We start from the raw sequence: 57,671 nt of genomic DNA on the forward strand, positions 1-57,671 counted from the left end.
ATATAATTTGCGAAATTTTTTGCTGTCGATTGGCCCCAGAGGCGGCTAAGGGCATTGTGGACGCGGTTAAGGCCGCCGATGCCAACGTGGGTACCCTAGCGACGTGCAAAAACGGGAGTTTTCAGCATCGACGAGGGGTTATTTATTGCATGATACGGCGTCGTTTGCCGCCACAGGGCTTTACTGGAGTGCAAATGGCAATAGATATTCCCCAGCTGTTGCCTAACTTACATCGAAAACAGCGGCTTCGGTGCAAAATGGGGCAATTCGGCCGCCCTCGGATACTCGGCTCTGCTGAAAACTCCCGTTTTCGCACGTCGCCGGGGTACCCACCCTGTCAGTCCGCCTCTGTTCTGGCCCCGTACACCCTGCCTTCGGGTGTGGAGGTGCTTGTTTGGGCGAACTCCGGGCAATCCAGCTCGATGACTTGCATGTCGTCGATGGCCGGGACATTGTTGATCGTCGGGTCGTCCAGCGAGATGCCCTCGAGCACTGCGCGCTCGAGCTCAAGTGCATTACCCTGCGCTGCGTCTTGACGGAGGAGCTCCTCAATACGCTTCTTTTCCTCGATAAATCTCCTGAGCACAAATTGTCGCAGCTCTTCTTGCTTGATTGCGAAATCTTTGGGCAGGCGCGATGGGCGAATGCCCTCCTTTCGCTGGATTGCCTCCATAACCCTGGCGAAGGCGCTGGCGTGCATAAAGGAATAGCGACTGACGGTAATGATTCCGTAGCCCATGGACGCCAGCGCGTTCTTGCGCTCTTCGTCAATGGCGCGGTCTTCTTCGGCATCGTGCTGAAATCCGTTGTACTCGATGTCGGTTCGGGACCGCTTGAGATATGCATCCATATAGAACTTTTCGCGCCGCGTGAGATTCTTTGCAGCAGCTGTGACCTTTACTTCGTAGTCGGTCTCGATCTCGCTAATGCCAAGACCGCCCTCGCGCCTGGGTAGCGTGAGCATCATGACAAACGCCGTTTCCATCGGCGATCGGCATCCGTCCCGCACGCATTGGATGGCTTTTCGGGCAAGTTCGAGGCCCTTGCAGTCGATGAGGGAGTTAAAGAAATGTTTAAGGCTCGAAGTCGAGGTGAGCGCGAAGCGCTCGGTATAGGATGTCGAGGCATCGTGCCCAAGGGAATAGGCTCCACACAGTTCGAAGTAGTACTCCACAAGTTCTCGAAAGGGAAGATAGGTTGCGGCCTGAAGCGCACAGAGTTCGACGCCGACAATATAGATGTCGTCGGCAAGCTTGATAAAGCGCGAGCCCGCGAATCGCTTGGATGATACGTGGCACTTGCAGCCCGTCATGCTGCGCACGTTTGCGCGCTCGAACACCGTTGTATCGAGCGGGGCATCGTTATCCAGAGCGACGTTGTGCCTGGCGAGCCAGTCGGCGGCAGAGTCGAGCAGCTCCTTGCTGGGGCGCGCCCCGTAGATCTTGGCAGGGCTGCAGGGCTCGGTGCCAATTACGGATACCGAGTATGCGGCTTGGTAGACCGCTTTTGCCGTGTTATGTGAAAGCACGATACTCATACAGATAGCATGGCAGACCAGGCGGCGGGGCTCGCAATGAACGCCAAGGCAAAATGGCGCGGCATAACAAAAGCTGTCCAAGCGCTTGACGCCAATGATGGAGAAAGATGCTATTTGGAGCATTGTCGCAGCTCGCTGGCTACGCAGACCTCCACAACTGATGCTGATCAGCATCGTTTTGATGCAAAGGCGGCGTCAACAAAAATGTGCAATTTGGCTTGAACATGCGCAGATGAAGTTCTTGGTTATGCGGCGGCTAGACATCGGGGGCTGGAGGGCCGCGTTGCACGGCGCGAAAAACGGGCCGATATCCGCTTGGACATCGGCCCGTTTTTGCGTCGCTTGAGGGGGGCGCCTCGGCGTGTCGCTTTTGCGCGGGGCGCTATGGTCCGGCAAGTATTGCTCGCGAATGGCGTCTCTGCTTGGCAATCTACTTGGCAAACAGGTTCTTGAGGTTGAACTCGGCCTGCACCGTGCGGAGCATGAGGTCGGTGTCGTCGAGGCCCAGGTGCTGCTCGTTGGCGTCGGGCGCGAGGGTGCCGCGACGGCGTGCCCAGTTCTCGAGCGCGGCGGGTGCGGACTCGCGGGGGAGCGAGCGCACGTCGGCGTCCAGGCTGCGGCAGATCTGGCGCGAGTCGATGACGATAATCTTGCCGGCTCGGCGCGCCTCGGCATAGCCGTCCAGATGGATCTTGAACCAGCTGTCCTCAAAGGCGGCGTTGTGCGCCATGTACGGGTATTTCTTCATGAGCTTGAGCAGCTGCTTTTGCAGCTCCTTGTTCTCGCGGAAGGGCGTTTTGCCGTCGATGTCGTCCCAGGTGATGTGATGGATATTCGACAGCGGCACATCTTCGCCGCGGTAGATATCGGGCAGGCCGCAGTAGTGTGCCTCGGCGTCGTGCGGGACGGCGTCGCTGGTGAGCTCCATGATCTCCCAGCCCACGTTGATGATGTAGCCGCGCTCGGGTGCACGGCCGGTGGTCTCGATGTCGATGCCGAGCACCGTGCCCTGGATGGGCTTGCGGGCGTACGCCACGCCGAGCGCATCGCGGTCGCCGCGGATCTCGCGCATGACGGACGCGGCGGTGCGCTTTTGCATCTTGCCGATGGCGGCGCAGGTATCGGCGTCGGACAGGCCGCGCGAAAGCGTCACGGGCGTCACGTTGCGCAGGCGTGCCTCGCCAATCTGGTCGCATAGGTCGCGGTTGCGGTCGGCCAGGTCGCGCACGGTGGCAAAGTCGAAGCCAGGGTCGCCCTCGGCGGTAAAGTACTCGGTCTCGAGCACCTTGAGGGCCTCTTCGCCTTTTTGACGCTCGGATTCCATGGCGGCGTGATCGCCATAGATGAACATGGGGATAAACGGCTGGCGCTCGTATTCGAGTGCTTGCGAAACGTTCATATACTGCTCCTTGGACGGGCCGCGTCGTGCGGCTCGGGGTCATTGAGATGTGGCGAGATGATAGTTTACCACAGGCAACTATTGGCATCACGCCTAGGACAACTACAATACCCTAGTTGACCGCTAGGACTTTTACAATGCTGCCGAAAGACACGAAAGGTTCCATCCGTCATGGATTTGCTGATTGATATTTTGCTCGACGCCGGCAAGGACACGCTCTCGCTGGTGCCGTTCTTGTTGGTGACATATCTGGCCCTCGAGACGCTGGAGCATGTGGCGGGCGATCGCGTCAACGGCGCCATCAAGCGTGCCGGCGCCGCTGGCCCCGTGGTTGGCTCGTTGCTGGGCATGGTGCCGCAGTGTGGCTTTTCGGCGATGGCGGCAACGCTGTACGCCGGTCGCGTCGTGACGTTGGGCACCCTGGTGGCGGTGTTTCTCTCGACCTCCGACGAGATGCTGCCACTGCTGCTTGCCGAGCAGGTTCCCGTGCAGACTATGGCGATGCTTTTGGCTTCGAAGGCGCTGATCGCGCTGGTCACGGGCTTTATCGTAGATGCCGCCATTCGCGGCCTGCGTCGCAACGCCCGTGCTCATGCGGCGATCCGCCGTACCGTGTTGGGAACCGCTGCCAATCCGGCGCACGTTAACTGCGCGCATGACGATCACAGCGGCGGTGACATCATCGACGAGGTGGCCGAGGCGGGCGTGAGCGCCGACCACATCCATGAGCTGTGCGAGCGCGATCATTGCGGTTGTGATGAAGACGAGGACGAGCGTGACCACGGACATGGCCACGACCACGGACACGAGGGCGAGCACGAACACCACCACGGTCACTCCCACTCACACATAGGCGCGCCTGTCCTGTCGATTATCCGCAGCGCGATTTCGCACACCGTGCAGGTTTCGGTATTCATTTTCCTGGTGACGCTGATTCTGGTCGCCGTGCTCGAGACCTTTGGCGAGTCCGCGATCGAGCAGTTCCTGCGCGGCAACGAGACGCTCGCCGTCCTGGGTTCGGCGCTTGTCGGCCTCATTCCCAACTGCTCGGCGAGCGTGGTCATTACGCAGCTGTATCTGGAAGGCGCGCTGCAGCTGGCACCGATGCTCGCCGGCACGCTCATTTCTGCCGGCGTGGGTTACCTGGTACTGTTCCGCACCAACCGCAGCGCCCGCGAAAACGCCGTGTTCCTGGTCATGATGTACGTCATCGGCGCCGGCTGGGGTCTTATCCTTTCCGCCTTTGGCCTCTAAGTAGATGTTTGAGGTATCCCCTAAAAACAGGGGCATGCCTCAAGCATCTACCGCCATGACCGGCGTTGGATGCGCGCCAATCGCCAAAACAAAAAGGTAGATTTTTAGGCATGTCCCAAAAATCTACCTTGGTTAGCGCAGCAGGTCGGTGAGGTTGCGCTTAAAGCGGGCGCGGTCTTCGCTGGTGAAGGCTGCCGGTCCACGGGTGCGACCGCCGGCGCGGCGCACCTTCTTTTCTTCGTGACGAATAAACAGCTGCATATCGATGGTGGCTTTGTCGTACACGCGCCCGCGCACGCCGATGGCGGCGGCATCGCGACCGAGCACCATGCTGGCCAGGCCAATGTCCTGTGTCACGACCACATCGCCTGCCTGCAGACGCTCGATAATGGCAAAGTCGGCGCTATCGGCGCCTACGCTCACGTCGAGCGTTGTGACCCAAAAGCCACGTCGCGCGTGCTCGGCATCGCGTGGGTCGTCACGGCGAATGTGCCGCTCCAGGTTTTGTGTGCTGTTGCCGGCGACAACCACGGCAACACCCGCCCGTCGCGCGCAGTCGATCGACTCACGCGTGACCGGGCAGGCGTCGGCATCAATAAACAGCGTTCGCGGCATCTAGTGCACCAGCTTGCCAAAGCGGATAGCGCGAATAACCAGCGTCACGCCAAACACCAGGAGTGCAGCGCCGGTAAAGATGACGAGCATCTTTGCCGACCACAGCGGATAGATGAACACGAACACGCCGGCGATGATGGAGAGCGCGCCGCTCAGGATGGCGAGGGCGCGGTTGGAAGAAAGCTCGGACTCCAGAATCGACATGATGCCCTCGACAATCCAGCCAAAGCCGGCCACGACCACCACAAGCGTGCTGAGCGTCGCGGTCGAAAGCGCCTGGTTGCGCAGGATCACCACGCCGCCCAAGATGATGAGCAGGTTGGCGAGGATGCTCGTGACGCGCCAGCCGGCGGGCAGCAGCGGCTCAAAAATGGCGGTGAACAGCCTGACGCCAGCCGTGATCACAAAGTAGAAGCCCAGTACGGTCGTCAAAAAGACGAGGGTCTTAGCGGGTGCAAACAGCAGCGCGATGCCGGCGATGAGTGCGATGACACCCGTGGCGGCGTAGATCCAGCGCACGGCTTTAATCGCCTTGCCTGCCATGCTTTTCTCGTCAAATCCAAACAGACTCGATTGCTGGTCGTCATTCTTAAAGATGCCCATGAGGCCTCCTTTCTGTGCGGCGTAAGCCGCGATCGTTACAACCAGTATCGCCTAAAGGTACTGGTATATGGGTTGGGAAGGGCGAAACGTAACCCAAAGGCCCCGATTTGTTTCCGTTGTTCCCCACGTCGCGATTTTCTATTCAACAGGTGTAGAACATTGCAGCTCTGTTCGTTATTGCCTGCGTTTTAGGTTAGATTTTCCTAAGAACAATTGGCTTTTTGGGGGTCCCTATGAACGAAGCAGTTCCCGTGGTGCCGTCGAGCGCCGAGTCGATGGCAAAGCAAGGTTGCGAAAAGCTTGGCCTGGATGCGTTTGATGCGCTGGTCCGTCGCGCCCGCACATGCCGCCGTTTTGACGAGTCCATGCGCGTGCCGCGCGAGTTTTTGCTCGAGCTGGCAGAGCTGGCGCACCTGGTCCCCTGTGGCGCCAATGCTCAGCGCTTGCGTTTTCATGTGGTGAGCGGTGCCGAGGACTGCGCTCGCGTGTTTGACGAGCTTGCATGGGCCGGGGCGCTCAAGGACTGGCCGGGTCCTGTCGAGGGCGAGCGTCCGACCGGCTACATTGCAATTCTTGCCGAGCGCACCGTTCCCGGCAAGTCCGCCGCGCCTATCACCGAGGTCGACACGGGCATCGCGGCTCAGACGATGATGCTCGCCGCGCGCAGCGCAACGCCCGAGGTGGCGGCTTGCATGTTCAAGGCCTTTACGCCCCGCGCGATCGATGCGATGGGGCTCGACGGCGACAAGTACGAGCTCAAGCTGATCATGGCCTTTGGCGTGCCGGCCGAGACCCAGGTTATCGACGCGATCGATTCCAACCCCGACGGTTCTATTAATTACTGGCGCGACGAGGCGCAGGTGCATCACGTGCCCAAGCGTCCGCTTGCCGACGTGCTGGTGTAGTTGCGTCGTTGCGGCGCGATCCGGCGGCAAACCACCACAAAGGTGCCTGTCCCCTTTGTGGTGGTGCGAGGGGAGGGCGTGTGTCCGATCTGTATTTGGTTCGGCATGGGCAGACCGAGCTTAACGTGCAGAACATTTTGCAGGGCTGGCAAGACTCGCCGCTCACGGAGCGCGGGCGCGAGCAGGCACTGGCGACGCGCGCGGCGTTTGAGGCGCGCGGCATCTCCTTTGACCACGCGTATTCGTCTCCGTTGGGTCGGGCGCGCCACACGGCCGAGCTGATCGTTGGCGAGGATTTTCCCATAGAGCCGGTCGATGATTTGCGCGAGTGGCGCCTGGGCACGCTGGAGGGCACATCAAATCGCGATATGCCGCCGCAGCCCTGGGGCGATTATCCGGTGGCCTTTGATGGCGAGTCGGAAGGCGAGCTTCGGGCGCGCATGGTCGCGGCGCTGTCCCGTATTATGGCCCGACCGCAGCACGATCGTGTGCTTGCGGTCTCTCATGGCTCTGCCTGCCAGGAGTTTCTTAGATGCGTGACCGGCGGGGGAGAGCAGCCCGACAACGGTGCCGTGCTTCATTTTGGCTATTGCGACGGGGCGTTTTCGCTCCTTGATTGGTAACGAACGAAAGGACCCCTATGAACAAAGATCTGTATCTGGTCCGTCATGGACAGACGATATTCAACCTTAAACGCATTATTCAGGGATGGAGCGATTCGCCGCTCACGCAGTTGGGCTGCGAGCAGGCGGCGCGTGCCGGTATGTTCTTGCGTGCGCGTGGCGTTGAGCCCGATCACGCCTACACCTCGACGCTGCACCGCACCGAGCAGACTATCGCCAGCCTGTGGCCGGGCCTTGCCTACGAGCGTCTGGATGGTCTGCGCGAGTGGTTCTTTGGCGACTTTGAGGCCGAGCGCGTGATGCTGATGCCCGAGCGTCCGTGGCGTGACTTTTATCGTCAGTTTGGCGGTGAGGGCCAGATGCAGGTACGTGAGCGCATGGTGACGACGTTGACCGATCTTATGCGACGCCCGGACCATTCGTGCGTGCTCGCGGTGAGCCATGCCTCGGCCATCAAGGAGTTTTTGGACCACTCTAGGGGAGCGGCGGCCGACGAGCGCGAGCGCGTGCCGGGCAACTGCTCGGTTCTGCATTTTGCGTTTGACGATGCAACCGATACGTTTGAACTGGTCGAAGTCTTTACGCAGGAGGATTACGCGCGTGAGCTGGGGCTAGAGCCGCTCGTGGCGGCAGCGGGCCCGCGGCGTGGGTAGCGCGGGCGCGGCGATGCGGGTCGCCGGCGTAATTGTTTGATGCGAAAGGGGCGGGGATGCATGCACGGGCATTGCATCTCCGTCCCTTGTTTGTTTGTTTGTTTGGATGCTGGGTTTTCCAGCTTCGCGTTTGAGTTCGCTAGAACCGTGCGATCTGGTGAGTGAGCAGACCCGTCGGAACCTGCGGCGCGACGCCGCTGACCTGTGCGGCGGGGAACAGCACGGCCACGGTAAAGTTGAACGGCTCTTTGCCCGTGTAGGTGCCGGCTGCGCGGGCCTCGTCTGCCAGGAGCTGCGACGCCCCGGTCAGAGCGACGGCGTAGGCGGGGTCGTCGGCCAGTGCCGGCTCCGGTGCCTGATCGAGCATGGCTCGGATGGCGGCAACAGCGTCCTCGCGCTTGACTTCCCATATGCGATGCGTAATGCCTGCGGGATCGGTGACGGCGTAGAGCGATGCGCCCTCTTTGGCGGCGCCCAGGATGATATCCATGACGGGCGACGCCTCGTAGGCGAGCGACACGGGGCGCGGCTGCACCTTGAGCTCGGTGATTGTACGGGCGGCTGCGGCCGCATCTGCGGAAGCTGCGTCGTCGCCCGTCAGTACGCCGACCGGGCAGATCGCCACAACGCCCGTCACGCGTCCCGGCTCTCCGGAGCATTCGTACACGTAGTATGCCGCACCCGGATCCTTGAGCAGGAGCCCATCGGCAATCGCACCGCGCAGGGCGTCGTTGCCGCTCAGGATGTCGCCCATCTGCGGCAGCGCTTCGAGCACGCGATCCTGAGCCGGGCGGATGCAGGGAAACGGAAGAGCTTTCATGGACAGTCCTAACGCGCGAGTCGGTTTGTTCGCGGCTTATTATGCCCCAACTTGGCTATTCGCGCCCCAGAGCGTGTTGTCGGCGAGCGCGATCAGCACCCGCTGGCAGCGAACGATATCGGCATGGGGCACATGCTCGTTTGGCTTATGCGCGAGCGCCAACGAGCCTGGGCCATAGCTCATGCAGTTGCGGTTACCCGTCTTGCCGGCAATGACGGCAGTGTCGGTGTAGCCGGTAAAGAAGCCGACGGTCGCGTCCGCGCCTGTCACGTCATCGGCGGCACGCTTGAGCGCGGCTAGAAGGGGAGAGACCGGATCGCGCTCGATGGCGGGGCGGTCGCCTGTCACGGTATAGCTTCCATGGCAACCGGGGACTGTGGCTTCGGCGCCGGCGATGGCCTGCTCTACCATGCGCGTCGCGGCGGCCGTATCGGTCGGCGGCGTCAGGCGCATATCGACCCAGACCTTGGCGCGGTCGGGCACGACATAGGGGCGATAGCCGCCCTCGATCTGTCCAAACGTGATGGTCGAAGCCCCCAGCTCCTCATGTGCGGGCAACGCCGCAAACGCACGACGAAGCGAGCATACGACTTCGGCCATGGCGGCGACGGCATCCGCTCCCTTCCAGGGCTGGCTCGCATGCGCCGTGACGCCGGTCATCTCGATCTCGAACCACGTGCGACCCTTGTGCGCCACCTGAATCTGTCCGTCGGTGGGCTCGGTGTCCAGCACCCATTCGCGCGAGCCGACCCAGCCGGCATCGATGGCCGCCTCGGAGCCGCGCATAAAGTCCTCTTCGTCAACCGAGCAAATAAGCGAGAAGCCGCGGTGGGGCAGCTCGCCCTCTGCCGCCACGCGCTCGAGTGCGTGGACAAGTGCGGTAATGGCGCAAGCCAGGCCGCCCTTCATGTCGCAGGCGCCGCGGCCATAGAGTTTGTCGTTGCGCACGGTCGCCCCGAGTGGCGGCGTGTCCGCGTTCCAGCCATCTCCTAGGGTGACGGTATCCATATGGCAGATGTAGACGAGTCGCGCCTCGTCGCTCACACCCGGCACGGTGACCATAAGGTTGCGGCGCCCGGGGAGTACTTCGAGCTCTGCAACCTGCACGGCATCGAGCGCAGGACTATCAAGCTGCGCCAGCTGCTGTTCAATGAGCCTCTTAATGAAGTGTTCGATCTCGCCCTCATAGGCGCCCGGGTCCGAGCTATCAATCTTCACGAGCTCCTGCGTAAGCCCCCAGGCAAAGTTCTCATCAACCATATGTAACCTCACAATCAGTTTGCTTCCAAAACCGATTGTAAGCCACCTGGAAGATTCGCGACGTGTGCGTAGCAGTATTAACCGTTCGCAGGCCGAGCCATCGCGTTTGGCGTCCGGGCAGGCTCACAAACGACGCAATGGGTACGTATCCTTCATGGATGACATGCTGTGCGACATATCTGCCTTTCGGTATCACCGGATACCTCCACAGGTCTTGGCAATAATGCCGGACCTGCCCGATTCTGCGGACGATCCGCGCAGGGAGCATCTTTGTGAGCACCCGCTTGTCAAGTATTTCCTGGGCACCCCGTTACACGTGTTGGCGCGGGGCGGCTGCGGGCGTAAGGGCGGTCGCATTGTCAGGCACGTTTGGAACGGGGAGAGGCCGTTTGGCTCCGTGCGGCAGACAGAGTTTGGCCTTGATGTTGCGTCCCCGCTCTTTACCCTGCTGACCCTGGCTTCCTCGGTCTCAAATGAGCGCCTGATCATGTGCATGTATGAGATGTGCGGCACCTTTGCCGTGTGCAAGATTGCGCCTCAGGTAAAGTCGGCACTTGAGCAGGCATATGGGAGCCGGTGGGGTGACGCACGGTTGGGCTGGGAAAACGTAAAGGATACCTCGGGGAATCCAACGGACCTGTGGAAACGACCTCCCTTGATTGAGCTCTCTGAACTTACAGAGTTCGCCAATAAGATCCAGGGGATCCGCGGTGCTAAATCGTTCACGCGTGCCGCGAAATGCATTACGGGGGTTGTGGCATCGCCGCTCGAGGTCCAGGCTTCGATGCTGTTTGGCCTTACGAGGTTGCGCGGTGGCGAAGGGCTGCGCCTTACCAATAACGTTGAGATTCGCATGACGCGCAGCGCCCGCCTGATTTCGGGGCTTGATAGGCGCTACGCCGATATCTTGCTGTCAAATAAGGACGGCAGCCGAGAGTGCCTGGTTGAATGTCAAGGTAAAGCCATTCACGGATCCATAGAATCCAAGATTTCGGACTCCGATCGAACGACGGCGCTGCAAGCGATGGGATATCCTGTCGTTCTGATGACCTATGGTCAGCTGGTCGACTCCGATGCCTTCCGCGTGGTGATGGAACTCATCATGTCCTATCTCGATGTGCCGTTGAAAGACAAGACGCAGCGGCAGCAGGAGCTCGAACGGCGGCTACGTGAGGAGATTTTTATCGATTGGGCGGGAATGTAGCCGTGCGGGTGGAAAACGGTCGCGTGAGCTAGGGTTTGGTTACGAAAAGGCTTCAGTTGCTCTTTGAAATAGGCTTTAAAAACGCTACCCAGAACAAGTTATTTCGGAAAATGGACAGTCAACTTAAATTTGGCATATAGAGATCGATTTTTACCTACTAAAACCACTGATAAAGCTGTTTATCAGAGTAGGTGCGCTCAGTGATTTGGGCATGACTGTCGATTATCCGAAAAAACTTATTCTGGGTAGCGTTTTCAAAACCAGCCGGAGCAACGAAATCGGCCCCCGTTTCGCGAAAACGGGGGCCGAATGAGCTTCATTGCCTGTCTGGCAGGCTTGGCGCCGACGCTACTTGATCACGCGTACGCGATACATCGACGGAATCTGCTTGAGCGCCTCGATGGTGCTGCTGTCCAGGTGCTCGTCGGTGTCGAACATGGTGTAGGCGTTCTCGCCGGCGGACTCGTTGGTCATACGCTGCACGTTGGCGTTGTCCTTGGCCAGGATCGCCGTGATCTGGCCGATCATGTTGGGCACGTTGGCATGCAGGCAGGCAATGCGGCTTGCGGCGCGCGCCTTGCCCATGCTGCAGGCGGGGTAGTTGACGCTGTGCGCGATGTTGCCGTTCTCCAGGTAATCCTTGAGCTCGCTGATGGCCATATCGGCGCAGTTGGCCTCGGCCTCGCCGGTGCCGGCGCCCGAGTGCGTGGTGATAAACGTGTTGGGCATCTTGACCGTCTTGGGCGTGGCAAAGTCGCAGCTAAACCAGCTCAGCTTGCCCGCGCGCAGGGCTGCGTCGACGGCGTCCTCGTCAATGATGGTCTCGCGCGCGTAGTTGATGAGCACGGCGCCCGGGGCCAGCAGGTCGATCTGCTCGGTGCTGATCATGCCGATGGTGTCGGCCTTGCTGGGCACGTGCACGGTGAGGTAGTCGCAGCCGCGGCAGAGGTCCTCGAGCGTGCCCACGCGCTGCACCTCGCGGCTCAGCACCCACGCGTGCTCGACGGAAATGAACGGATCGTAGCCGTAGACGTCCATGCCCAGGTCGACGCAGGCGTTGGCGACCTTGGAACCCACGTTGCCCAGACCGATGACGCCGATGCGCTTGCCCTTGAGCTCACGGCCCACAAAGGCCTTCTTGGCCTTCTCGGCATCGACCTGAATCTCGGGGTCGTCGGCGTTGTCGCGCACCCAGTTCATCGACTGCACCACGCCGCGGCTCGAGAGCACCAGCATGCCCAGAACGAGCTCCTTGACGGCGTTGCTGTTGGCACCGGGGGAGTTAAAGACGACGACGCCCTTCTTGGCGTACTCCTCGATGGGGATGTTGTTGACACCGGCGCCGCAGCGGGCGATGGCGCGGATGCCCTCGGGCAGTTCGTAGCCGTGCAGGTCGGTGGAGCGCATCAGGATGGCGTCGGCCTCCTCGGCGGTGCCCACAAACTCGTAGCCCTCGCCAAACTCGACCTTGCCGTCTTTGGTAATATCGTCGATGGTTTTGATCTTGCGCATGAAAAACTCCTTAGCGGGTTTGTTTATAACAAGTGGTTTGAAGTGGCTGGTCGGCCCGCGGGTTGCGGGCTAGTTAGATCGCGGACTCAAACTATGCTGCGCTTCGAAGTCCTTCATGTACGAGGCCAGTGCCTGCACGTCTTCCATGGTTACAGCGTTGTAGACGCTGGCGCGCATGCCGCCCACCAGGCGATGGCCCTTGACGTTTTGAATCTGGTGCTCGGCCGCACCTGCGACAAAGGCCGCGTCGAGTTCGGCGTCGCCGGTGCGGAAGGTGACGTTGGCGATGGAGCGGCTGCCGGCCTGCGTGGTGCCATGGAACAGCTCGCTGTGCTCGAGCAGGTCATAGAGCAGGTTGGCCTTGGCCCAGTTGCGCTCGGCCATGGCGGCTAGTCCGCCGGTCTGTTCCACCCAGCGGAATACCTTGCCGCATACGTAGATGCCAAAGGTGTTGGGCGTGTTGAGCATCGAGCCCTTGGCGGCCTGGGTCTTAAGGTCCAGGTACTGCGGCGTCTGCGCAAAGGCTGGGCCATCGGCGATGAGGTCGTCGCGCACGATGACCACGGTCACGCCCGCGGCGCCGGCGTTTTTCTGTGCGCCGGCGTAAATGAGCCCGTAGTGCTCAACGTCGAGCGGCTGCGACAGAAAGCAGCTCGAGACATCGGCGACCAGCGGCACATCGCCGCAAGCGGGCAGCTCGTGGTACATGGTGCCAAAGATGGTGTTGTTCTGGCAGATGTAGACGTAGTCGAGCCCGTCGCCCGCGGCCTCGGCGGCAATGCGCGCGTTGATATTGGCCATGGTGGGAATGCTGTCGAAATTGGTGTCCTCGGAGCTCGCGAGCAGCACGGCCTCGCCGTACTTGGCGGCCTCCTTGTACGCCTTGTTGGCGAAGTTGCCGGTCACGACGTAGCCGGCGCGGCCGCGGCGCATGAGGTTCATGGGGATGCCCGCAAACTGCAGCGTGGCGCCGCCCTGCAAAAACAGGACACGGTAGTTGTCGGGGATGCTCAGCAGGCGGCGCAGGGTTGCCTCGGCGTCGTCGATGATCTGCTGGTACATGCTAGATCGATGGCTCATCTCGAGCACGGACATGCCGCAACCGCGGTAGTCCATCATCTCGTCGGCGATCTCGGCGAGCACGCTTGTAGGCAGCGCGGCCGGGCCAGCTGAGAAGTTGTGCACACGTGCCATCTTCTAGTTCCCCTCGTAGTCGTTTGAACGTTCGGGATACTTTAGCACAGTGGAGCGCCCGGCGCGACCGCATCACGGTAAAACTCGACTGCGCCGCTATGATTTACAGGATGGTTACATGGGGGGCTACTTGAGTAGTTTGAATCTACTCAAAGGGTTCTTTCGATGGTCCTCGATTGCCAGGATGCTGATGTTTCGTTGCTCAACATCCACGTGGTAGTACACGCCGTAGTGCGCGCAAAAGAAGACCCTGCAGTCAATGGGCGGAAAGGCTGCCTGATAGTAGGGGTCGTATTCTTCGCCAAAATAAGGATGCTCGGCTAGAAAGTCGATGAGGTTGCCGATTCTGGCGTAGACTCGCTCCGAAGGAATCTCGGCATAGGCATAGAGTGCCTCGTCAGTCATGACAACATCAAAAGGCTCATCAAGTTCGTCGAGCTCCGAGTAGAACTCGACGTCTGCGTTATCCAATTTCATGGCGAGCCGCCCTGATGCGATCTGCATCTGCCTTGGCCTGTTTCCACGGTCGCACACGACCGTTTACTAAGTCGTCGTAGCCACGCGTGATGGCTCGCTGGATGCGTTCTTCGCGCTCCTGAATGGCGGTTAGTGCGCGCGTCTGCTCGTCATAGGCCTCGGCATCCATGACGACAAGCGATGCCGATCCGTTTTTGGTCAGGTAGACGGGCTCTTTGGTTTGGTGGCAGCTATCCGCTATGGAACCAAAGTTGCGTTGCAGATCGGAAATAGGCTTTACGACAGGCATATGAAACTCCTTACATAGAATCATATGTATAACTCTATGTTAATTATAGTAGATGATGGGGGTTCCAACGCGAACGAGGCGCTATGCCGATGCATGCCTCTATTCACAATCGCGTCTATGCTCGAAGGATTAAGCATGACTGTCCGGTGAGACATATCGCTTTGCGGTATCCACCCCATCCATCAAGTCTGTCGTCTCGACAGCTCCAGCAACCGCAATAAACCAGATCCTCTTTTTGCCGTTCACAGAATATTTTTACCGCTCAGGGAGTTTTCGCAGCTAAAATGTTGTGCAACAAAATGTTGCTCAATGGATATGAAGCGTTTTGGCGTATGAATCAAATGTACCTATTTGATTCGTCGAGAGGCTGAACGACATGAGCATGCCCACCACCTATCGTGGTTCTATGACACGCGAGCAGTGGCTTGTTAATGAGACGCGTGTCGTTGCGCGCCTCATGGTGGACGAGAACCTTTCTGATACGAAAGAGATAATTGAAAAGGTCACCGCCCAAAATCTCTTTCAATATCCTACTGAGCGCGAGCAAAAATCTATCACCCGTGCTTGCTGCCGCCGGTTGTTGGCTCTTAGCGAAGACGAAGACGTGCGCGCGAGCCTGATTAATCTTGCTGCGCATGGCTCGCTCGAACAGCTCGCGCAGGTCAACCTGTATGCAATGATGCGCGACAACCGAGTTGTCTGGGACTTTATGACGTGCGTGATTGCCCCTAAGTTCAGCCTTTTTGATCTCTCGCTTCGAAAATCGGAAATCGTTACGTTTATCGAAGGACTTCGCGCGCAGGACGATCGCGTTGCAACGTGGTCGGATGCTACGTGCAATAAAGTGCGCCAAGTCCTCGTCAACTGTATAGAGGGCGCCGGATTGTATAGCCGCAAAACCGAGGCCCTTCGTCCGCCATTGCTCGATTTTGAGCTCGAGCGTTGCGTTCGGGCCAATGACGATGCTGCGGTTCTGCCCGCCTTTGGCATAACGGAATAGGGGTGCGAGATGACAGCAACCGAGTTGCCTTCAATCGACATGAGCTTTGAGCTCATTCGTTCCAAATTCCACGACCCTGAGTTTTTGAATTGTCGTGGCTTGGGTGGCGAGGTTCCACTCTATATCTATCCATATGCAGCTAGGCAAGAGGACCAGGTACGCGCTCTGACTCAGCAGCTAGTGGATGATAGCGCACACGAGCGCCGGATAAAAAACGACGCCCCAAACATTGTCTCGTTTGACCTGTGGAGCGTGTTTATCGGCATTTGCGAAAAACGCGGCATCTTAGAAAAGATGAGCGCCCTCGAGGAAAAACGAGGCAGCGATCACTTCTTGCAACGCATGCAGAGCCGAGTGGGGCCCGAGAAGTACCTCGAGTTCATTCACGACAACTTTATCGAGAGATACGGCGAGCCAAAACGCGGGCGCGACGTCTTGATTATCACAGGCGTTGGCAAGATTTACCCGTTCATGCGTGCCCACATCATTCTTGAGTCTATTCAGCCGGTATTTTCCGATATCCCCGTCGTTTTGTTTTATCCCGGCACCTATGACGGGCAGCAGTTAAAGCTGTTTGGCACGATTGCCGACGGCAACTACTATCGCGCGTTTAACCAACTCTAAAAACGTTTCCGGTCATCGAAAGGCATTCCCATGAAGATCAAAGATATGTTTGAGCACGATATCGACCGAAACATTAACGGTGTTATTAAGGTCGATCAGGAGGATGACGGCAGTGTCAGGCAAGAGCTGAACGAATATGTTGTGACCGACGAGCTTCGCCGCCATTTCAAGACGCTTTTCGATGTGTATGTTCGGGCCCTCGATGCTCCGACGGACAAAGTTGGCGTGTGGATTAGCGGTTCGTTTGGCTCGGGTAAATCTCACTTTCTCAAGATGCTTAGCTACCTGTTCACGAACCGTGAGGCGGCAGGTAAAACTGCGATTGAGTATATTGCTCCGCGTTTTGAAGATGACGAACTTGCCGACAAAGCAAAGCGCGCGGCGGGCGTGACGACCGACGCTATCCTCTTTAATATGGGCATCAAAAGCCCGCTCAATAAGGATGGCAGCGCGGTTGCGCGCATTTTTGCCAAGATGTATTACGAGAGCCGTGGGTTCTACGGTGCAGATTTTAAGCTCGCTCGCCTGGAGCGTCGTATTGACGACGCCGGTAAAACTCAGGAATTCCGTGCCGCATTCGAAGAGATTAATCATAGCCCCTGGGTCGATGGCCGCGAGGACTACGACTTTAACTCCGACGACGTTATCGAGGCACTCAGTCGCACGGGCGTCATGAGCAAGGACGAGGCGGAGCGCTGGTACGAAATACCGGAAAGCAATGATTTTTCAATCGACCAGCTTACCGACGATATTGCTAAATACACCAAGCGTCGAGAGCAAGAATGCGGCGGCTCATATCGCATGATCTTTATGGCCGACGAGATGAGCCAGTTTATCGCGAGCGATACCGAGCTTATGCTGAACCTGCAGAGCATCGTCGAGGCGCTGGGCACCAAGTGTGGCGGACGCGTATGGGTTATGGTTACCGGACAGCAGGCGATTGATCAAATTACCAAGGTTAAGGGCAGCGACTTCTCCAAGATTCAGGACCGCTTTAATACGCGTTTATCTTTGAGCAGCTCGTGCGCCGATGAAGTCATTCGTCGCCGCATTTTGGCGAAAAATCAGGATGCGAACGACTTGCTGAAGGCTGAGTATCAGGAGCGCTCGGCGGTCCTCAACAACTTGTATAGCTTTAAGGATGCGGCGGCCGATCTAATTGGCTACGAGGGCGCCGAAGACTTCGCCAGCACGTATCCGTTTGCTGATTACCAGTTTAAGCTCATTCAAAAAATCATGGATGAGCTGCGCAATCACGGCGCGTCCGGAAAAAACAGCTCAAGCGCCGAGCGTTCCATGCTGAGTGGCTTTCAAGACTCCGCTCGATGCATAGAGGATAAGGACCAGAATGCCCTGGTTCCGCTTTGGCGTTTCTACAATACGATCTCGACGTCGCTCGAGGACTATCATCGTCGTGTAGTTCTTCGAGCGGCGGATGCCGCCCAAAAGGGGCAGGGTCTTGAGGAATGCGACATTCCGGTACTCAAACTGCTTTTCTTGATCCTGTATGTCGATAAGGACATGCCGGCAAACGTTGAAAACTTGATCACCCTAATGACCGACGACGTCCGCACCGACCGCATTGTCGTTCGCGAACAGATTTCGCAGTCCTTGGAGCGTTTAGTGCGCCAAAACTATGTGGCTCGTAATGGCGAAACGTATAAGTACCTGACCGACGAAGAGCAGGAGATAGCCCAGCAGATTTCGCGCGTGCAGCCGGACGCTACGAAGATTACGTCCAAGGCCGCGCAGATTATGTTTAGGCAGGTCTTCGAAAACGCTAAGGTGTCGGTCGGTAAAAACGTTTTTGATGTCGAGGAATATCTGGACGACACCCGTTATAACAGCGCATCGGGGCTGGCGCTGCGCGTGATTTCTGGCGTGGATGGCACCCCGATCCCTTCGCGCGAGGACCTGCTCCTTAGCTCTAGCAGGGGAGAAGCCATTGTAGTGCTCGATTCCCAGCAAGACTACTACGACTGCCTGTATCAGTCGGCATGTATTGAGCAATACCTCAATAGCCGTCAGGCAGACAATCGCAGCGAAGTGGTGGCTTCGATTTTGCGTGGCAAGCAGGAAGAGCGCGTCGCTCTGGATAAGCGTGCAGAGGAGCTTATGCGCCAGGCGGTGCTGCATGGAACGTTTTATGTCTATGGCGGTGAGTATTCTCCGGTCAAATCGGCGTCTGCCAAGAATATGATCGAGGACTGCGTGCGCCAGCTTGTCTCTGTTACGTACAGCAAACTGCCACTTATCGATAAAAACTACGACAGCGATATGCAGATCAAGCAGATTTTAACTGCGTACACTCCGGCAATGAATGGGCAAGAGCCCAATGCCGGGGCCATCGAAGCGGTTATGCGTTTGCTGGAAGCTCGCGCCGCCCAACATATGCAGGTAACAATGAGCGAGCTGCTCGAGACGTACCATGCGAAGCCTTATGGTTGGGCGGAGATTGACATTGCCGCCGTGGTCGCAACGCTGCTAGCGCAAAAGCGCGCTCGCCTGCTCTGCGCGGGGCAAGCGATTGATCTTAGGGATTCCAAGATTCTTGATTATCTGCGTAAGGCTGCTAAGGCACGACAGGCTGTTGTTGAGGCACGCCAACAGCTTTCTCGGGCAGCCATATCCAAGGCGCGACAGGCTGTAGAAGAGTTGAGCGGCAATCATACTCTGCCGCTCGAAGAGGACAGCCTTGCCGAGGCATGTCGCGGGGAGCTTGAAAAGCGCCGCGATAGCTTGGCGAGTCTCCTTTCGGTCAAGTACCAGCGTAACCCCGATTACCCGGGCTATGAGGAGGTCGTGAATGCAAAGAACCTTATCGAGGGCCTATTGCAGAGCGGCTGCGATGCCGTCGACCTAATTATGGCGATCGCCGCAAAAGAGAACGAGCTGCGAGATGCGGCTGAAGATCTCGAGGATATTGACGAGTTTTTCGACAGCAAGGTGACTGTATTCGACGGTGCCTGCGAGATATTCAAGCAAATGGAGAGTGAGCGCGATTATTTTGAGGGCGCTTCGGAAACGCTGGATGCGCTTTCTGTCATTAGGGAAGCAGTTAAGCAGCCGAGTCTGAGTCTGCAGTTCCAAAAGCTATCCGAGGCAAACCTAAGGGTGAGGGCTGCCTACAAGGAGCTTTTGGACCAAAAGCGCATCTCCATGCTCAATTCTGTTGAAGAGCGCTATGGGGATATCGAAGTGTATGCCCAAAACAAGGGCGTCGCCCTGGCGCGCATCGGGGAGACCCACAGCGCTCGAAAAGATGAGGTGCATAATGCGACAACGCTGACCGCCCTGGATGCGGTGCCGGCCAAGCTCGATCGCGCTCAGACGGCACTGTACAGAATGATCGATGAAGCCTATGAAGAGGCGAATCGTCCCAAACCGGCAAATACGAGCGTGACGGTAACGATCGATCATTCGGGGATCGCTGCGCCTGGCCTGCCGAATGAGCCCCAATCTGTGCCGGCACCTCGGCGACGTGTTAAATCGGTGAGCCGCAGCATGGTCTTTAGGCCGCTGGAGCTGAGCTCGCAACAGCAGATCGATGACTATTTGGATGCCGCGCGCAAAGAGCTACTGCGAAGCCTTGAGGGTAATGACGCCATCCGTTTGGGCTAAGGGAGAAACATGGATACGAAAGATCTCGAAAAGTTCTGCCCTTGGGCACGCATCCGCTTAATTGACGAGGTGCGCCAGCGTTGCTATGCCTACGGACTCGACGACGCAGGGCGTGAAGAATTCAATCGCGATGCAACCATCGTTAAAGGCACGGTGCTCTCTGCGCTCGAGCGTTCGCAACGTTCGGAGCTATATCGCCGCATAGAGCATGACGGCTATGCGCGCTTTTGCGAGGAAATGGCCTATACCTGGTTTAATCGCTTTGCTGCAATACGCTATATGGAAGTGCGAGGCTATCTACCCTGTGGCGTGCGCATGCTAAGTTCATATTGCGAAACCTCGGAGTACGATAGTTTTTCGCCAGACTGCTTGCGTATGCCGACGGAGCTTGATCTGCCGGGCTTAGAGCGCGATCGCGTGTTTGACCTTGTCGCGGCGGCAGATGATGAGGCGCTGTTCCGTCTCATTTTGGTGGCGCAGATGAACGAGCTCGCCGAGTGCTTGCCCGCCATCTTTGGCCGCGTGGGCACAGCGGATGCGTTACTGCTTCCGACAAGGCTTTTGGACCGCGGTGAAGAAGGCGTACTGTGCGCTCTAGTCGAACGGATTGAACGCAGCACGTGGGAAAACGTCGAGTCCTTGGGTTGGATGTATCAGTTCTACAATTCCGAGGTCAAAGACGCATTCTTTAAATCTAAGGCCAAGGAGACGCCGGACACCATCGGTCCTGCCACACAACTGTTTACGCCCAACTGGATCGTACGCTACATGGTGCAGAACTCGCTGGGGCGTTTGTGGATGCTGAACAACCCGGGAAGTCCCCTGCGTGATGAAATGGAGTACTACATCGAGCCCGATGCGGAGCACGAGGACTTCATTAAAATCGAGAGTCCCGAGGATATTTCGCTGTGCGACCCGGCTTGTGGATCGGGCCATATTCTCGTTTACGCCTTTGAACTTTTGGCAAAGATGTATTTAGAGCGCGAATACCGTATGCGCGACATTCCCGGACTCATTCTATCCAAGAACCTCCATGGTATGGAAATTGACCCTCGCGCTGCCCAGATTGCAGGGCTTGCGTTGGCCATGTGTGCCCGAGAGATGGATAGGCGTTTCTTTGGCCGTGGGGTTCAGGCGGATGTTGCCGTGCTCGAGCCGGTTATGCTTGAGGAGGATGATATTCCGCACGGCGTCGCGCTTGCCAAGAAGAAGGATCTCATCGATGCCCTATCGCATCTGGACGAGGTCGGCTCGCTGCTCGCTCCAAGTGAGGGCGACCTTGCCGCACTGCGTGAGGCGATCGAACTCATCGGCACCGATGGTCTGTTTGACGGTAGTTCTAAAAATAAACTGGAATGTGCTCTTAAGACCTGCGAGATCCTCGCTCGCCGCCACGACTGTGTGGTGGCCAACCCGCCCTACATGGGCAGCTCCAGCTTCGGCCCCTTCATGTCCAAGTGGGTCAAGAAGAACTATCCCGACGTCAAGAGCGACCTGTTCTCCAGTTTTGTCGTTCGCATGTTCAATCTCGCCAAGGACCACGGCGAGTGCGGCGTCATGTCGCCTTTCGTTTGGATGTTTATCGGAAGCTACGAGAAGCTTCGCAACGAGATTATCGACAACAGAACGCTAACTTCTCTCATCCAACTTGAGTACTCGGGCTTCGCTGGCGCGACTGTGCCCATTTGCACCTACACGTTCCATAACTCATTCATCAAGGGCTACAAGGGCGGCTATGTGCGCCTTTCTGACTTTGTTGGCGCGGCCGTCCAGGCCCCCAAGGCCCTCGAGGCGATCGGCAACCCTGACTGCGGCTGGTTCTACCGCCGCGACGCCGAGACCTTCAAGCAGATCCCCGGCATCCCCATAGCCTACTGGGCTAGCGACGCGCTTCTGGATGCGTTTGAAAACGCAAAGCAACTCAGTGAGTACGGAAAACCGCGTCAAGGGCTTGCTACTGGTGAAAACGCTCGTTTCGTTCGCGAGTGGTGGGAAGTCGATGGTTGTAAGAGCGCCTACTCCTGTGGGTCTATTCAAGAGTCGATTGAAAGCGCTTGTAAATGGTTCCCCTACAACAAGGGTGGCGATTTTCGTAAATGGTACGGAAATAATAGCGCAGTTGTTAACTGGGAGAATGACGGATGGGAGATTCGTAATTACAAAGACCAGAATGGTAAATTGCTTTCCAGGCCACAGAATACAAACTGCTTCTTTAGTCCATCGATTACCTGGTCGAAGATTTCGAGTGGGTCTATTGCATTTCGCTTTAAGCCTGCTGGCCATGTGTTTGATGTGGCGGGTACAAGCGTTTTTAGCGATCAGAAATCACTCAAGTATCTTCAGGGAGCTTGTAACAGTTCTGTGATTATGCGCGTCGCGAGCATGCTTTCGGCGACGCTCAATTTCGAGGTAGGCCAAATCGCAACCTACCCGATTATTCAGAACGAAGAGCAGAAGCCGTTGGTCAACAATATGGTTGACTCGTGCCGCGAATTATCAAAAGCCGACTGGGACTCGTTTGAAACCTCTTGGGATTTCAAGCGCCATCCGCTGGTGTAGGTGTTTGCTGTGTCTACTGCCCTTATTTCTAAATATAAAAAATCAATTAGGGATTCAGCAATCTGGTCGTCTGAAGAAGTATCTATTATTTGGGATTTTTACGTTACCAAATCGGTCGCTACTTCTGCATCCCAGCAAAGAGCTGCTAAGGATTTCGGATTAAAAGAAATGCCGTTTGATACTCTTCTCGACTATTCCGGCGTTTTGGCGGAGAAGCGGGAAATGTTGATGGCTGACAGAATTGATGGCGTCCTAAAAGAATATGGATTTGTTTATATGGGCAAGGATCCCAATACTAAAGAGGTCGTCGAAATTCCTATTGAAATCGATAGCCCACGCCTGGTGTGCATGCAGCCGTATTCAATAACCGATAGAAATAAACCCGTTGCAAAGGGCGGAGGCAAGGGTGTGACCTTGCTGACCCATATGAGGAATTCGCTTGCCCATGGGTGTACCTATTTTTTTGACAATGGAAATATGCTGCTAGAAGACAGGGCTGCCGGTTCGAGCGGAAAAACGACAGCAATGATATTGCTACCGCAATCCTCTTTTCTCGATTGGATAAAAATCATCGATATCGATGGCAAGTATTATTTCCCAAATATCGCTAGAGGTGACTACCGAACCTTGGTAGTGCGATCAAAGCCCAAAAAACATGAGTAGATTGCATCCGAGATTCATTGAGCCGTTTTTGCATCGCTTTTGGATTTCCACAAGTTTCAAATCGGATTTCTTCATCCGATATTAATTTCTGCGGCGAATAGCATCTTGTGAAATGGCTTATCAACGATTTTGATGGTTTGGGGAAATTCATGTCAATCTTACTTTCCGATAAATACGAGGCTCGCAAGGCCGAGGTCAATGCTCGCTTTGAGCAGCTTCGCGCCAACGAGGAGGAACTCAACCGGATCTTTGCCAAGATCTACAACATGGAGGGAGAGGTGCCTATCGAGGTCGAGGACAAGTACGTCTCGGTGGCGCGCATCTTCGATACGGCAGAAGAGATTCCGGAGAGCTACAAGGGCAACAAGTACGTGCGCACCAAGCGCGACGAGATCACCTCGCTCATAAGCTATGCCGTGGGCTGCATGTTTGGCCGCTATTCGCTCGATGTCGATGGTCTGGTGCTGGCGGATCAAGGCGCCACCGTGGCCGATTATCTGGCCAAGATGCCCGATCCCGCGCACGTGACGTTTATGCCCGATGGCGACAACGTGCTGCCCATTACCGACGACGAGTACTTTGACGACGACATCGTGCGTTACTTTATCGACTTTGTGCGCACCGTGTATGGCGAGGAGACGCTCGAGCAGAACCTGTCCTTTATTGCCGAGGCACTCGGCGGCAAGGGCACCTCGTGCGAGGTCATCCGTACCTACTTTTTGAAGGACTTCTTTAAGGACCACTGCCAGACCTACAAGAAACGTCCTATCTACTGGCTGTTCGATTCGGGCAAGAAGGGCGGCTTTAGGGCGTTGGTCTACATGCATCGCTATCGCCCTGATTTGTTGGCGCTGATTCGTACGAGTTATATCCATCCTCAGCAAGAACGTTATCGCAATCGGCTGATGTGGATTGCCGACCAGATGGAGGTGAGCGACAGCCGTGATCGTGCTCGTCTCGCTAAGGAGCAAAAGCGCATAAGCGACCAGGCTGCCGAGCTCGTGAGCTACGAGGAGAAGGTCCACCACCTTGCAGACCAAATGATTGAGATTGATTTGGATGACGGCGTTAAGGTTAATTACGCCAAGTTCCAGGACGTTCTCGCCAAAATCAAATAGCCGTCTGTGTGTCAGAAGTTGAAAGAGCCGCTATGGGATCATTGGTAAACAACAATCAGATCATTCGAATCGATAGTAATCTTCTGCTCGATCCAACCATGTGCGATGCGTACATGGACGGCGCCTACCTATGTTTGACCCCCAATGAGTTCAACATCTTGTTTTGTATGGCTCAAAAACCGGGTCATGCATTTTCTCGCCAAGAGCTGTTTGTTGCGGCATTTGGCCACGATGACCCTAAGTCGCATCGAGTGCTCGATAGCCATATCAAGAACATTCGCAAGAAACTGAAAGAAGATGCCCGCAACGCTCGTTGGCTTAAGGGCGTTCACGGTTATGGCTATCGTCTCGATTTTGCTCCAGGATTTGAGCCTGAGGTGAGCGTTGGTGAGGGCGGGCGTGTATTTCGTTCTGCGCATGGCGACCGTGTGCTTGTCGTTGATTCTGAGAACCGTATTGTTCAGCTCGATGGCGAGGAGCTTGCGCTTACGCCAAATGAGTACAGTGTCTTGAATGCATTTACAACCAGGCCAGGCGTCGAGGTTTCAAACGAGGAGCTGTCGCAGATTTCTATGGGCATTGGCTTTGCCGAGTCGAAGAGGGCTCTTGCAACACATGTCAAAAACCTCCGCAAGAAGCTGGGGGAGGAGATAAAGAATCCTCTTTGGATCGCAACGGTGTACGGGTTTGGGTATCGATTTTTGGGTGCCGAAGAAACTCCCGAGCCGCATGAAGAGCAAATACTAGATGACTCCCTAGTCGAGCTTTCCGAACAGCTGCAAATGGCATTTGATACAACGTCCGGTTCCATTCTTTTATGGCATGACGTTGGCGGTGCATACGCGGATGTTGTTGAGCGGCTATTGTTGCCTGACGATGTTGTGCTGATTCGCGAGGATGCTGTTAACAAATTTGAGACCATCCGAGCCGTTAACGAACTCGGCTTCGATGAACGAGCGCTGTTCTATCGGTCATCACCGTGCGTTGTCGATGCGAACGATTGGTTTGCGGACGTTGAAGCGAGTGCTGAGAGCTTTGTCCCCGAGACGCAAAGTGATCTGGTCGAAGCCCGAGAAAACGTTATTGAAGATGATGAATGCGGGCCGGCCGCGGCGGCTCCGCGCGTTGCTGTGGCTGAAGACGTACATCCCCAGCCGTTCCATGGCGAGCGTGTTGATACCGGATCTGAAGGCGCCATGGCCAGTGAGCCAACTCTTCCCAAGCTTGATGAGGATTGGTACCTGCTTTCCCAGTTTGCGGAGCTGGCGGGATGCTCGCCCGACGAAACGCTCAAGGTAGAATTGTTTGCCTATCAAACGGGGTTCACGCTTTACGCTGACTGTGCCTGCAGAGGTAGGGGTGTAAGCCAGACAGATTTCTACCTGTCTTTGATGCACGGAGCCATCGTCGAGCACGATAGCCTGCCTCAATCCATGTTGAACTGTATGTCCTTTAAAAACATGGTCTATCGAGCCATTAGGTCGGGCGACTTACTTGACTACGATGAGTCGAGCTGGATTACACGCGATGGTCTTGATGAGCTTGATATTAGGGATGCCGATTTGCGCAGCTTTGCATTGGATGCCATCGAGCGTGGCGCTGAGGACGATACGCCCTACTTTACCGTGCCGTCGCTCAGGCGCTGCGCATCCGATTTGCCCTTACTCGAGTATGGTCTATCCGATACATTTTACGAAAGCGCCCTCTTGTCGCAGGAGGACTTGCTGGGCCACGGAAACCTTGTGGGCATTAAGCTCTTTGCGCCACGCGGCCATCCCATGAAGGGCCGTGATTTTATCCAGGCGGTGGTGGCGCGCGAGATATCGATCGATATCGACGATCTTGTCGACTTGCTTTCGGAAGAGTACGGCGTAGTGGTTCCGCGTGCGCAGCTCATCCAGATAATCCGTAAGTCGGACTTGTTTTATTCGAGTGCCAGCGAGCGAGTATTTGTTAGTCATGACCAGTTTGTACTAGAAGTGGAGTAAGACAATGGAAATGGAAAAGTTCATCAAGACAGGCATTGCCGAGGGTTGGGTTCGCGAAACCGGCAATAGCGAGCGCAAGTTTATTGGTGGCCAGAACCAGGATTGTCCGATTTACGAGGTGCGCGTCGATAAGCTGCACTTTAATGTGCAGAACGGGCGAATTGCTACGTTCATTTCGCGCTATCAGGCGGAGCATCCCGAAGGTTTGCCCCAGGATCAAACGGAACTCGATAACCTTATTGCTGATATGGTCGAGGCCGATAACCCCAAGCATCTTAAGACGACCATGTTGGATATTAAAAACAAGGGCCAACAACAATCTGCGATCATTCTGACCAACGGCGTTGTCATTGACGGTAACCGTCGTTTTACCTGCTTACGTAAGTTGTCTGCTGCCGAAAACACCCTTCGCATGCTGCGTTGCTGTGTGTTCCCCGATACCTATGACGAGAACGCCATTAAGGGTCTTGAGCTCGAGATTCAGCTGGGCGAGGACACCAAACAGGAATATGATGCCATCTCTCGTCTGGTCGATATCGATAGGTGGGTCAACGAAGGACGTATGACGGCAGAAGAATATGCCAAGCATGCCAATATGAAGCAGAGCAAAATGAAGAGCTGCCTCGCTCAAATTGATATGTTGAAAGATTTCCTTGAGTTTTGTGAAGCTCCCGGGGCATTTCATATTGCTCAGGACCTTAAGCTGCAAGGCCCTATCGAGGCGCTTACGAACGGGCTCGTGAAGGTCAAGAACAAGGACAAGCGAGAAGAAATTAAAAACGCAGTGTTTGTTAATTTAATGTGCCAGACATTCGGCGACGCGACGCGTGGGGTTCGCGAGTTCATCGATAATCTGATTGCTGACGACAAACTGCGCGAAGAGCAGCTGGATTATGCCGTTGAGGTTTTGGAAAGGCTTGCGGAAAAGCCCAGCGATGTAATCGTTACCACGGAATATCTTCGTGATAAGTATGGCTCTGATACCCGCTTGAAAGAGGGAATGAAGGCGTCTAGAAATGTAGCGCGCGCTAAGGCCGGCAATCGTAAGATCAAAAACGGACAGGTGCGCGCCGTTCGCAATGCGCTCTCGGATGTTAACGATGTTGACGTGGAAATACTGCACAAACTGGAGCCCGAGCAACTTGCTGATATGCAGGATGGGCTGCAGTCTCTTCTTGAGAAAGCCCAGGAAGTTCTCGATGCCGTCCAAAAGACTCTAGAAGGCTAAGCAATGCGCCTGTATCAGCGAAACGGACAAATCTATCTTGATCCTGATCCTCTTGATGCCGACTCCCTTCGTCGCAATGCTCGCTTTAAGATGACCTGCAGGGCATACGTCAGGTGTGTCGTCCAGGGCCACATTTTGCTCGAAGAGATCGGCAACTATACGGAGTTCGAAAAGATTGTTGGCAAGCTATCGAAGGTTGCCAGCCGTCTTGGTGTGGCGCTATCGGTGGATGAGGACCTTCAGGACGGCTTTACGCAGATTCGCGAACTTGCCGAGCAACGTTCGCGTTTGGGAAACGAGATCAAGCGCGGCGACCACAAACACGATGCCCACCTTGCAGAGTTCTCGGAGGTCGTCGATACCGCCATGGCGCGTCCACTTAAGGATCGCCAGATGCGCGACGCGTTTTTCTTGGCAACGATGGGACGTGCAGGCAATTTCTCGGTGCCGGGGTCGGGTAAAACGGCGACCGTTCTTGGTGCGTTTGCCTTTTTGGCGGCCCGCAACATGGTCGATCGCATTATGGTCGTGTGCCCTAAAAACGCATTTGATTCCTGGGCGACGGAGTGGAGACTGTGCTTTGGTGATAAGCGGCCGCTTAGCTTGTTTACGACGCAGGACGATGCTTACCGAAAGCTTGGAAAGTCTGACCGTCGGAGCTATATTCGCGCTCGTGTGGGCGGTTGCAATTTGCTGCTTGTGAATTACGAGGCGGCTATTGGCGTTGCTGAGGAGCTCAGCAAGGTCGCTGGAGAGCGCACGCTTTTGGTGTTCGACGAAATCCATCGCGTTAAGCGCGTTGGCGGAAAGCAAGCTAACGCCGCTCTCGTGGTTTCCAAGAGTGCTCCCTATACGTTTGCCCTGACGGGCACGCCAATTCCTAACGGATATATCGATATTTACAATATGTTGCACATTCTGTATCCGCGGGAGTATGACAACTTTTTTGGCTTTGAGAAAAGCGAGCTCAAAAACGCCGAGGACTCGGACATTGAGCTCGTGAACAACAAGTTGCAGCCATTTTATTGCCGTACGACTAAGGATGACCTAGGCGTCCCGAGGGCCGAGCCCGACGAGCTTATCAAGGTGTCGTCTGGCGAGCGTACGGATCTACTGCTCGGCGTTATTAAAAACCGTTACCGTCGCAACAAGCTGACCTTGATGCTGCGTGTGCTGCAGATGGAAAACGATCCGATCGACCTGCTCGAAACGCTTAATCCCGAAGACTATCGTTGGATTATCGAAGAAGACGAGGAGACCGGCGAGGTCGATGCCGTCGACTACTCCGATAAGATCGTGGGCATGATTCGATCTGCCGGGGCATCGAGCAAACGTGCTCGTTGCTGCTCTCTGATTGGCGACTTGGTGGCACAGGGGCGCTCGGTTATCGTCTGGTGCATTTTCATCAAGAGCATGTCCGATCTTCAGCGCGGTCTGGCTGATATGGGGATTGAGGCGCGTACGATTAACGGCCAGGATGACCTTGTCTGTCGTTCGGCAGACCTGGATGACTTTAGGGCTGGCAAGTTTCCCGTACTCATCACCAATCCTCATACGCTTGCCGAGTCTGTCTCGCTGCATTCGATTTGTCACGATGCCGTGTACTACGAGTACAGCTTTAATCTGGTCCATTTGCTGCAGTCCCGCGATCGAATCCACCGTTTGGGCCTGCCGCAAGATCAGCAGACAAGGTACTACTACCTTTCGGAAGATTACGACCTTGGAAAACCCGATCCGTGGTCGCTTGACGAGGAAATATATACTCGTCTGCGCGAAAAAGAGAACACCATGCTCAGGTGTATTGATTCCGAAATACTGGAGACGCAGCCTACCTCTCAAGAGGATTTGGATGCTATTTTTGCCGGTTTGTTTGATGACTAGTTTTGAGAGTTTGCCATGAAGCTTGCAGATATTACATCCGAGCTGCTGCATTTGTTTGCAGGTCAGAACGCCGATTGCGGGGGCGCCATTGTTGTATGGCATGATCCGTCCGGTGAATTTGAGGATGTGATTGCAGATTTGGAGCTGCCGGGCGTCACCGTTCTCGTTGATCGCGAGGGTGGTCGGTTTGCTATCAAGCGTAAGCTCAATGGCGACTTGGGCGGACGTAAGGTGCTTATATATCGTCGCTCCGCGGGGGAGCCGTCTGGCGATTGGCTGGCGGATGTTGAAGCGCGTTGCGTCCCGTTTGCTGCCGACTATGTTTCTGTGCAGCTACGCGAGATCGGCGCGGTTGATTCGTATGAGATGCGCGCGGCGTTTGAGTCCCATAGAGCCTTTTTTGCCAAGCGCCGCAACGTTATAAAGCTCAATAAGTTGCTACATTCATCGAGGGAAGTCGCTGTTGAGAACGTCGATGAGCTTGAGCTTGGCATTTTGGCTACCTGCTTGGGTGTCAGCGAGCTCGATCCCGCGGCAATCGTATCAGGCTATTTGGCACTCCTGCACGAGGGCAATGCTGATCAGGTGGTTATCTTACTTACTGAATATGAGATGAATGGCTATTTCTGCGAGCTCATTCGTCATTGGTGTGGTTTTGATGGGAACGCGCTCGAGCTATCTCGTGTTCCCGAGTTGCTGGTCTACGTGTTGCTCACCGCCTGCTCACGGTCGGTGACGGGCGGATGTCTGGACGCGCTGTCGGGACGTTTCTCTTCCCAGGCTGTTCATGCCGCGTTCTGCCGCGCTTGCGTTGATTATTGGGTTCGTGGCGGTAATCGTCTATTGCTGTTGAGTATGACAACAGCGGTTGAGCGTGAGCTTGAGCTTGGAAAGATACTCGCTGACGTTGGTCTTGACTGTATTTCAGGGGCCGACGTCTTTCCCTGCATCGATGCCACCATTCTGCGCATGCTGTTTGAGCGGGTGCGTCTGTCTGTGGACGTTGCTGATGAGGTGTTGTCGGTCGTCGCCTCTCGTCGCGGATCGCTCTGGTATGAGGAACTTGCCTGCTATTATCGCGGCGTTTCGGCTGCAGCTCATATGCAGCGTTTTTATCGCGACCATGTAGAAGGTTTTGCGGGCATGGGGGCTTTGGCCCTTTGGGGTTCTTATACCAGCGATTTCTATCGCATGGACGCTTGGTACCGTGAGCTGGTGACAGAGTTCGCCGGTGCCTTTAGAGCGGGGGAGTACGAGCTCGATGAAGACTTCCGCGCCTGCTTTGAGTCGATGGAAGCTTTGTATAAAGGCTGGTTTCTTAAGGAGCTCTCTCGCCGTTGGGCAAGCGCGTCGGGCGACGCATTGGGCTTGCAGGGATATGTGAAGGATATTCCGCGTCAGGTTGATTTTGATTTGAGCTACGTTGAGCCTGCGAATCGCCGTGGAAAGCGTATTTGGGTCATCGTATCTGATGCTTTGCGCTATGAGGTTGCTGCAGAACTCGCCGAGCGTCTTGAGCGCGAGACAAAGGGTCAGTGCGAGCTTGGCGCCGTGCAAGGCGTGTTTCCTTCGATAACCAGATGCGGTATGGCTGCCTTGTTGCCTCATGGAACGATGCGTTACGAGGCATGCGGAGAGGGGGGATCGGGCTTTGGCGTGTTTGTTGATGGGGGGTGCGTCGATACTATCGATTCTCGCCAAAAGGTGATTGGCGAGCATTATGAGGGTGCTGTTGCGGTTCGCTATGACCGTTTCGTCGGCGAGATGGACCGTGCCGAACGCAAGAAGGTCGTAGGAGACGCGAGTGTTGTCTATATCTATCACGATCTCATTGATGCCATTGGTGACAAGGCCGCAACCGAGCGCAGGGCGTTTCATGCCTGCGATGAAACAATTGACGAGTTATCGGTGCTGGTCAAGCTCATCGTGCGTGAGTTTATGTCGTCTCGAATCATCATTACGGCAGATCATGGGTTTCTGTACACCGCAGAGCCGCTTGCCGAATATGATCATACGAGTGTTGCGGACGTGGCGGGCGACGTCATTGAGGCTGGACGCCGCTGGGCTGTTGCCTCGAGCGATTCTGAGTCCGATACGCTGCTTAAGGTTGCTCTACCCGCTTCTGCTGATAGCCTCGTGGGCTTTTCGCCACGTGAATGCGTGCGTTTGCGACGTCCCGGCGGAGGCGAGAACTTTGTCCATGGCGGCATATCATTGCAGGAGATGTGTGTGCCGGTTTTGACTTTTAGCAATAAGCGCGCCGGAACGCGTGGCTTTGTCGCATCGAGCCCCGTTGGCTTGTCCCTCGTTACGCAACTTGAATCCATCTCGAATACGTCTTTTTTCCTGGAGTTTCTGCAAGATGAGGCGGTGGTCGGCAAGATCCTTCCTGCGAACTATGAAGTGTTTGTTGCCGATCGCAGCGGAAACCCTGTAACCGACATTGCAAGAATCGTAGCCGATTTGACTGAAGTCGATGCGAGGGCGCGCCGCTTTAAGGTAATGCTGACGGTGCGTCCAACCGTTGAACTTGATGAACGCGCGGAGTATGCACTTTGCCTGAAAAACGCGGATAGCGGCGAAGAGCGTGTTCTTCAGACGCTGCACTTCCATGTTTATCTGGGTCGTGAATGGTAAGTGGGGGCTGAATGGGGAGGTTTCACCATGAAGATCGAAGTTGATGTGGACCAACTGCGCGAGAGTCTGCTCGATCGCGCGGGGAGTGCAGCAGGCGTGGGCTTTCCGGCTGCCATGCTCGACGTAGTGGATATCGAGGACGAGTCGCCCCAAGAGCTCCTAGCCCGAGCCGAACGCGAAGGCCTCGACCTCCGCGACTTTGCCGCGGGCGACGATACGGACGACGGCTGGTAGCCACAGCCGCCCCTTAACCTTATCCCCTCAATAACTTGCGGTGAAATAGGGACTAAATTGCGCTTTGGAGTGCATAAACAGTCCCTACATCACCGCAACTTTTTTGATTTGTGCCGTTATTAAAGTCTGTGGTAACGTTCGGGGCTCAAAAGGTGCCGCTCGCACTTGTTGCTCAACAAATGGCGTTGTCAGCTGGGCTAAGTTAATACATGTCGGCATTGGTCGCGGGACTGCTTGCCATGGGTGAACTCACTTAATTACGTGACAAGCATCCTGAATGTGGCGTTATGCGCTTTTCCGGACAAGGCCTATCGACCATTCGATTTGTCTCAGTACGAAAGGACGAGCAATGAGCAAGGAATATCTCACAATTAGGATTTACAGCACGAAAGATGCTCGGGAAGCTATTCTTGGACAAATGGCTGACAACCTGAATGCTACGTTCCAGATGGATGATGGAAAATACAAACGTCAGGTTGAGTTTTCGTGCAATAATCCTCAATTGTGCAATATTTTGGGCTCAAGTGGAGCCGACCAAGAAGGTATTGAATCTGAAGTTACGCTTTATGGTGAGGATCTGCTTTCCGAGTTTTCCGGTCGATTCTGGTCATGCCATGAGCAATTTGGCGATGTCGTGCGTCTTAATATCGGAATCGCTACTGAATGCGATTACTACGGCAATTTGATTAGCGCGGATATCGAGAAGTTTATCAGGCCTTTTTGTAACGTCTTGAAAGGCGTTTCGTGCGTTATCGATATCAATGACGGTTTCGGGAATATCGACCCGTTCTTTTATGACGGGGGAACGGGTGAGCTAACTCAGGTCAAGTTTTCGCCTGAGGATCTCCGCCATAAGGATACCGAAGGTTTTACATTTATTAGAACATCTTTCATTTTTGAATGGCGACAGGCTGTCGTTGCGGCCCTTTGCTCGCGACTATTGTTCGGAAAATGCGATCATGTCGATCCTGCTTACTTTGCATCGCTGGTTGTCGATAATGATGTCGAGAAAATAACGGATGCTGCGAAAAAGCTTAATGCCGATAATCTCCTATCCTGCATCGATCTGTATGAGCTCTATAAAAAAGGTCATTTCGATGGAGTTGCGACTGTGCTGAGGGTGACCCCTGATAAACAACCTATCAAACAGCCCGGGTTGCTGCTCGCGCACTTTGTTGCACTCGACGATATTGATAGCGTCGAAGTAATTCTTGATAAGGTCTCTATCGGCAAGCGTTCTAAAACTGGTATCTGCAAAGAGCTGCGCAAATATCCCGATAATGCCTCCAAGCAGCTTGTTATCGACCGCCTTGAGCTGCCAGAAGAGGAAGCACGCTATGACGATCCCAATTTGAGGGATCCGCTTGAGCCGGTAAAGCCCTGTGCCGGCTATTTTGAGGCCGAAACGCAGTACCTCGGTGTTCGCGTGACCCTAAAGAACGGAACGGTTCTAAAGGACGGCACGATCGACTATTGGCAGTACATAGGCGTCAAGGCGACAAAGCAGAGAAACGAAGCGCGCCAAAAGCTGTTCGGCCTCTGTAAAACCGGCAACGATGTCGTTCGCGCGCTCTGCGTAATGTTCCCCACTTCCACAGAGTGGGTCAAGACTGTTAAGACCGCCAATAGGCCGCTGGAAAAGGAAGCTTTCTGCGGCTTGCTCGGCGATGTTGCGCGGGGGTTGAAGGCAGTCGAATCCGTCGACCAGATTGACAATATCGTGGCGCTGGGAAGAACATACGGCCCAGACTTTTCGGTGACGACCGACATCGACCCGCAGCTTGACACGTTCTATGAGCCCACGTGTTTTGACGACGGCGGAGTGTCCGGCTGGAGCGCGATCGATATGTATGACGACTTTACCGAGAACGCATGGGACCTCAAGTGGGATTTCACCACAGGGGAGTGCGTTTACGACAAAGGTTAGGGCGCTGAGCGCAACGGCTCCTGTGGGATGATGCCGAGCGATTGTCTGAAGTTGCATGGGGGGTGGCAATGCGCGCCCCCCATGCTTTTCGAGTTCGCTGAAATCGGCCTGTGGCTACGACGCCAGCGTGGCGATGACGGCTTCGTCGCCGGCGTATATGAGGGTGTTGCCGTCGGGGATGATCGTTTGGCCGTCGCGTTTGATCATCACGACGATAAAGGGGTGCTTGCCTTGCGGCACGTCGCGCAGGCGCAGCCCTGCCAGGCGACCGTGGGATGTCACGGTGACCTCGCGCAGTGTAACCTCGGCACGATCTTCAAACGTCGGCGCTGCCATCACCAACAGGTCGCCTTCCTCGATGACGGTATCGCCATTGGGCAGCACCGGGTGTGCACCGTCGCGCAGCACCAGGGCTACGAGCATGTCCGTGGCACTGCCGATGTCCGCGAGCGAGCGTCCGGTAAACGGATGGCCCGCGCCCACCTTGAGCTTGACGAACGACATGCCGTCCTCGTCGCAGTAATCGTTAAACGTACGGCGCACGTCGCCGGCCGCATCGATCATGTCGAGCTTCTTTGCCACCGCAGGCAGCAGCGAGCCCTGCACCACAATGCTCGCCACGGCAATCACAAACACCAGGTCAAACAGGTCGTGACCGCCGGGAACACCGGCCACCACGGCAAAGAGGCTAAACACGACCGAAGCCGCACCGCGCAGGCCCGCCCAGCTTACGAGTGCGACCTGGCGAGGATTGGACTTAAAGGGCGCCAGCAGCAGACCGACGGCGATGGGGCGGCTCACAAAGAGCATAAACGCCATGAGTGCCAGGCCCGGTAGCAGCATTTGCGGCAGGCGTGCGGGCGTCACGAGTAGGCCGAGCAAAAAGAAGATGGTCATTTCGGCCATCTCGGTGAGGGTGTCAAAGAAGTGCGCCAGCTCGACCTTACCGGTGATGTCGCTCGCACCCAGCACAATGCCGGCAAGGTACACGGCTAAAAAGCCGTTGCCGCCCAGGTAGCTCGGCAGCGCGTAGGCGACGATCGCCACGGCGAACAAAAAGATGGTCTGCGCGCCCTCGGCCGTTGCGTGCGCGCACTCAATCAGGCGGCCCGATGCCCAGCCGATGACAATGCCCAGGCCCACGCCTAGGATGATCTGCTTGGCCAGCAGCACGGGGATGTTGATGTCGCCGCCGGCCGCAAGGGTTGCAAGCACGGCGGTGAGCATGTAAGCGACGGGGTCGTTGGAGCCCGATTCGACCTCGAGCAGCGAGTCGGTGCCGTCCCTCAGCGAAAGGTTGTGCTCGCGCAGCACGCTAAAGACGCTCGCTGCGTCGGTCGACGCCACGACCGAGCCCAGCAGCAGACCGCCGATCCAGTCGAAGCCTAGCGCGAAGTGTGCAAAGGCGCCCGTGATGCCGGCGGTAATGACGACGCCGAGCGTGCTCAGCAGCACTGCAGGTGCGGCGACAGGTTTGGCGCGGTCGATATTGGTGTTAAAGCCGCCGTAGAACATGATGAACAGCAGCGCCGTGCTGCAGACGGTTTCGGTGAGCGCGTAGTCGCTAAAGTCGATATGCGCCGGCCCGTTGACGCCCAGCAACATGCCCAGCGCGATAAAGATGAGCAGGGTGGGGAAGGGGAGTTTTTTGCCGACGGGTTTGATGGTCAGGCACAAAATGATGACGAGGCCTATAAAGAGAAGGATCTGGTTCATGGATAGTGTCCGCTCCTGGGTGGTTTGCGTGGCACGGTCAGTTATCTGCGGTTATTTGTACCCAAAGGTGGTGGGTTTATGGGAACGGATTGCGGGCGTGCGCATTTTCGACACGAGGCTGCGGCGTGTGCGAAGCTGGTCGGGAATCAGCTGTCGGCGGTGCACCGTGAACTGCGCGCGCGGGCGTGCGGCCGCTAACGACCGTTGGCGACGCGGGGCTCTTCCCAGCTTTATTGCAACGGAGTACAATGGGTAACGTTTAAGTTCAACTTGAAGTTTTAGTTGCGGCTCCGGGCTTCGCCCGTAAGGTAGGGAAAGGCGTTCCATGGCGATCTATGTGACATCCGATGCTCACGGGCACGTGCGCGCGCTGGACGAGGCCCTTTCCAAGATCTCGCTAACGTCCGACGACACGCTGTACGTGTTGGGTGACATGATCGATCGCGGTCCCGATCCGGTCGGCGTCATCAACTTGGTGCGCTCGCTGCCCAACGCTCGCGTGCTTAAGGGTAACCACGAGCAGATTATGCTCGACGCGATCATCGGCCAGGACCCGCTTGATGCCGAGACCTGGGATATCAACGGCGGTTGGACCACGCGCCAGCAGCTCAACGAAATGGAGTTTGAGGCATACGAGGAGCTGGTGCGCTGGGCTGCCTCCCTGCCGCTCTATGCGGTGGCAGAGACTGCCGAGCGACCGTATCTGCTGGTGCACGCCGGTATTCAGACTGAGGCAGCGCGTGCGTTTTTGCTTGAGCATGGTGTCGATTGCGGTGACGGCAGGGGAGCGGTCGATGCCGATAGCGAGTTGCTGCAGCAAATGCTCGCCGTGCAGTCGTCCGATGATCTGTTGTGGATTCGCCACGGCTACTGGGATTCACCGACGGGGCTGCTTTCTGCCGAGGGCAAGGGTCCGGTCGTGGTGAGCGGCCACACGCCCACGGTATCGCTGGGGCGTTATTGCGAGGTGGGCGGCCTGGCGGGGCTCGATGAGGAGTCGGGGCGCGGACAGATTGTGCGCTTGGGCGGTGAGGATACCGCCGGCGTTCCCGACCGCATCGACATCGACTGTGCCGCCGCCACCGGCTCCGAGTTCGGCCGCGTAGGCATTCTGCGCCTAGACGACGGGGCGGAGTTCTATGCAAACATTCTGCCCGGCGAATAATCGGTGCAAAGGGTAGCTAATTTGGGACGGGGCTTTTTTGACTACTTTTGCCCTTCTGCCCATCAAATGATTTTTCTGGGGCGGGGATTACATAATCATTTGGCTGCCCGCTGGCTAAGTGAGTAGACTTTTTTGGAAATGCCGAGCACCCAACATGTTTGCCTCAATAAAACCGCAGGTCACAGACTTGTGCTTTGTCGGTGTGGTCGGGGATTCGGTAAAAGTCTACTCACTTAGTTTTGCGTGATGCATATTGTCCGCAACAAGACCCCAGCCCGGGTAATTCCATCGCAAATTCCGGTGGCCGAGGCAGCTAATTAGACACCGTACGGGTTGCGGGCTCGTTCTATGCGCTGGCGAATGTGGGCGTACTCGACAATCAACAACACCAGCAGTAGGGCCATGATAGCCAGGTAGCTCACGACGGCACCCATCAGCCCCAGTAGGTTGATGAGGACCATCGGCACCACCACGCTCACGGCAAAGCAAATGAGGTAGATCTTGGTGACATCGCCGGCGTGGCGCAGCACTGTGATGATGGCGTAGATAAAGTCGATGGCTGCGGTGATGCCGCCGGCGACGACCATCAGCAGCGCCAATGTGCGGTAGCGCTCAAAGTTGAGGCCGTACATAAAGCTCATAAGGGGAATGCCGGGGCCTGCCATAAACGCGGCGCATGCGCCAGTGAAACCCAAGATCAGCGCCATAACGGCGACAATAATTAAGTCAAAGCGGCGACGCTTGCGCGGGTTAGCCCAAATGCTCGACAAACGCAAGAGCTGCGGTTTATAGATAAAACCAACGCTCAGCAAAATGGCCTGCGCCGGAAAGAATAGGGCATTAAAATACAGCTGATATTTGTAGGCCAGCGTGCCTTCCATCACAAATTTGGGCATGCTCTCGATAAGGTTGAACAAAAAGAGCGCGCCAAAGAGCGGGGCGCACTGCGCAAAAAGGCGGCCGACTTCGCGTATGCTCACGCGACGCGATTTTTCGGTTTCGAGCAGGGCGAGCGGGGCGGTGACCAGCACGAGTGAGGCAATGGCGGCGACGCCCATGGCCATGGCCGCGATGGGCATGCTGCGCGTAAGGAACAGCGCCGCGCTAAAGACCGCGATGACGCCGGCGGAACGCAGCGTTTGGCTCATGCCGGCCAAATAGAGCTTGTCGGCCTGCTGCAGGCGGCCCTCGTACACGTCGGCGATGCCGTCGATCACCTTATAGAGGTAGACGCCCAGGCCGATCGTCGCCATCTGCGCGTCATAGCCGCGGGCGCTGCTGTACATGAGGCCGCAGCCTAGGGCGAGAGCTCCGCAAAGCCAGCGGTTGAGCTGGTAGGAGGCAAAGGACGTCTTCTCGTCGATGTCCGAGACCTGAAAATTGCGCACGCCGTAGTTGCACGCGATCATGATGAGCGTGCCGGTGACAAAGGCGATGGAGAACTTGCCGGCTTCTTCGGCGCCCACGAGTTGCGTGGACACGATAGTGAGCAGCGGAAACGCCATGCCCCACACGGCGGTGCCGAGGGTATTCCAAAGGTAGTCGCGACGGGTGGCGTGCTCCTCGTATTCGGCTTCCTGCATGGAGAAACCGCCGCCGTAGACGGCGCCGAGCAGGCGGTTCCACCAGGCATTGACCATGCGGTGGATGGGGCCGGGCTGGCGATCGTGCTCGCGCCGACGACGCGCGGCTTGGCCGCTATTTGGCCCGCCGGCGTTACGCTGGCTTAGCTCTTGGATGCGCGCGAGCTCCTCGGCGGTGTGCGATGCGGGGAACAGGCCATTCTCGATGCGTCCGCCCTGCCCGTGGGCCCCGCCCGATACAGCGGGGTTGGCGATGCCGTTGCGGCGGGCGATGGCGCGGCGGATGCTATCGAGGGGCGAAATGCTCAAGGCGGGTCCTTTCTATTGCTGCGTTCTAGTATAGACGCGACGATGTCACTCATGTTTTTGAACGGATTGTTCAATATTTTCGGGGGGCGGCAGTAAATTGTCGGTGAGCGTGCGGTATCCTGTTGAAGTTATGTGATACCACGATGCCGCCCGCGCGGCACCAAGGAGCTTCTACCTATGGACGTCGCCGCATTCTTGCTGGCTCTTGTGCCGATCATTTGGCTTGTCGTGATGCTGCTGTGCTTTAAATGGCCAGCTTGGAAAGCCGCCATCGGATCGTTTGTCCTTTCGTGCGTGCTTGCCTTCGCATGGTGGCACCTGCCGGCAGCGCAGATCGCGACCGCCTCGCTCGAAGGCTTTTTGATGGCCCTGTGGCCCATCGTTTTGGTAATCATCGCCGCGGTGTTCACGTATAACCTGTGCGTTCGCACGGGCGCCATGGACGTGATCGGCAGCATGATCACCTCCATCAGCAGCGATCGCCGTCTGCTGGCGCTGCTTGTGGCCTGGTGCTTTGGTGGCTTTATGGAGGGCATGGCCGGTTTTGGCACCGCCGTTGCTATTCCCGCCGGCATGCTCGCGGGCCTGGGCTTTGAGGCCGTGCCCGCCGTGCTCATCTGTCTGCTGGCCAACGGCGTGCCCACGCCCTACGGCTCCATTGGCATTCCCACGGTGTCCGTTGCCGGTCTGGTGGGCCTGGACCCGCTACATTTGGCGACCGTTCAGATGGTGCAGTTGGCGCCTTTCTTTGCGATGATGCCTCTGTTTATCGTGCTGGTTGCGGGTCGTGTCGCCGATGACCAGGGTAATGTTGCGGGCGTTGCCGAGCGCCTGAACGGCGTGGCGGGCATCGCCGTGTTCTCCGGCGTGTCCTTTGCCGGTGCGGCTCTTGTCGTTGCTATGTTTGTGGGTCCCGAGCTTGCCGTCGTCGTCGGTTCCATCGTTTCGCTCGCGCTGACAGCTGCGCTTGCCATGCGTGCCGAGAAGTCGGGGCATCTGGACGCACGCTTCCACATGAATATCGAGGCCGGCGAGCAGCTCACCGCTAAGTCGGCGCTTTCGGCTTGGTCGTGCTTCATCCTGATCTTTGTGCTGCTGTTGGGAACGTCTAACCTGGTGCCTGCCGTGCATGCTGCGCTCGCACCGTTTGCGAGCCAGGTGCAGGTGTATTGCGGCGAGAACCCCGGCACGCTCACGTTTTCGTGGATCAACACGCCGGGCGTCTGGATTTTCCTGGCGGCGTTTGTCGGCGGCGCCATTCAGGGTGCTTCGCCGCGCATGATGGGCAAGGTACTGGCCGCGACCGTCAAGCAGATGATGCCGACGGTCATTACCATGCTTTCGGTTCTGGGCTGTGCCAAGGTTATGGGCTATGCGGGCATGATCTCTTCGATCAGCGCGTTTTGCATTGCGGTCGCCGGTGGCCTGTACCCGATTCTGGCTCCGTGGATCGGCGCGGTCGGTGCATTCGTGACCGGTTCGGGCACGTCTTCTGGCATGCTGTTTGGTCCCATCCAGAGCCAGGCTGCCACCGCGCTGGGCGTGAGCGACTACTGGATGGTCGCGCTGAACGCGCTTGGCGTCGCCGCCGGCAAGATGATCTCGCCGCAGACGCTCGCTATTGGTCTTGCCGCCGTGCACGTGCGCGGCAAGGATGCCGAGCTCCTGGGCGCGGTCCTGCCCTACGCCGCCGGCATGCTGGTCCTCATGAGCGCCATCGCCATGCTCGGCCAAGGCCTGCCGCTATAGTTGGCACTTAGGGACGTTCCTTTTGTGCCGGCATCCGGGGACACTCCTTGAATGTTGCCTGTTCAAGAGTGTCCCCAACGACTCGTCGTTTAAGAACGTCCCCAATGACTACCCAATAACTAGGCCGCTTGCCTGCGATTTTTGACCGTTGGGCGGGCTTGCCGCCCTTGCCGCAAAAACGTTTTTGCATATCGGGTACAACGGGCTTTACGTGAGTAAAGTGCGCGCCGCGCCCGCGTGACGCGCTTTTAAAGGAGGCCCCATGCCTGGTGTTACCCCTGCAGAAGTTCTGTCCAACTTTGGTATTACGCTGGTCGAAGATCCCGCCGAGAATCAGCCGCGTCTGCTGGTCGATCTACCTGCTGCGGAGCTCGTCGAGCACGCCATCCGCCGTGAAGAGGGCCGCATGGCATCCAACGGCGCGCTGGTAATCGAGACGGGGGAGCGCACCGGCCGTTCTCCCAACGACCGCTTTATCGTTGACACCCCCGATGTTCACGACAAGATCGCCTGGGGCGCCGTCAACCGCCCGCTTTCGATTGAGGGCTACGAGGCCATCAAGGCCGGCATCGTCGACTATCTCAACGAGCGCGATGTGTTCGTCACCCGCGGCATGGCCGGTGCCGACCGCAACCACACGCGTCGCCTGCTCGTTGCCTGCGAGCGCGCGAGCCAGGCGCTCTTCATTAAGCAGATGCTCGCCCGTCCGCTCGCTCGCGAAATTGCGCGCACCGGCGAGCCGGATTTTTGCGTGCTCGCGGCACCCGGGTACCAGTGCGACCCTGCCATCAAGGGCCTCAACTCCAGCGCCGCCGTGGTCATCAACTTCCAGGAACGCGTGATTCTGGTTGCCGGCACCGGCTACTCCGGTGAGATCAAAAAGTCCATCTTCAGCGTCATGAATTACCTGCTGCCCGTCGAGGACGATGTGCTGCCCATGCATTGCTCGGCCAGCATGGATCCCGTCACGCACGAGACCGCCGTGTTCTTTGGCCTGTCCGGCACCGGCAAGACCACGCTTTCGGCCAATCCCACGCGCCTGCTGATCGGCGACGACGAGCACGGTTGGTCCGACATGGGCATCTTCAACATCGAGGGCGGCTGCTACGCCAAGTGCGAGGGCCTGGACGAGTTTCACGAGCCCGAGATCTTCAACGCCGTTCGCTTTGGCGCGATCTGCGAAAACGTGGTGCTCGACGAGAACCGCAAGCCCAACTACGATGACGTCTCGATCACGCACAACACGCGCGTTGCCTATCCCGTCGAGCATATCCCCAACGCGTGGACCAAGGGCATGGGCACCACCCCGAGCGTCGTGCTGTTTTTGACCTGCGATGCCTTTGGCGTGCTGCCGCCTATCTCGCGCCTGACGGCCGATGCCGCCATGTATCACTTTGTGACGGGCTTCACCGCCAAGATCCCCGGTACCGAGGTCGGCGTCACCGAGCCCACGCCTACGTTCTCCTCGCTGTTCGGAGAGCCGTTTATGCCGCTCGACCCCATGGTCTATGCCAAGATGCTCGGCGAGCGTATCGCCGACGGTCGCACCCGCGTCTATCTGCTCAACACCGGCTGGATTGGCGGCGGTTATGGCGTGGGCCATCGTATCGAGCTTGCCTACACGCGCGCCCTGGTCGCACGCGCCCTCGACGGTACCATCGAGGACAGCGAGTTCTTGCACGACGATATCTTTAATGTCGACATTCCCACCACGTGCCACGGTGTGCCGGACGGCATCCTGGTGCCGCGCCAGTACTGGCAGAGCACAGCGCGCTACGACGAGGCCGCGCACAACCTGGCGGTGATGTTTGAGGAGAACTTCGAGAAGAAGTACTCGCACCTGCCCGAGTCCGTCAAGGCCGCCGGCCCGCACGCTCAGGTGTCCGCCGAGGCCCGTCATCGCGGCCGCGGCCTGCTGGGACTCCGCCACTAGCGTCGCCACAGACCCAAAACCACCATAAAGGGGGTACCTTTGTGGTGATTTTGCTCGCACGGATGACTCGGGCTACAATACGCCTGACATATCGTCCCCTTCTCCGGATGGGGACAGCGTAAGCGCTCTTGTGACGGCACCGTAGGACTTTGAAGGTGGCCGTTGTAAGGGCGCTTTTTGTTTAGGTGCCCTCGCTCGGGCGCGCACAATGAAGGGAGAGCGTATGAAGGGCTTTATTGCCGAGGATTCATTTTGGGAGCTATTTCCACAGGCGGCGGTCGGCGTCGTAGTCGTAAAGGGCATGAAGCCCGCGGCTACGATTCCTCAAGAGGACGTGGACGCGATCGCCGCGCTGCTCGATCGCGCCAATATCGATGCGGAGCGCCACCTGACAAGCGATACCATCAGCGAGAACGCGCCGGTCAAGGCTTGGCGCGAGGCCTATCGCCTGTTCAAGACTAAAAAGGGCGCCCGCTGCTCGATCGAGAACTTGCTCAAGCGCGTGCTCAAGGGCAAGCCGGTCGGTCATATCACACCGGCGGTGGACATTTACAACACGGTGTCGCTGACCTACGCGCTGCCCGTGGGAGGCGAGGATTTGCACGCGATTGAGGGAGACCTTCGCTTGAAGGTGACCGACGGTGGCGATGCGTTCCTGCCGCTTGGCGAGGAAGCAGATGATCCGACGCTGCCCGGCGAGCTCGCCTACATCGATGATGCGGGCGCCGTGTGCCGCTGCTGGAACTGGCGCGACGGCGTTCGAACGGCTCTGTCCGACGATTCTGCCGATGCGTTCCTGGCGATTGAGTGTGTTGAGCCCGAGCGAATGGGGGACTGTCAGGCCGCGATCGATCGCTTAGCCGAGCTGCTCGAGCGCTATCTGGGAGCGACGGTTGTCGTTAAGACGCTTGTGACCCGCGATAACCCGCGCGTGGAACTGTAGCGGCGCCTAGAACCTATTGATGCCCCAAACCACCACAAAGGTGCTGTCCCCTTTGTGGTGGTTTTTATGTTGATGAGTTAACAATTGGGATATTTGGGTACGGGGGTTCGGGCATGCGGCTAAGATGTTTACCCGTTAGCATCATGCAAGCGAAAGGCGGTCGTCTCCCATGCAGCAGAACGACGAGACACGTTTTGAGGATTTTGTCGGACTGATTAGCGGGCTCTACAAGGAGATCCAGCGCATTAAGGCATCTGAGGGCGCAAGGCTGGGCCTTAAGGGTTCCGATATCATGTGCCTGTACTATCTTGAGCGCAGCAAGGACGGCCTGACTGGTGCCGACCTCGCCCGCATGGCAGGCGTGACCCGCGCTGCCGTTTCGCGCACGCTGGCGCATCTGGAAGAGGGCGGCTACGTCGAGGTCGACGATTCGGGCGATGCCGCCGTTAAGTATCGCGCCCCGGTTCGCCTGACCACGTTGGGCGGCGAGAGCATGAATGAGGCCGATCGCATTATTCGCGAGGTGCTCGACGCCACCGGCAAGGCCATGGGTGTGGAGCAGCGCGAGCAGATGTACGCGTCGCTGCGTACGATTCTCGACACCCTGCGCGAGCTGTAGGGCCGCCTAGGCATTTGCTTCCCACTAACAACTGCATCGTCCCGTTTGAGCGCGTATACCGTGCCGGGACATTGCTGTCAAAATTCCCTGCGCGGGACCTGCGCAAGAAAGGATTCGCTATGTCCGTCCGCATTATTACCGATTCTGCAAGCGATATGTCGCCGGCGGAGCACCCGGCACTGGCTGTTTTGCCACTGTCCGTCACCTTTGGTACCGATGTGTACATGGATGGCGTCGACATCGATCACCAGCGCTTTTACGAGATGCTCGTGGAGCGCGATGAGCTGCCCAAGACCGGCCAGGTCAACCCGTACGCGTTTTCGCAGGCTATCGCCGAGGTTCGTGAAGCCGGCGATGAGGCCGTGATTATTACCGTGGGCGCTAAGCTTTCCGGCACCAATCAGAGTGCCCGTACCGCACTTGCCGAGGCACCGGGCGGCGATGTGTTCGTGGTAGACAGCAACAACGTCACCCTGGGCGAGCGCGTGCTGGTCGAGTATGCCCTGCGCTTGGTGGACGAGGGCCGTAGCGCGGCCCAGATCGCGGCGGCGGTCGAGGCCGTGCGCGACCGCGTGGTGGTTATCGGCCTGCTCGAGACGCTGGAGTACCTGGTGCGCGGCGGTCGCCTGTCTGCTGCGGCCGGCGCCGTGGGTACGCTGCTCAACGTAAAGCCCGTGGTGGCTGCCGAGGACGGCCTGATCGTGCAGCTGGGCAAGGCGCGCGGTTCCAAGAACGGTCGCAACCTGCTGAACCAAAAGGTCGAACAGGCGGGCGGCGTCGACTTTTCCATGCCACTGGCGCTCGGCTATACGGGCCTTTCGGATGCGGTGCTCAAGAAGTATATCGAGGACAGCGCCGCGCTGTGGGCTGGCCACACCGAGGGCGAGCTGCCCGTTCACACCATCGGCGCCACCATCGGCACCCATGTAGGCCCCGGTGCCGTAGCCGTAGCCTTCTTCCAGCCTGCCAACTAACCGACCTGACAAAAAGGGACAGGTTTATTTTGGCAGGTTTTATCTGGGCAAACGCTACCTGCCATGCCATGTGATCCCTCGGCGATGACGGGGTTGCGGACCATCGGCCGCACGGAGGCCGCAAATGATCAGCAACCCTGCCGTCCCCGAGGGATCATTTGATTTATGCTGTTGCGGGCGGAAAGGAGCATCGATGGCGTCTGAGGGCTTTTTTGAGCGGGTGTACGAGGTAGTCGAGCAGATTCCTGAGGGGATGGTTGCCACGTACGGCCAGGTGGCGCTGCTTGCCGGTCGTCCACGAAGTGCGCGGTACGTGGGGTATGCCCTGCATAGCAATCCGCGCCCCGGCGAGATTCCCTGTCACCGCGTGGTGTTTGCCGATGGTCGCATTTGCGAGGGCTTTGCCTTTGGCGGTCCCGACGCTCAGCGCGAGCTCCTGCTGGGGGAGGGCGTGACGTTTGTCGACCCCATGCACGTCGACTTGGCCGCCTGTCGTTGGCCAGCAGGGCTCTAGCGGCTCTGCCGTGGCCAAAACCACCACAAAGGTGCCTGTCCTCTTTGTGGCGGAACGCTGGCTCCATTGATGTTTCCCCAGATAAAACCTGCCAAAACAAACCTGTCCCTAATTGGCAGGTTTAATGCGGTTAACTTATGCAGAAGGTGTGGCGGTGCGGTTTGATGCTACAAAGTAAACAACGGTGAACTATATTGTATGCAGCATCGGAGCAGGCCATAGGCGATGAAAAAGCCTGCCCTGTTGAGTTTGATTCGCATTCCTCCCCTCTGTGCGATTCAACGGTGTACTTCAGGAAAGCGCCCGTCGGCTGCCATGGTCGGCGGGCGCTTTCCTGTAGGCATGGGGCAAACCCATCAGGTCTGTTATCCCATAATGAGGTACTGACGTTTGGTTTTAGGGGGGGCACTAACTTTGATTGTTAGTCCCGCTTACAGCAACCGATCTTGGTAAATCCCTGCGGCGCTTCTTCGCCTGCGGGGATTCTTGGGCTGTCGCTTCCCAGATATGCTTCTACATGCCGCGCGAACGCTTGCCACGACCACTCGTCTTTATCGGCCTCAAGCCGATCGGGAGAAATCGCGTTGAACAGGCACGTTGGAATCTCGTGCTCGTGCAGATTCTTAGCGATACACGGTGTGCAGCCCTTCTCGTGGTTGACAGGGTTAAATGGGCATTTCCGGTCGTTGCAGGTACAAAACGCAACTGAGCTCATGGGACTCCTTCCGGTCGGTCGGGTCTGCCGTAAAAGCTGCCGTATGTTAAACAATAGGGTGTCATTGCTTAACAGGATATAGCCTCAAGGTGCTTGCGACTTAGGGGTTCTGCCAAGCGGCTGAATATCTCGGCGACCGACCTCTGAAGAAAACAAAACCGCCGCAACGAGGATTGTGCCAATCGCGGCGGTTTAGTTTGAGTGTTGTTTATTGCTCTCGACTAGTACACCATGCCCATGGCGTCTCGAACCTCTGCCAGCGTCTGCTCGGCAATCTCGTTGGCGCGACGGTTGCCCTCGTGCAGGACGTCCTTCACATAGTCCAGGTCGTTCTCGTAGCGCTGGCGACGCTCGCGGATCGGTGCGAAGTACCCGTTGACGGCCTCGGTCACGTACTTCTTGAGTTGGCCAGAGCCGCCCATGCCAATCTCCTCGGCAATCTCGACCTCGGAACGGCCGGTGCAGATGGCGGCGGTCGAAAGCAGGCCGGACACGCCGGGGCGGTTCTCGGGATCGAACGTAATCATGCGCTCGGAGTCGGTCTGGCTCTTCTTGATGCGCTTGGCCGTCTCCTCGGCGGTCATCGAGATATTGATGGCGTTGCCGTAGCTCTTGCTCATCTTGCGGCCGTCCAGGCCGGGCAGCAGCGGGGTCTCGGACAGCAGCGCGTCGACCTCGGGGAACACCTTGCCGTAGCGGTTGTTAAAGCGGCGGGCGATGGTACGGGTGAGCTCGATGTGCGGCAGCTGGTCGCGACCGACGGGCACAACGTTACCCTTGCAGAACAGGATGTCGCAGGCCTGGTGTACCGGATAGGTGAGCAGAAGGCCGGTGAGCTCGTGGCCCGAGGCCTCCATCTCGGCCTTGACGGTGGGGTTGCGCGCCAGCTCGGCCTCGGAGACCAGCGACAGGAACGGCAGCATGAGCTGGTTGGCGGCGGGCACGGCGGAGTGCGTGTAGATCATGGTCTTGTCGGGGTCGATACCGCAGGCAAGGTAGTCCATGACCATGTTATACACGTTGTCCTGGATGTGCTCGGTGGTGTCGCGGTCGGTGATGACCTGGTAGTCGGCAATGAGCACGTTGGTCTTGGCGCCCATATTCTGCAACTCCACGCGGCCCTTGAGGGTGCCAAAGTAGTGGCCTAGGTGCAGACGGCCGGTGGGGCGGTCGCCGGAAAGCATGGTGAACTTCTCGGGCGTCTTGGCCAGGCCCTCGCGAATGGCGTTGCTCTTTTGCAGCGCGACTTCGTAGCTGTTCTCGTTTGGCATGATTGCTCCTAACGTATGTTCATGGGTCAAGATGATAACGCGTTTATTGAGAGGGGCGGGCGAAAGTGGGCAAGGGGGTGGTAAGGCGAGACGTGCGTGGCGGTCGAGGCGCGGTCACGAGTGGCCGACAGCAAGCAGAGCGACCTTCTGCAGCAAACCTTAATGCCTGTGGTGGCGCTCTTCCTTACGCTCCCCGGCCGCTTGCTCCTCCTGCTTAAAGGCGGGGTCGTCGGGGGTTATCAGCTCGTCTTCGTGCGTGCGCTTGTTGTAATGGTGGCGTAGCACGGGCTCAAACAGGTGCAGGTGCTTGGCGAAGGCTGCCGAGCCAATGCCAAGGACGGTAAAGATGAGCACGCGCATGGGGACTTCGACCTGGTTGATGGCGGCCGCACCGGCCGAAAGCAGGACACACCAGGCATAGATAAGCAGCACAGCCTGCTTTTGGTTATAGCCCTCTTGAATGAGGCGGTGGTGGATGTGGCCTTTGTCGGCCTGCCCAATGCTAATGTGGGCGCGCTTGCGGCGCACGATGGCGCTAAACGTGTCGATGATGGGTACACCGGCAACGATGAGCGGAATGATAAGCGAGGTGAGCGCGGCGGTGCGGCTCACATTAAGCAGCGAAATGGAGCCAAGCGCAAAGCCCAGCAGCAGCGACCCCGAGTCGCCCAGAAAGATGCTCGCGGGGTTGAAGTTGTAGCGCAAGAAGGCCAGGCAGGCGCCAAACAACGCGATGGAGAGCGCGGCGGCATCGATGCGGCCCGAGAGAACGGCCATCGAGAACATCGTGAACGATGCGATGCCGCAGATGCCCGTGGCCAGGCCGTCAAGGCCGTCGATGAGGTTGATGATATTGGTGAACGCCACCAGGTAGACCACGGTGATGGGGTAGGCGAGCCAGCCGAGCATAATCTCGCCGGGGGCAAGCGGGTTGAGGATGACGCCGATGCGCAGGCCGCCGATGCAGGCGATGAGCGCGGCGAGGACCTGGCCGGCGAGCTTTTGCTTGGGCTTAAGCTGGAAGACGTCGTCGATCGCGCCGGTCGCAAAAATGACGGTAAAAGAAAGCGCCAGCATGGGGTAGCTAATGTGCAGGCGCGGATGCGGGACCAAGACGGGCGGCCAGCCCAGATGCCAGGTGCCCATAATCTGAACGATGCAGGCAACGACCAGGCCCAAAAAGACCGCCGTACCTCCCAAGCGCGGGATGGGCTTGGTGTTGATACGGCGTTTTGAAGGATAGTCAACGGCGTCGAGCTTGATTGCCAGACGTTTAACCAGGGGCACCGTGAGGAAGGTCGTGATATATGCCGCGGCTGCCACGCAAAGGAACGGTATGTAGCTCGTGGATGAAGCCATGTATCAAAAACCGCCAAGCGTCGAAGGAAAAGGTCAAAGGATGCCATGCCGCAAAGGGTATAGCTGACCCATGATACTCGACCAAAGGGGGTGCGGGGAATCGCGCCAATCGATAATCACGTGCTTACCAGATATTGGGATGTTGGCGGGGGTTCTGCCGAGTGCCGTTGGGTGTCATACGGGATCTGCGATGGCTATTTTTGGCAAAAACGGCAAAAGAAAACCACCCCCCACGTTACGAAAATGAACCCACCTAAAACAGGTGGGTGCCCTCATCGACCGTTCCAGCGTCCTTAACAACGAAGGATACCTGTACTACGTACGACTGTGTGGGCTCCCTAAATAAACGCGACGGTTCACCCAGTTGCTCCGCGGGGGGCGGAATACCTATATCATAAAGCGGCACTTTATCGATTCCAGTCTTGACATTACAAAAATCGTGTCGGACGATTACGGCGCCTTGGGCTCGAGCCGTCTGCGCGGTTGGTCCTTTTGCGTTTGAGCTGCTGAATCGTTGTTTTGGAGCATGTTTTTATGCCGACGTCGTTGACCGAACTTTTTTCGCCTGCCTGCCATTTGTGTCCGCGCCGTTGCGGTGCGGCGCGCGATGAGGGTGCGCGCGGCGTATGCGGTGCTAACGACACGCTCAAGGTGGCCCGCGCGGCGCTTCATATGTGGGAGGAGCCGCCTATCTCGGGCGAGGCCGGTTCGGGCACGATTTTCTTTAGCGGCTGCTCGCTCAAATGCGTCTATTGCCAGAACCACGAGATCTCGACGGGCAATTTTGGGCTTGAAATTTCGCCTGAGCGCCTGGTCGAGATTATGTTGGAGCTGCAGGACCAGGGTGCAAACAATATTAACTTGGTGACGGCGACGCACTACGCGCACCTGCTGCCGGCTGCGATTGCCGCGGCACGGGCGCGCGGGCTGGTTGTTCCAATCGTCTACAACACGAGCGGTTATGAGCGCGCGAGTGCCGTGGCGGCGCTCGGCGATCTGGTCGATGTGTGGCTAACCGACTTTAAATATGCCGATGCGGGGCTTGCGCAGTCGCTCTCTCATATTCGGGACTACCCCCGTGTGGCCGTGTCGGGTTTGGCGCAAATGGCGCGCGAGATTGAGCGTCGTGGGGGAGAGCTGGTGGACGAGGACGGGCTCATGAAGCGCGGCATGATCGTGCGTCACCTGGTGTTGCCGGGGCATGCGGACGATTCGTGTCGCGTGCTAGACCTGGTGTGGCAGACGGTGGGTGATGTGCCGATCTCGGTCATGAACCAGTACACGCCCAATGCGCTCATGCGCGAGCAGGGCGGCGACTTGGCGCGAGCCGTGACGCGCGAGGAGTACGAGCGGGTGCTCGACCATGCCGACGACCTGGGCTTTACGACGATGTTCTGGCAAGAGGGCGGAGCGGTAGACGAGAGCTTTACCCCAGCCTTCGACACCACCGGCGTCCTCACCAGCGCAAAGTAGCTCTTTTGAGCAGTCTTTTTGGGACGGGGCTATTTTAGCTGCCCCTGCCGTTAATCGTCCAAATCGTTTTCGCTATCTGCCTGGGTAGCTAAAAAAGCCCCGTCCCAAAAAGACTGCTCCCGGTGGGGGTCGAGCTACCATCCGAAAAGTAGTCAAAAAAGCCCCGTCCCAAAAAGACTGGGTATTGGGCGTTGACAGCTGGCGAGCCGTAGGTAAAATATCAACTTGTCCTGGGGACGTAGCTCAGTTGGGAGAGCGCTGCCGTCGCATGGCAGAGGCCGAGGGTTCGACTCCCTTCGTCTCCACCCTTGGATTTGATAAGCCGTCGACATTGTGTCGGCGGCTTTTTTTGAAAGAAAGGGCTGCACCATGGCCGAGCTTGATTCCCAACCATTGTCCGACGAGGAGCGCGCCGAGTTGGAAGAGCTCCGCGCCGAGAAGGCCCGCCGCGAGGCCCAGGAAAAGGCCCGGCGCGAGCGTGAGGAGCTGGCTGCATTGCGTGCCGAGCATGCGAAGGCTGAGGAGGCTGCCGCGAGCGCCGCATCCGAGCCGGCGCCCGCGCCCGTGCTCAAGCCCGCCGCTGCGAAGCCTGCGCCTGCTGCACCCAAGCCTCAGCCTAAGAAAGCCGCCCGCCCCAAGCCCGCCGAGCCCAAGCCGAGCCGTGACGAGATGACGTTTGCCCAGCGCATGGTCACTTCCAAGGAGCCCACGGCCGAGGGCGAGATCCCCGGTATGGCCCCGGCTCAAAAGATCATCATCGTGCTCGCCTTGGTCGCGTTTGTCGTCTTTATGGGCTACACGATCATGACCAGCATGGGCCTGCTCTAACCGATTTGCATCGGGCGTCATGTCCGCATGCTCTGCTCTCGTCCAACTCTTAAATTCTGCACCACGCATCCGAAAGGTCGCCCCATGGCTTTGACCGACATCTCGCATCCCACCGACATTGCAATGCTCACCGATCTGTACGAGCTCACTATGGCCCAGGGCCTGTGGGAGAGCGGCAAGGCCAATGAGCAGGGCTGTTTTACGGCGTTTTACCGTGACCATCCGTTTGGCAGCGCCTATGCCGTCATGTGCGGCACCGCCGAGCTGCCCGAGCTGGTCGAGAACCTGCGCTTTACGCCCGAGGATATTGACTACCTCGCCTCGCTCCAGGCCCCGGCCGGCGGCGCGATGTTTAAGCCCGAATTCCTCGACTACCTGCGCGGTTTTCGTGCGCATGTAAATATCGACGCCGTCCCCGAGGGCGAGCTCGTCTTTCCGCGCGAGCCCATGGTGCGCGTCACCGGCCCTGCGCTTGAGTGCCAGCTGCTCGAGACGGCGCTGCTCAACATTGTCGGCTTCCAGACGCTTGTCGCCACCAAGACGGCGCGCGTGGTGTTGGCGGCGGACGGCCGTCCCGTGGCCGAGTTTGGCCTTCGCCGCGCCCAGGGTCCCGATGGCGGTCTGGCCGTCGCGCGCGCGAGCTACGTTGCCGGCTGTTCCTCTACGTCCAATGTGCTCGCCGGTCGCCGCTACGGTATTCCCGTCTTTGGCACGCATGCGCACAGCTGGGTGATGAGCTTCGATTCCGAGCTCGAGGCCTTCCGTGCCTTTGCCAAGTCGAGCCCCAAGAACTGCACGCTGCTCATTGACACTTATGATGTGCGCGAGGGCTGCGAGCATGCCATTACGGTTGCCAAGGAGATGGAGGCGGCGGGCGAGCGTCTGGCGGCCATTCGCATCGATTCCGGCGACCTCGCCAAGCTGTCCAAGTATGTCCGCGGCCGTTTCGATGCCGAGGGCCTGCCCTATGTGGGGATCTCGGTTTCCAACGATCTGGATGAATACACGATTCAGTCGCTGCTTGACCAGGGCGCGCCCATCGATAGCTTTGGCGTGGGCACTAAGCTCGCGACCTGCTACGACCAACCGGCGCTGGGCGGCGTGTATAAGCTTTCCGCCCGCCGTGCGAGCGAGACGGACCCGTGGACGCCGGTGGTCAAGCTCTCCGAGCAGCCCTACAAGCGCACGATTCCGGGCGTGCAGCGCGTGCGCCGCTATTACGACGGCTTTGGCGGCCCGGTCTGCGACATGATCTATGACGAGGACCATCTGGCGGGGGAGGGCGCCGCGCGCGGCAATACCCTCGTGGCCGTGAACGATGCCGCCCTGGTGACCGACGTGTCCGAGCTTGAGTATCGCGAGCTGCTGGCGCCGATCGTGCGCGACGGCAGCGCTGTTGCCCCGCGCGAGAGCATCGAGGCCGCACGCGAGCGTTGCGCTTGGGCGCTGGACCATCTGGATCCGGTCTACAAGCGCTTCCTGTACCCGCAGACCTATGTGGTGGGCATGGAGCAGGGCCTGGCGCAGGTGCGCGACGAGCTCGTGCGCAAGAACATGGCCGCGGCTTCTGCCTTCCCCTGGGCTCGCTAATTTTCTTGGGTGTAGGGTGGAATTACGTTCCCTCGGCCGTCAGCTCGCCCGAACCCTCAACAGTTGATTGGTTTGACGTATGACGACTTCTTATAAAACGATGGTGGTAAAGATCGGTTCGTCCACGGTGGTGGGCGCCGATGGCAAGGTCAACCGCGCCTTTATCGGCGGGCTTGCCGATCAGGCTGCTGCCCTGCGCAAACTCGGCTGGCGTCTGGTCGTGGTGAGTTCGGGCGCCATTGCCTGTGGCTATCCCGTGCTGGGCTTTGACCGCAAGCCGGTCGGTGACCTGCCGAGCCTGCAGGCCTGCGCCTCGGCCGGTCAGTGCATCATCTCGTCGGCCTACGACGAGGAGTTCCATGCGCGCGACCTGCTTACCTCGCTCGTGCTGCTCACGCGTCACGACACGGCCCGTCGCACGTCCTATCTGCACGCGCGCGACGCGCTGCTGCGTCTGGTGGAACTGGGCGTGGTGCCGGTCGTCAACGAGAACGACACCGTTACCGTCGACGAGATCAAGTTTGGCGACAACGACACGCTGGCGGCGCTTGTGGGCTGCCTGGTTTCTGCCGACCTGTGCGTGACGCTCTCGGACATCGATGGCCTCTATACCGCCAATCCGCACGAGGACCCCACGGCCGAGTTCGTCCCAGTCGTGCATAGGATCGATGCCAAGATCATTGCCTCGGCGGGCGATTCTTCCACATCGGTTGGCACAGGCGGCATGATTACCAAGATCCGCGCGAGCCGCATCCTGATGACGGCGGGCATTCAGAGCGTGATTTGCTCGGGCGAGGAGCCCGATGCGCTCGTGCGCCTTGCCCGCGGCGAGAGCGTGGGTACGCTGTTCGATCCGCCGGCGGAGCGCCTGGACATTGCGCCCCGCAAGCTGTGGATTGCACTGGGCGACAAGGCGCATGGCTCGGTGACGGTCGATGACGGCGCCGCGAAAGCGCTGGTCAGCCGCGGTTCTTCCCTGCTTGCAGTGGGTATTCGCGAGGTCGACGGCACGTTTGCCGAGGGCGATGTGCTCGACGTGTGCGACCCGAGCGGCATGGTTGTCGCCCGCGGTATCGCCGAGGCCGATTCGGACGTGCTGGAGCTTGCAGCCGGACGCCGCCAGGACCAGATTGCCGGCAACCGCTTGCTGGCAGACTTGGCCGAGAAGCCCGCGATCCACCGAGACAACTTGATTGTCTTTGCATAAAGAAAGACAGCGCTGCGGATCGTTTCCCGCAGCGCTGTCTTTCTCGTGCCGGCACTTGGGGACGTTCCTATTGTGCCGGCTGATGGGGGACACTCCTTTGCTAGAAGATTCGGCGCAGGTCTCCGCGGTTGAGGGCCTCGTCGAAGAGGCGCTTGAACACCACGCTGCCGTGCAGGCCGTCGTGCTCGAACTCGTTGGTCACCCAGGCATGTGAGTTGCCCACGCGGCTGAGCGTGTCGAGCTGCAGGCCCGAATCCACGTACATGTCGTCGAAATACACCGCGGCTTGGAGCGGCACCTCGTTGCAGGCCAGGCGCTGCGGGTCGTAGATCTTGTCCCAGCTGGTGTCTTCCATCAGCAGGTCCATGGCGGGCTTGAAGGGCTTGAGCTCGGGCATCTGCTCAAACATCCACGGGAACATAGCCTCGCCGGTAAACATGAGTGGGCGCGCGAGGGTGTCGAACTCGGCACGATGGGCCTTTTCCTCGGCGGCTGCCCAGCCAATGGGCATCGTGTCGCCATCGGCGTAGATGAATTCCTGCAGCGTCCAGTACAGCGGATTCGTGCGCGTGTTGGTGCGCTCGAAGGCGCGCATCAAAAAGCTGTCTGATACCGAGGAGCCGCAGCTCAGCGTACCGTCGCCATTAACAAACGCGTGGTCGATAATCCAGTGCATGCGCTCAAAGCTCGGCTTCATGCCAAAGTCGCTGCCCATGAGCTGCAGGCGCTCGACCGTCATCGGCGAGCCGTCGGGCAGCGCGGGCTTTTGTTCCTCGAGGGCATCTGCCAGGGCCGCCACGCGCTCGACGTCGGTGGGGTAGCGGTCGTAATACTGCTGAGTCTTGGCCGCCATACGCGGGAAGGTGTGCGCGTAGACCTCGCTGGCACTCGCCGGTACGTGCGGAATGCCGCCGCAGGTAAAGCTCGCCGCCACGCCCTCGGGGAAGAGCGACAGATAGCTCAACGTCAAAAAGCCACCGTAACTCTGGCCGAGTGTGACCCAGGGCTTGCCGCCAAAGCCCACCAGGCGCAGGTACTCAAAGTCGCGCACGATGGAGCTGGCGAGGTGGCGCTTGAGAAAATCCGCCTGCGAGCGGGCCGCATCGGAGCCTGCCGCCTCGGCGCGCTCGCCCAGTGCGGCAATCGTGCGCCCGTCTACACAGCTGCTGCGCCCGGTACCGCGCTGGTCGGGCAGGACGACGCGGAAGTGCTTGACGGCCTCCTCGATCCAGCCGTCGCTTGTGGGCGACAGCGGACGCGGGCTCTCACCGCCGGGGCCGCCCTGCAAAAAGAGGAGGAGTGGCAGGTCGTCGTTGATACGGTCGGGAGCGCAAACCACGCGGTAGAAAAGCTTGATGCTCTCGGGTGCGCCGGCGATGGGCGCCGGCATGGCGCCGCGGCGCATGGTGCTGCCGACGGCCAAAAGCATCGGCTCCAGGCCGCGCCAATCCAAGGGGACGTCGATGCTGTGGTCCTCGACATAGAGGCCGGGGACGTGGTACGAAGTGATGAGGGCCATGCGGTACTTCCGTTCGTTGTGGTGTTTCGGGTTGACCAATTCTACCGCCATGCGCGAGGGCATGCACAAATCGGCTACCATGGTTGGCAAACTTCTAAGAGAAAGGGCCGTCCATGTCGGTCGATATAGCCACGTATGTCCACGATCTTGCCGTTGCCGCCAAGGCAGCGTCGGCCTCGCTCGCCACGGCGAGCGACGAGCAACGCCAGGAGGCCGTGCGCGCCATGGCCGCGGCGCTGCGCGATGGCGTCGATTCCATCGTCGCCGCCAACGAGCTCGATATGTCCGCTGCGCGCGATGCGGGGACCTCGGCGGGGCTCCTCGACCGTCTGCTGCTGACGCCCGAGCGCGTCGAGGGCATGGCCGCCGGCCTGGAGAAGCTCGCTGAGCTGCCCGATCCCGTCGGCCGCGTGCTCGACCACCGCGTACTTGCAAGTGGTGTGGACCTTACCCGCGTGAGCGTGCCGCTGGGCCTGGTCGCCATGGTGTATGAGGCGCGTCCCAACGTGACGGCCGATGCCGCGGGCATCTGCATCCGCACCGGCAACGCCTGTATTCTGCGCGGCGGTTCGCTGGCCTATCACTCGTGCGCCATGATTGCCGAACTGCTGGCCGATGCGCTCGAGGCCAAGGGTTTCCCGCGCGAGGCTATCTCGATGATCGAGTCCACCGATCGCGAGGCCACCGGCGAGCTCATGAAGCTTCGCGGCATCGTCGACGTGCTTATTCCGCGTGGCGGTGCGGGCCTGATCCAGCGCTGCGTGCGCGAGTCGCTTGTGCCGGTTATCGAGACGGGCACGGGAAACTGCCACATCTACGTGCATGAATCCGCCGACTTTGATAAAGCGCTCAACATTATCGTCAATGCTAAGACCCAGCGCGTGGGCGTGTGCAACGCCGCCGAGTCGCTGCTTGTGGACCGCGCCGTGGCAGATTCGTTTTTGCCGGCGGTCGTGGCCGTGCTGCACGACCACGGTGTACTGATTCACGGCGACGAAGCCATGTGTGCCGCATGCGTCGATGCCGGTCTTGCCGAGGGCGACGACTACGTGGCCGCGACCGAGGAGGACTGGGGCCGCGAGTACCTGGCGCTCGAGATGAGCGTGAAGGTCGTGGCGAACGAGGACGAGGCCATCGCGCACATCAACCGCTATGGCACCATGCATTCCGAGGCCATCATCGCCGAGGACGCGGACGCCTGCGAGCGCTTTTTGGATGAGATCGATGCCTCGGCCGTGTATGCCAACGCCAGCACGCGCTTTACCGACGGCGGCGAGTTTGGCCTGGGCGCCGAGATCGGCATCTCGACCCAAAAGCTCCACGCCCGCGGCCCCTTTGCCGCCGAGGCCCTCACCACCTACAAATACAAGCTCCGCGGCACCGGCCAGGTCCGCCCCTAAACCTACCAAAAAGGGACAGGTTTATTTTGGCAGGTTTTATCTGCGGTTTTGCCGGGCGACGCGTTCGCCCGGCTTTTTTCTCCGTATGCCTTTTCTGCCTTTCGGCTTGAGCCGCGGCGATATACGATAGTGACACCGTGTCCTAGCACCGACTCACCTGGAGGTATTGCCATGTCCCAGACGCTTTCCGCCGGAATCACCCGCGACCGTGCGTTCGAATTGCTCAACGAGCACAACAAGGACCCGTTCCACATCACCCACGGCGAAACGGTCGAGGGCACCATGCGCTACTTTGCGCGCGAGTTCGACCCCGAGAACGAGGAGTTTTGGGGCATCGTCGGACTGCTGCACGACCTGGATTGGGAGGAGCATGAGGACGACCCCGTGAACCACACCATCTATGCGGCCGAGATCCTCGAGGGCGAGGGTGCATCGCCCGAGCTCATCCGCGCCATCCAGACGCATACCTCGGACTTCAATGCCTCGCTGCCCAAGCCCGAGCTGCAGATGGAAAAGATCCTGTTTGCCTGCGACGAACTTACCGGCCTGATTGGGGCTGCCGTGATCATGCGTCCGAGCAAGAGCGTCATGGACTTTACGACCAAGTCGCTCAAGAAGAAGTTCAAGGACAAGCGCTTTGCCGCCGGCTGCTCGCGCGACGTGATTACGCAGGGCGCCGAGATGCTGGGCTGGGAGCTCCCCGAGCTCTTCGACCGTACCATCGCGGCCATGCAGTCCTTCGCGCCCGACCGCGACACCTTCCAGGCCTAACCTGCCAAAAAGGGACAGGTTTATTTTGGTAGGTTTTATCTGGGAAGACGCTTCCGTTGGACGTAATTCAGCGGAAGCGTTTTCTGTTTAACATGGTGGCGCTTGCGAATGGCGGCGCCTCGCGGTAGGCACCTGCGCTTCGCCGTATCCGTAACTCGGCAAACGCGACGTTAGGACGCGTTCTTGATAATCCATGTTCCGAGTCCGG

46 protein-coding genes and 1 tRNA gene are annotated in these 57,671 nt (G+C 58.2%); 31 read left to right on the forward strand and 16 right to left on the reverse strand.

The window, feature by feature from the left end:
* Positions 1 to 337: 337 nt before the first annotated feature.
* Together ACTQV3_RS00955 and ACTQV3_RS00960 are read right to left on the reverse strand one after the other, a co-directional pair.
* Positions 338 to 1,528 (reverse strand): hypothetical protein, encoded by a 1,191-nt coding sequence (locus ACTQV3_RS00955; RefSeq protein ID WP_441068368.1) that lies wholly within the window; start codon positions 1,526 to 1,528, stop codon positions 338 to 340.
* Positions 1,529 to 1,967: 439 nt separating this feature from the next.
* Entirely contained in the window at positions 1,968 to 2,936 is a 969-nt protein-coding gene (locus ACTQV3_RS00960; RefSeq protein WP_427719557.1) for a 3'-5' exonuclease, read from the reverse strand.
* 171 nt (positions 2,937 to 3,107) lie between these two features.
* Between ACTQV3_RS00960 and ACTQV3_RS00965 the strand changes: the two genes are divergently transcribed.
* A complete protein-coding gene (locus ACTQV3_RS00965) occupies positions 3,108 to 4,190 on the forward strand; it encodes a putative manganese transporter (RefSeq protein ID WP_441068366.1) in 1,083 nt (360 codons plus the stop codon).
* Between the two features lie 132 nt (positions 4,191 to 4,322).
* Here ACTQV3_RS00965 and ACTQV3_RS00970 read toward each other — a convergent pair whose 3' ends face one another.
* Positions 4,323 to 4,805 (reverse strand): YaiI/YqxD family protein, encoded by a 483-nt coding sequence (locus ACTQV3_RS00970; protein WP_154515742.1) that lies wholly within the window; start codon positions 4,803 to 4,805, stop codon positions 4,323 to 4,325.
* On the reverse strand, positions 4,806 to 5,408 hold the full coding sequence (locus ACTQV3_RS00975; protein WP_118099399.1) for an HdeD family acid-resistance protein: 603 nt from the start codon (positions 5,406 to 5,408) through the stop codon (positions 4,806 to 4,808).
* A 233-nt stretch (positions 5,409 to 5,641) separates the two neighbouring features.
* On the opposite strand from ACTQV3_RS00975, the gene ACTQV3_RS00980 reads away from it, so the two are divergent.
* From ACTQV3_RS00980 to ACTQV3_RS00990, 3 genes are all read left to right on the forward strand, one after another.
* The gene (locus tag ACTQV3_RS00980) at positions 5,642 to 6,313 is read left to right on the forward strand and encodes a nitroreductase family protein (protein WP_441068364.1); all 672 of its coding nucleotides are present in this window, start codon (positions 5,642 to 5,644) and stop codon (positions 6,311 to 6,313) included.
* A gap of 80 nt (positions 6,314 to 6,393) precedes the next feature.
* Positions 6,394 to 6,936: a histidine phosphatase family protein gene (locus ACTQV3_RS00985; RefSeq protein ID WP_441068362.1), complete on the forward strand. Its 543-nt coding sequence runs from the start codon at positions 6,394 to 6,396 to the stop codon at positions 6,934 to 6,936.
* A gap of 17 nt (positions 6,937 to 6,953) precedes the next feature.
* Positions 6,954 to 7,589, forward strand: coding sequence for a histidine phosphatase family protein (locus ACTQV3_RS00990; protein WP_441048236.1), 636 nt, complete (start codon positions 6,954 to 6,956; stop codon positions 7,587 to 7,589).
* Between the two features lie 139 nt (positions 7,590 to 7,728).
* On the opposite strand, the gene ACTQV3_RS00995 is transcribed toward ACTQV3_RS00990, so the two are convergent.
* Together ACTQV3_RS00995 and ACTQV3_RS01000 are read right to left on the reverse strand one after the other, a co-directional pair.
* Positions 7,729 to 8,409 carry a DUF1015 family protein gene (locus ACTQV3_RS00995; protein WP_441068360.1) on the reverse strand — a complete coding sequence of 227 codons (681 nt, stop codon included), beginning with the start codon at positions 8,407 to 8,409 and terminating at the stop codon, positions 7,729 to 7,731.
* 39 nt (positions 8,410 to 8,448) lie between these two features.
* Positions 8,449 to 9,669, reverse strand: a complete 1,221-nt coding sequence (locus ACTQV3_RS01000) for a M20 family metallopeptidase (RefSeq protein ID WP_441068358.1) — start codon at positions 9,667 to 9,669, stop codon at positions 8,449 to 8,451.
* 223 nt (positions 9,670 to 9,892) lie between these two features.
* On the opposite strand from ACTQV3_RS01000, the gene ACTQV3_RS01005 reads away from it, so the two are divergent.
* Positions 9,893 to 10,873: a hypothetical protein gene (locus tag ACTQV3_RS01005; protein ID WP_441562905.1), complete on the forward strand. Its 981-nt coding sequence runs from the start codon at positions 9,893 to 9,895 to the stop codon at positions 10,871 to 10,873.
* Between the two features lie 348 nt (positions 10,874 to 11,221).
* Here the strand turns inward: ACTQV3_RS01005 and ACTQV3_RS01010 are convergent, their stop codons facing one another.
* The 4 genes from ACTQV3_RS01010 to ACTQV3_RS01025 form a co-directional block, all read right to left on the reverse strand.
* The gene (locus ACTQV3_RS01010) at positions 11,222 to 12,385 is read right to left on the reverse strand and encodes a phosphoglycerate dehydrogenase (RefSeq protein WP_154515718.1); all 1,164 of its coding nucleotides are present in this window, start codon (positions 12,383 to 12,385) and stop codon (positions 11,222 to 11,224) included.
* 69 nt (positions 12,386 to 12,454) lie between these two features.
* Complete coding sequence (gene serC / locus ACTQV3_RS01015) at positions 12,455 to 13,579, reverse strand: 3-phosphoserine/phosphohydroxythreonine transaminase (protein WP_441535691.1); 1,125 nt, start codon at positions 13,577 to 13,579, stop codon at positions 12,455 to 12,457.
* 126 nt (positions 13,580 to 13,705) lie between these two features.
* The gene (locus ACTQV3_RS01020) at positions 13,706 to 14,056 is read right to left on the reverse strand and encodes a type II toxin-antitoxin system RelE/ParE family toxin (RefSeq protein WP_441535692.1); all 351 of its coding nucleotides are present in this window, start codon (positions 14,054 to 14,056) and stop codon (positions 13,706 to 13,708) included.
* A complete protein-coding gene (locus ACTQV3_RS01025) occupies positions 14,043 to 14,345 on the reverse strand; it encodes a type II toxin-antitoxin system Phd/YefM family antitoxin (RefSeq protein WP_196032773.1) in 303 nt (100 codons plus the stop codon). The genes ACTQV3_RS01020 and ACTQV3_RS01025 overlap by 14 nt, the downstream gene beginning before the upstream one ends.
* Positions 14,346 to 14,727: 382 nt before the next feature.
* Here ACTQV3_RS01025 and ACTQV3_RS01030 point away from each other — a divergent pair, with 382 nt between their 5' ends.
* The 12 genes from ACTQV3_RS01030 (at position 14,728) to ACTQV3_RS01085 (ending at position 33,825) form a co-directional block, all read left to right on the forward strand.
* Positions 14,728 to 15,345 carry a DUF1819 family protein gene (locus tag ACTQV3_RS01030; protein WP_441549790.1) on the forward strand — a complete coding sequence of 206 codons (618 nt, stop codon included), beginning with the start codon at positions 14,728 to 14,730 and terminating at the stop codon, positions 15,343 to 15,345.
* A gap of 9 nt (positions 15,346 to 15,354) precedes the next feature.
* Complete coding sequence (locus ACTQV3_RS01035) at positions 15,355 to 15,969, forward strand: DUF1788 domain-containing protein (protein ID WP_441535694.1); 615 nt, start codon at positions 15,355 to 15,357, stop codon at positions 15,967 to 15,969.
* Positions 15,970 to 15,999: 30 nt separating this feature from the next.
* Complete coding sequence (gene brxC, locus ACTQV3_RS01040; RefSeq protein ID WP_441535695.1) at positions 16,000 to 19,590, forward strand: BREX system P-loop protein BrxC; 3,591 nt, start codon at positions 16,000 to 16,002, stop codon at positions 19,588 to 19,590.
* A gap of 9 nt (positions 19,591 to 19,599) precedes the next feature.
* On the forward strand, positions 19,600 to 22,149 hold the full coding sequence (gene pglX, locus ACTQV3_RS01045) for a BREX-1 system adenine-specific DNA-methyltransferase PglX (RefSeq protein WP_441535696.1): 2,550 nt from the start codon (positions 19,600 to 19,602) through the stop codon (positions 22,147 to 22,149).
* A 9-nt stretch (positions 22,150 to 22,158) separates the two neighbouring features.
* Positions 22,159 to 22,812: a hypothetical protein gene (locus tag ACTQV3_RS01050; protein WP_147326623.1), complete on the forward strand. Its 654-nt coding sequence runs from the start codon at positions 22,159 to 22,161 to the stop codon at positions 22,810 to 22,812.
* Between the two features lie 149 nt (positions 22,813 to 22,961).
* Positions 22,962 to 23,930: a hypothetical protein gene (locus ACTQV3_RS01055; protein ID WP_441535697.1), complete on the forward strand. Its 969-nt coding sequence runs from the start codon at positions 22,962 to 22,964 to the stop codon at positions 23,928 to 23,930.
* 32 nt (positions 23,931 to 23,962) lie between these two features.
* On the forward strand, positions 23,963 to 25,918 hold the full coding sequence (locus ACTQV3_RS01060; protein ID WP_441549791.1) for a winged helix-turn-helix domain-containing protein: 1,956 nt from the start codon (positions 23,963 to 23,965) through the stop codon (positions 25,916 to 25,918).
* 4 nt (positions 25,919 to 25,922) lie between these two features.
* Positions 25,923 to 27,146 (forward strand): hypothetical protein, encoded by a 1,224-nt coding sequence (locus ACTQV3_RS01065; protein WP_427794337.1) that lies wholly within the window; start codon positions 25,923 to 25,925, stop codon positions 27,144 to 27,146.
* 3 nt (positions 27,147 to 27,149) lie between these two features.
* On the forward strand, positions 27,150 to 29,027 hold the full coding sequence (locus tag ACTQV3_RS01070; RefSeq protein WP_441535699.1) for an SNF2-related protein: 1,878 nt from the start codon (positions 27,150 to 27,152) through the stop codon (positions 29,025 to 29,027).
* A gap of 15 nt (positions 29,028 to 29,042) precedes the next feature.
* Entirely contained in the window at positions 29,043 to 31,664 is a 2,622-nt protein-coding gene (gene pglZ / locus ACTQV3_RS01075) for a BREX-1 system phosphatase PglZ type A (protein ID WP_441535700.1), read from the forward strand.
* Between the two features lie 27 nt (positions 31,665 to 31,691).
* Positions 31,692 to 31,898, forward strand: a complete 207-nt coding sequence (locus tag ACTQV3_RS01080) for a hypothetical protein (RefSeq protein ID WP_441535701.1) — start codon at positions 31,692 to 31,694, stop codon at positions 31,896 to 31,898.
* Between the two features lie 349 nt (positions 31,899 to 32,247).
* The gene (locus tag ACTQV3_RS01085; RefSeq protein ID WP_441535702.1) at positions 32,248 to 33,825 is read left to right on the forward strand and encodes a hypothetical protein; all 1,578 of its coding nucleotides are present in this window, start codon (positions 32,248 to 32,250) and stop codon (positions 33,823 to 33,825) included.
* 114 nt (positions 33,826 to 33,939) lie between these two features.
* Here ACTQV3_RS01085 and ACTQV3_RS01090 read toward each other — a convergent pair whose 3' ends face one another.
* Positions 33,940 to 35,541 carry a potassium/proton antiporter gene (locus ACTQV3_RS01090; protein ID WP_441535703.1) on the reverse strand — a complete coding sequence of 534 codons (1,602 nt, stop codon included), beginning with the start codon at positions 35,539 to 35,541 and terminating at the stop codon, positions 33,940 to 33,942.
* Positions 35,542 to 35,866: 325 nt separating this feature from the next.
* Between ACTQV3_RS01090 and ACTQV3_RS01095 the strand changes: the two genes are divergently transcribed.
* Positions 35,867 to 36,706 (forward strand): metallophosphoesterase, encoded by an 840-nt coding sequence (locus tag ACTQV3_RS01095; protein WP_441535704.1) that lies wholly within the window; start codon positions 35,867 to 35,869, stop codon positions 36,704 to 36,706.
* A 317-nt stretch (positions 36,707 to 37,023) separates the two neighbouring features.
* Here the strand turns inward: ACTQV3_RS01095 and ACTQV3_RS01100 are convergent, their stop codons facing one another.
* Positions 37,024 to 38,598 carry a lipopolysaccharide biosynthesis protein gene (locus ACTQV3_RS01100; RefSeq protein WP_441535705.1) on the reverse strand — a complete coding sequence of 525 codons (1,575 nt, stop codon included), beginning with the start codon at positions 38,596 to 38,598 and terminating at the stop codon, positions 37,024 to 37,026.
* Positions 38,599 to 38,775: 177 nt separating this feature from the next.
* On the opposite strand from ACTQV3_RS01100, the gene ACTQV3_RS01105 reads away from it, so the two are divergent.
* The 6 genes from ACTQV3_RS01105 (at position 38,776) to ACTQV3_RS01130 (ending at position 45,330) form a co-directional block, all read left to right on the forward strand.
* Positions 38,776 to 40,347: an L-lactate permease gene (locus ACTQV3_RS01105; protein ID WP_441535706.1), complete on the forward strand. Its 1,572-nt coding sequence runs from the start codon at positions 38,776 to 38,778 to the stop codon at positions 40,345 to 40,347.
* 262 nt (positions 40,348 to 40,609) lie between these two features.
* A complete protein-coding gene (gene pckA, locus ACTQV3_RS01110) occupies positions 40,610 to 42,280 on the forward strand; it encodes a phosphoenolpyruvate carboxykinase (ATP) (RefSeq protein WP_441535707.1) in 1,671 nt (556 codons plus the stop codon).
* Between the two features lie 223 nt (positions 42,281 to 42,503).
* Positions 42,504 to 43,223, forward strand: a complete 720-nt coding sequence (locus tag ACTQV3_RS01115) for a B3/B4 domain-containing protein (protein ID WP_441535708.1) — start codon at positions 42,504 to 42,506, stop codon at positions 43,221 to 43,223.
* Positions 43,224 to 43,392: 169 nt separating this feature from the next.
* Complete coding sequence (locus ACTQV3_RS01120; protein WP_154515655.1) at positions 43,393 to 43,842, forward strand: MarR family winged helix-turn-helix transcriptional regulator; 450 nt, start codon at positions 43,393 to 43,395, stop codon at positions 43,840 to 43,842.
* Between the two features lie 119 nt (positions 43,843 to 43,961).
* Positions 43,962 to 44,816, forward strand: a complete 855-nt coding sequence (locus ACTQV3_RS01125) for a DegV family protein (protein WP_441031532.1) — start codon at positions 43,962 to 43,964, stop codon at positions 44,814 to 44,816.
* 193 nt (positions 44,817 to 45,009) lie between these two features.
* Complete coding sequence (locus tag ACTQV3_RS01130; protein WP_154515649.1) at positions 45,010 to 45,330, forward strand: MGMT family protein; 321 nt, start codon at positions 45,010 to 45,012, stop codon at positions 45,328 to 45,330.
* A 421-nt stretch (positions 45,331 to 45,751) separates the two neighbouring features.
* Here ACTQV3_RS01130 and ACTQV3_RS01135 read toward each other — a convergent pair whose 3' ends face one another.
* The 3 genes from ACTQV3_RS01135 to ACTQV3_RS01145 all read right to left on the reverse strand — a co-directional run bounded on the left by ACTQV3_RS01135 (position 45,752) and on the right by ACTQV3_RS01145 (position 48,675).
* The gene (locus ACTQV3_RS01135; RefSeq protein WP_195838532.1) at positions 45,752 to 46,045 is read right to left on the reverse strand and encodes a DUF6485 family protein; all 294 of its coding nucleotides are present in this window, start codon (positions 46,043 to 46,045) and stop codon (positions 45,752 to 45,754) included.
* A 221-nt stretch (positions 46,046 to 46,266) separates the two neighbouring features.
* On the reverse strand, positions 46,267 to 47,316 hold the full coding sequence (gene trpS, locus ACTQV3_RS01140; RefSeq protein ID WP_441014802.1) for a tryptophan--tRNA ligase: 1,050 nt from the start codon (positions 47,314 to 47,316) through the stop codon (positions 46,267 to 46,269).
* Between the two features lie 159 nt (positions 47,317 to 47,475).
* On the reverse strand, positions 47,476 to 48,675 hold the full coding sequence (locus ACTQV3_RS01145) for an MraY family glycosyltransferase (RefSeq protein ID WP_441535709.1): 1,200 nt from the start codon (positions 48,673 to 48,675) through the stop codon (positions 47,476 to 47,478).
* A gap of 534 nt (positions 48,676 to 49,209) precedes the next feature.
* Between ACTQV3_RS01145 and ACTQV3_RS01150 the strand changes: the two genes are divergently transcribed.
* The 5 genes from ACTQV3_RS01150 (at position 49,210) to proB (ending at position 53,773) form a co-directional block, all read left to right on the forward strand.
* Complete coding sequence (locus tag ACTQV3_RS01150; RefSeq protein ID WP_441535710.1) at positions 49,210 to 50,148, forward strand: radical SAM protein; 939 nt, start codon at positions 49,210 to 49,212, stop codon at positions 50,146 to 50,148.
* 232 nt (positions 50,149 to 50,380) lie between these two features.
* Positions 50,381 to 50,453: transfer RNA gene (locus ACTQV3_RS01155), tRNA-Ala, on the forward strand.
* Positions 50,454 to 50,517: 64 nt separating this feature from the next.
* Entirely contained in the window at positions 50,518 to 50,976 is a 459-nt protein-coding gene (locus tag ACTQV3_RS01160) for a hypothetical protein (protein WP_441535711.1), read from the forward strand.
* An 84-nt stretch (positions 50,977 to 51,060) separates the two neighbouring features.
* Positions 51,061 to 52,566 carry a nicotinate phosphoribosyltransferase gene (locus ACTQV3_RS01165; protein WP_441535712.1) on the forward strand — a complete coding sequence of 502 codons (1,506 nt, stop codon included), beginning with the start codon at positions 51,061 to 51,063 and terminating at the stop codon, positions 52,564 to 52,566.
* A 79-nt stretch (positions 52,567 to 52,645) separates the two neighbouring features.
* Complete coding sequence (gene proB, locus ACTQV3_RS01170; protein ID WP_441014792.1) at positions 52,646 to 53,773, forward strand: glutamate 5-kinase; 1,128 nt, start codon at positions 52,646 to 52,648, stop codon at positions 53,771 to 53,773.
* 100 nt (positions 53,774 to 53,873) lie between these two features.
* Here the strand turns inward: proB and ACTQV3_RS01175 are convergent, their stop codons facing one another.
* Positions 53,874 to 55,292 (reverse strand): alpha/beta fold hydrolase, encoded by a 1,419-nt coding sequence (locus ACTQV3_RS01175; protein ID WP_441549792.1) that lies wholly within the window; start codon positions 55,290 to 55,292, stop codon positions 53,874 to 53,876.
* 113 nt (positions 55,293 to 55,405) lie between these two features.
* On the opposite strand from ACTQV3_RS01175, the gene ACTQV3_RS01180 reads away from it, so the two are divergent.
* Positions 55,406 to 56,692 carry a glutamate-5-semialdehyde dehydrogenase gene (locus tag ACTQV3_RS01180; protein WP_441535714.1) on the forward strand — a complete coding sequence of 429 codons (1,287 nt, stop codon included), beginning with the start codon at positions 55,406 to 55,408 and terminating at the stop codon, positions 56,690 to 56,692.
* A gap of 171 nt (positions 56,693 to 56,863) precedes the next feature.
* Entirely contained in the window at positions 56,864 to 57,463 is a 600-nt protein-coding gene (locus tag ACTQV3_RS01185; RefSeq protein ID WP_427727938.1) for an HD domain-containing protein, read from the forward strand.
* Positions 57,464 to 57,671: the final 208 nt, after the last annotated feature.

The organism is Collinsella sp. LCP19S3_A7, from assembly GCF_052121995.1.
In the GTDB taxonomy this organism is placed as follows: domain Bacteria; phylum Actinomycetota; class Coriobacteriia; order Coriobacteriales; family Coriobacteriaceae; genus Collinsella.

Bases quoted from the DNA above. Each gene is read 5' to 3' on its own strand.
- ACTQV3_RS00990 (WP_441048236.1), top strand. From the start codon at position 6,954: ATGAACAAAGATCTGTATCTGGTCCGTCATGGACAGACGATATTCAAC.
- ACTQV3_RS01000 (WP_441068358.1), bottom strand. From the start codon at position 9,669: ATGGTTGATGAGAACTTTGCCTGGGGGCTTACGCAGGAGCTCGTGAAG.
- pglX (WP_441535696.1), top strand. From the start codon at position 19,600: ATGGATACGAAAGATCTCGAAAAGTTCTGCCCTTGGGCACGCATCCGC.
- ACTQV3_RS01060 (WP_441549791.1), top strand. From the start codon at position 23,963: ATGGGATCATTGGTAAACAACAATCAGATCATTCGAATCGATAGTAAT.
- ACTQV3_RS01065 (WP_427794337.1), top strand. From the start codon at position 25,923: ATGGAAATGGAAAAGTTCATCAAGACAGGCATTGCCGAGGGTTGGGTT.
- ACTQV3_RS01095 (WP_441535704.1), top strand. From the start codon at position 35,867: ATGGCGATCTATGTGACATCCGATGCTCACGGGCACGTGCGCGCGCTG.
- trpS (WP_441014802.1), bottom strand. From the start codon at position 47,316: ATGCCAAACGAGAACAGCTACGAAGTCGCGCTGCAAAAGAGCAACGCC.
- ACTQV3_RS01120 (WP_154515655.1), top strand. From the start codon at position 43,393: ATGCAGCAGAACGACGAGACACGTTTTGAGGATTTTGTCGGACTGATT.
- ACTQV3_RS01150 (WP_441535710.1), top strand. From the start codon at position 49,210: ATGCCGACGTCGTTGACCGAACTTTTTTCGCCTGCCTGCCATTTGTGT.
- ACTQV3_RS01180 (WP_441535714.1), top strand. From the start codon at position 55,406: ATGTCGGTCGATATAGCCACGTATGTCCACGATCTTGCCGTTGCCGCC.
- ACTQV3_RS01020 (WP_441535692.1), bottom strand. From the start codon at position 14,056: ATGAAATTGGATAACGCAGACGTCGAGTTCTACTCGGAGCTCGACGAA.
- ACTQV3_RS01070 (WP_441535699.1), top strand. From the start codon at position 27,150: ATGCGCCTGTATCAGCGAAACGGACAAATCTATCTTGATCCTGATCCT.
- ACTQV3_RS01085 (WP_441535702.1), top strand. From the start codon at position 32,248: ATGAGCAAGGAATATCTCACAATTAGGATTTACAGCACGAAAGATGCT.
- ACTQV3_RS01080 (WP_441535701.1), top strand. From the start codon at position 31,692: ATGAAGATCGAAGTTGATGTGGACCAACTGCGCGAGAGTCTGCTCGAT.
- ACTQV3_RS00995 (WP_441068360.1), bottom strand. From the start codon at position 8,409: ATGAAAGCTCTTCCGTTTCCCTGCATCCGCCCGGCTCAGGATCGCGTG.
- ACTQV3_RS01185 (WP_427727938.1), top strand. From the start codon at position 56,864: ATGTCCCAGACGCTTTCCGCCGGAATCACCCGCGACCGTGCGTTCGAA.
- ACTQV3_RS01175 (WP_441549792.1), bottom strand. From the start codon at position 55,292: ATGGCCCTCATCACTTCGTACCACGTCCCCGGCCTCTATGTCGAGGAC.
- ACTQV3_RS01135 (WP_195838532.1), bottom strand. From the start codon at position 46,045: ATGAGCTCAGTTGCGTTTTGTACCTGCAACGACCGGAAATGCCCATTT.
- pckA (WP_441535707.1), top strand. From the start codon at position 40,610: ATGCCTGGTGTTACCCCTGCAGAAGTTCTGTCCAACTTTGGTATTACG.
- ACTQV3_RS01030 (WP_441549790.1), top strand. From the start codon at position 14,728: ATGCCCACCACCTATCGTGGTTCTATGACACGCGAGCAGTGGCTTGTT.
- ACTQV3_RS01115 (WP_441535708.1), top strand. From the start codon at position 42,504: ATGAAGGGCTTTATTGCCGAGGATTCATTTTGGGAGCTATTTCCACAG.
- ACTQV3_RS01165 (WP_441535712.1), top strand. From the start codon at position 51,061: ATGGCTTTGACCGACATCTCGCATCCCACCGACATTGCAATGCTCACC.
- ACTQV3_RS00980 (WP_441068364.1), top strand. From the start codon at position 5,642: ATGAACGAAGCAGTTCCCGTGGTGCCGTCGAGCGCCGAGTCGATGGCA.
- ACTQV3_RS00965 (WP_441068366.1), top strand. From the start codon at position 3,108: ATGGATTTGCTGATTGATATTTTGCTCGACGCCGGCAAGGACACGCTC.
- ACTQV3_RS00960 (WP_427719557.1), bottom strand. From the start codon at position 2,936: ATGAACGTTTCGCAAGCACTCGAATACGAGCGCCAGCCGTTTATCCCC.
- ACTQV3_RS01010 (WP_154515718.1), bottom strand. From the start codon at position 12,385: ATGCGCAAGATCAAAACCATCGACGATATTACCAAAGACGGCAAGGTC.
- ACTQV3_RS01105 (WP_441535706.1), top strand. From the start codon at position 38,776: ATGGACGTCGCCGCATTCTTGCTGGCTCTTGTGCCGATCATTTGGCTT.
- pglZ (WP_441535700.1), top strand. From the start codon at position 29,043: ATGAAGCTTGCAGATATTACATCCGAGCTGCTGCATTTGTTTGCAGGT.
- ACTQV3_RS01090 (WP_441535703.1), bottom strand. From the start codon at position 35,541: ATGAACCAGATCCTTCTCTTTATAGGCCTCGTCATCATTTTGTGCCTG.
- proB (WP_441014792.1), top strand. From the start codon at position 52,646: ATGACGACTTCTTATAAAACGATGGTGGTAAAGATCGGTTCGTCCACG.
- serC (WP_441535691.1), bottom strand. From the start codon at position 13,579: ATGGCACGTGTGCACAACTTCTCAGCTGGCCCGGCCGCGCTGCCTACA.
- ACTQV3_RS01160 (WP_441535711.1), top strand. From the start codon at position 50,518: ATGGCCGAGCTTGATTCCCAACCATTGTCCGACGAGGAGCGCGCCGAG.
- ACTQV3_RS01145 (WP_441535709.1), bottom strand. From the start codon at position 48,675: ATGGCTTCATCCACGAGCTACATACCGTTCCTTTGCGTGGCAGCCGCG.
- ACTQV3_RS00975 (WP_118099399.1), bottom strand. From the start codon at position 5,408: ATGGGCATCTTTAAGAATGACGACCAGCAATCGAGTCTGTTTGGATTT.
- ACTQV3_RS00970 (WP_154515742.1), bottom strand. From the start codon at position 4,805: ATGCCGCGAACGCTGTTTATTGATGCCGACGCCTGCCCGGTCACGCGT.
- ACTQV3_RS01035 (WP_441535694.1), top strand. From the start codon at position 15,355: ATGACAGCAACCGAGTTGCCTTCAATCGACATGAGCTTTGAGCTCATT.
- ACTQV3_RS01025 (WP_196032773.1), bottom strand. From the start codon at position 14,345: ATGCCTGTCGTAAAGCCTATTTCCGATCTGCAACGCAACTTTGGTTCC.
- ACTQV3_RS01125 (WP_441031532.1), top strand. From the start codon at position 43,962: ATGTCCGTCCGCATTATTACCGATTCTGCAAGCGATATGTCGCCGGCG.
- ACTQV3_RS01005 (WP_441562905.1), top strand. From the start codon at position 9,893: ATGCCGGACCTGCCCGATTCTGCGGACGATCCGCGCAGGGAGCATCTT.
- ACTQV3_RS01130 (WP_154515649.1), top strand. From the start codon at position 45,010: ATGGCGTCTGAGGGCTTTTTTGAGCGGGTGTACGAGGTAGTCGAGCAG.
- brxC (WP_441535695.1), top strand. From the start codon at position 16,000: ATGAAGATCAAAGATATGTTTGAGCACGATATCGACCGAAACATTAAC.
- ACTQV3_RS01055 (WP_441535697.1), top strand. From the start codon at position 22,962: ATGTCAATCTTACTTTCCGATAAATACGAGGCTCGCAAGGCCGAGGTC.